This is a genomic window from Streptomyces sp. NPDC001889, assembly GCF_053594535.1.
In genome coordinates this window covers 184252-241510 of the sequence record NZ_JBSFER010000013.1, presented here as the reverse complement: position 1 = coordinate 241510, position 57259 = coordinate 184252, and the positions used below count along the sequence as shown (strand labels likewise).

The 57259-nt window shown below is 73.8% G+C and carries 49 protein-coding genes and 1 riboswitch (2 of these 50 running past the window's edge); of the genes, 29 read left to right on the top strand and 20 right to left on the bottom strand.

Annotated elements, in window-relative coordinates; translation table 11 throughout:
- The 6 genes from kynU to ACWCRA_RS17295 form a co-directional block, all read left to right on the top strand.
- Nucleotides 1-33, top strand: the 3' end of a protein-coding gene (gene kynU / locus ACWCRA_RS17320; RefSeq protein WP_451067965.1) for a kynureninase. It extends 1209 nt beyond the left edge of the window; 33 of the gene's 1242 nt are visible here — the last part of the coding sequence; its start codon lies beyond the left edge, outside the window; its stop codon occupies nt 31-33.
- A 117-nt stretch (nt 34-150) separates the two neighbouring features.
- Nucleotides 151-1029, top strand: coding sequence for an alpha/beta hydrolase family protein (locus ACWCRA_RS17315; protein WP_351549757.1), 879 nt, complete (start codon nt 151-153; stop codon nt 1027-1029).
- Between the two features lie 443 nt (nt 1030-1472).
- Nucleotides 1473-2309, top strand: coding sequence for an NAD(P)H-binding protein (locus tag ACWCRA_RS17310; protein ID WP_351547922.1), 837 nt, complete (start codon nt 1473-1475; stop codon nt 2307-2309).
- Between the two features lie 92 nt (nt 2310-2401).
- Nucleotides 2402-3745 (top strand): sensor histidine kinase, encoded by a 1344-nt coding sequence (locus ACWCRA_RS17305; RefSeq protein ID WP_351547925.1) that lies wholly within the window; start codon nt 2402-2404, stop codon nt 3743-3745.
- Complete coding sequence (locus ACWCRA_RS17300) at nt 3742-4401, top strand: response regulator transcription factor (protein WP_351547928.1); 660 nt, start codon at nt 3742-3744, stop codon at nt 4399-4401. The genes ACWCRA_RS17305 and ACWCRA_RS17300 overlap by 4 nt, the downstream gene beginning before the upstream one ends.
- Before the next feature lie 90 nt (nt 4402-4491).
- Nucleotides 4492-5697 (top strand): cytochrome P450, encoded by a 1206-nt coding sequence (locus tag ACWCRA_RS17295; RefSeq protein ID WP_351547931.1) that lies wholly within the window; start codon nt 4492-4494, stop codon nt 5695-5697.
- Between the two features lie 165 nt (nt 5698-5862).
- On the opposite strand, the gene ACWCRA_RS17290 is transcribed toward ACWCRA_RS17295, so the two are convergent.
- Nucleotides 5863-6660 carry a diacylglycerol kinase gene (locus ACWCRA_RS17290; protein WP_351547934.1) on the bottom strand — a complete coding sequence of 266 codons (798 nt, stop codon included), beginning with the start codon at nt 6658-6660 and terminating at the stop codon, nt 5863-5865.
- 153 nt (nt 6661-6813) lie between these two features.
- Here ACWCRA_RS17290 and ACWCRA_RS17285 point away from each other — a divergent pair, with 153 nt between their 5' ends.
- The 4 genes from ACWCRA_RS17285 (at nt 6814) to ACWCRA_RS17270 (ending at nt 14216) form a co-directional block, all read left to right on the top strand.
- Nucleotides 6814-8097, top strand: a complete 1284-nt coding sequence (locus tag ACWCRA_RS17285; protein ID WP_351547937.1) for an adenylosuccinate synthase — start codon at nt 6814-6816, stop codon at nt 8095-8097.
- Nucleotides 8098-8293: 196 nt separating this feature from the next.
- Nucleotides 8294-9697 carry a DUF11 domain-containing protein gene (locus tag ACWCRA_RS17280; protein WP_451067964.1) on the top strand — a complete coding sequence of 468 codons (1404 nt, stop codon included), beginning with the start codon at nt 8294-8296 and terminating at the stop codon, nt 9695-9697.
- Between the two features lie 14 nt (nt 9698-9711).
- Complete coding sequence (locus tag ACWCRA_RS17275) at nt 9712-11844, top strand: hypothetical protein (protein WP_351547942.1); 2133 nt, start codon at nt 9712-9714, stop codon at nt 11842-11844.
- An 80-nt stretch (nt 11845-11924) separates the two neighbouring features.
- Nucleotides 11925-14216 (top strand): DUF11 domain-containing protein, encoded by a 2292-nt coding sequence (locus tag ACWCRA_RS17270; protein ID WP_451067963.1) that lies wholly within the window; start codon nt 11925-11927, stop codon nt 14214-14216.
- 76 nt (nt 14217-14292) lie between these two features.
- Here ACWCRA_RS17270 and dapF read toward each other — a convergent pair whose 3' ends face one another.
- The 4 genes from dapF to ACWCRA_RS17250 all read right to left on the bottom strand — a co-directional run bounded on the left by dapF (nt 14293) and on the right by ACWCRA_RS17250 (nt 18392).
- Complete coding sequence (gene dapF, locus ACWCRA_RS17265; protein WP_351547946.1) at nt 14293-15327, bottom strand: diaminopimelate epimerase; 1035 nt, start codon at nt 15325-15327, stop codon at nt 14293-14295.
- A gap of 157 nt (nt 15328-15484) precedes the next feature.
- A complete protein-coding gene (locus ACWCRA_RS17260) occupies nt 15485-17146 on the bottom strand; it encodes a serine/threonine protein kinase (RefSeq protein ID WP_451067962.1) in 1662 nt (553 codons plus the stop codon).
- A 59-nt stretch (nt 17147-17205) separates the two neighbouring features.
- On the bottom strand, nt 17206-17781 hold the full coding sequence (locus ACWCRA_RS17255; protein WP_451067971.1) for a MarR family winged helix-turn-helix transcriptional regulator: 576 nt from the start codon (nt 17779-17781) through the stop codon (nt 17206-17208).
- A gap of 11 nt (nt 17782-17792) precedes the next feature.
- Nucleotides 17793-18392 carry a DJ-1/PfpI family protein gene (locus ACWCRA_RS17250; protein WP_351547952.1) on the bottom strand — a complete coding sequence of 200 codons (600 nt, stop codon included), beginning with the start codon at nt 18390-18392 and terminating at the stop codon, nt 17793-17795.
- A 165-nt stretch (nt 18393-18557) separates the two neighbouring features.
- Here ACWCRA_RS17250 and ACWCRA_RS17245 point away from each other — a divergent pair, with 165 nt between their 5' ends.
- Nucleotides 18558-19955, top strand: coding sequence for an aminotransferase class III-fold pyridoxal phosphate-dependent enzyme (locus tag ACWCRA_RS17245; protein WP_451067961.1), 1398 nt, complete (start codon nt 18558-18560; stop codon nt 19953-19955).
- Between the two features lie 95 nt (nt 19956-20050).
- Complete coding sequence (locus tag ACWCRA_RS17240) at nt 20051-21493, top strand: glycosyltransferase family 39 protein (protein ID WP_351547958.1); 1443 nt, start codon at nt 20051-20053, stop codon at nt 21491-21493.
- A 99-nt stretch (nt 21494-21592) separates the two neighbouring features.
- Here ACWCRA_RS17240 and ACWCRA_RS17235 read toward each other — a convergent pair whose 3' ends face one another.
- Entirely contained in the window at nt 21593-22015 is a 423-nt protein-coding gene (locus ACWCRA_RS17235) for a hypothetical protein (RefSeq protein ID WP_451067960.1), read from the bottom strand.
- A 78-nt stretch (nt 22016-22093) separates the two neighbouring features.
- On the opposite strand from ACWCRA_RS17235, the gene ACWCRA_RS17230 reads away from it, so the two are divergent.
- From ACWCRA_RS17230 to ACWCRA_RS17220, 3 genes are all read left to right on the top strand, one after another.
- The gene (locus ACWCRA_RS17230; protein WP_351547964.1) at nt 22094-22789 is read left to right on the top strand and encodes a GntR family transcriptional regulator; all 696 of its coding nucleotides are present in this window, start codon (nt 22094-22096) and stop codon (nt 22787-22789) included.
- Nucleotides 22790-22791: 2 nt separating this feature from the next.
- A complete protein-coding gene (locus ACWCRA_RS17225; protein ID WP_351547967.1) occupies nt 22792-25263 on the top strand; it encodes a dolichyl-phosphate beta-glucosyltransferase in 2472 nt (823 codons plus the stop codon).
- A gap of 214 nt (nt 25264-25477) precedes the next feature.
- Nucleotides 25478-26128: a hypothetical protein gene (locus ACWCRA_RS17220; RefSeq protein WP_351547970.1), complete on the top strand. Its 651-nt coding sequence runs from the start codon at nt 25478-25480 to the stop codon at nt 26126-26128.
- 115 nt (nt 26129-26243) lie between these two features.
- Here ACWCRA_RS17220 and ACWCRA_RS17215 read toward each other — a convergent pair whose 3' ends face one another.
- The 5 genes from ACWCRA_RS17215 to ACWCRA_RS17195 all read right to left on the bottom strand — a co-directional run bounded on the left by ACWCRA_RS17215 (nt 26244) and on the right by ACWCRA_RS17195 (nt 29402).
- Nucleotides 26244-26537 carry a hypothetical protein gene (locus ACWCRA_RS17215; RefSeq protein ID WP_451067959.1) on the bottom strand — a complete coding sequence of 98 codons (294 nt, stop codon included), beginning with the start codon at nt 26535-26537 and terminating at the stop codon, nt 26244-26246.
- Complete coding sequence (locus ACWCRA_RS17210) at nt 26530-26754, bottom strand: hypothetical protein (RefSeq protein WP_451067958.1); 225 nt, start codon at nt 26752-26754, stop codon at nt 26530-26532. Before ACWCRA_RS17210 ends, ACWCRA_RS17215 begins: the two co-directional genes overlap by 8 nt.
- A gap of 122 nt (nt 26755-26876) precedes the next feature.
- A complete protein-coding gene (locus ACWCRA_RS17205) occupies nt 26877-27881 on the bottom strand; it encodes a HEAT repeat domain-containing protein (protein WP_451067957.1) in 1005 nt (334 codons plus the stop codon).
- 6 nt (nt 27882-27887) lie between these two features.
- Complete coding sequence (locus ACWCRA_RS17200; RefSeq protein ID WP_451067956.1) at nt 27888-28538, bottom strand: HEAT repeat domain-containing protein; 651 nt, start codon at nt 28536-28538, stop codon at nt 27888-27890.
- 120 nt (nt 28539-28658) lie between these two features.
- Entirely contained in the window at nt 28659-29402 is a 744-nt protein-coding gene (locus tag ACWCRA_RS17195; protein ID WP_351547985.1) for an SLATT domain-containing protein, read from the bottom strand.
- A 300-nt stretch (nt 29403-29702) separates the two neighbouring features.
- Between ACWCRA_RS17195 and ACWCRA_RS17190 the strand changes: the two genes are divergently transcribed.
- The 7 genes from ACWCRA_RS17190 (at nt 29703) to ACWCRA_RS17160 (ending at nt 36636) form a co-directional block, all read left to right on the top strand.
- Nucleotides 29703-30038, top strand: a complete 336-nt coding sequence (locus ACWCRA_RS17190; protein ID WP_351548168.1) for a YbaB/EbfC family nucleoid-associated protein — start codon at nt 29703-29705, stop codon at nt 30036-30038.
- A gap of 82 nt (nt 30039-30120) precedes the next feature.
- Nucleotides 30121-30720, top strand: a complete 600-nt coding sequence (recR, locus tag ACWCRA_RS17185) for a recombination mediator RecR (RefSeq protein WP_351547987.1) — start codon at nt 30121-30123, stop codon at nt 30718-30720.
- A complete protein-coding gene (locus tag ACWCRA_RS17180) occupies nt 30713-31369 on the top strand; it encodes a DUF5063 domain-containing protein (protein ID WP_351547989.1) in 657 nt (218 codons plus the stop codon). Before recR ends, ACWCRA_RS17180 begins: the two co-directional genes overlap by 8 nt.
- Before the next feature lie 320 nt (nt 31370-31689).
- A complete protein-coding gene (locus ACWCRA_RS17175; protein WP_351547991.1) occupies nt 31690-32961 on the top strand; it encodes an aspartate kinase in 1272 nt (423 codons plus the stop codon).
- Nucleotides 32958-34016: an aspartate-semialdehyde dehydrogenase gene (locus ACWCRA_RS17170; protein ID WP_351547992.1), complete on the top strand. Its 1059-nt coding sequence runs from the start codon at nt 32958-32960 to the stop codon at nt 34014-34016. The genes ACWCRA_RS17175 and ACWCRA_RS17170 overlap by 4 nt, the downstream gene beginning before the upstream one ends.
- Before the next feature lie 638 nt (nt 34017-34654).
- Nucleotides 34655-35230, top strand: coding sequence for a SigE family RNA polymerase sigma factor (locus ACWCRA_RS17165; RefSeq protein ID WP_351547994.1), 576 nt, complete (start codon nt 34655-34657; stop codon nt 35228-35230).
- Between the two features lie 71 nt (nt 35231-35301).
- Nucleotides 35302-36636 (top strand): hypothetical protein, encoded by a 1335-nt coding sequence (locus ACWCRA_RS17160; protein WP_451067955.1) that lies wholly within the window; start codon nt 35302-35304, stop codon nt 36634-36636.
- A 205-nt stretch (nt 36637-36841) separates the two neighbouring features.
- Here the strand turns inward: ACWCRA_RS17160 and ACWCRA_RS17155 are convergent, their stop codons facing one another.
- Entirely contained in the window at nt 36842-37597 is a 756-nt protein-coding gene (locus ACWCRA_RS17155; RefSeq protein ID WP_351548000.1) for an SURF1 family protein, read from the bottom strand.
- Between the two features lie 27 nt (nt 37598-37624).
- Entirely contained in the window at nt 37625-39460 is a 1836-nt protein-coding gene (locus ACWCRA_RS17150; RefSeq protein ID WP_451067954.1) for a prolyl oligopeptidase family serine peptidase, read from the bottom strand.
- 70 nt (nt 39461-39530) lie between these two features.
- Between ACWCRA_RS17150 and ACWCRA_RS17145 the strand changes: the two genes are divergently transcribed.
- Nucleotides 39531-40355, top strand: a complete 825-nt coding sequence (locus ACWCRA_RS17145; RefSeq protein ID WP_351548006.1) for a class I SAM-dependent methyltransferase — start codon at nt 39531-39533, stop codon at nt 40353-40355.
- Between the two features lie 16 nt (nt 40356-40371).
- On the opposite strand, the gene ACWCRA_RS17140 is transcribed toward ACWCRA_RS17145, so the two are convergent.
- The 3 genes from ACWCRA_RS17140 to ACWCRA_RS17130 all read right to left on the bottom strand — a co-directional run bounded on the left by ACWCRA_RS17140 (nt 40372) and on the right by ACWCRA_RS17130 (nt 42293).
- Nucleotides 40372-40674: a DUF6191 domain-containing protein gene (locus ACWCRA_RS17140; RefSeq protein ID WP_351548008.1), complete on the bottom strand. Its 303-nt coding sequence runs from the start codon at nt 40672-40674 to the stop codon at nt 40372-40374.
- A gap of 70 nt (nt 40675-40744) precedes the next feature.
- Nucleotides 40745-41518 (bottom strand): 4'-phosphopantetheinyl transferase family protein, encoded by a 774-nt coding sequence (locus ACWCRA_RS17135; protein WP_451067953.1) that lies wholly within the window; start codon nt 41516-41518, stop codon nt 40745-40747.
- 199 nt (nt 41519-41717) lie between these two features.
- A complete protein-coding gene (locus ACWCRA_RS17130; protein WP_351548014.1) occupies nt 41718-42293 on the bottom strand; it encodes a TerD family protein in 576 nt (191 codons plus the stop codon).
- Between the two features lie 327 nt (nt 42294-42620).
- Between ACWCRA_RS17130 and cbiE the strand changes: the two genes are divergently transcribed.
- Nucleotides 42621-43886, top strand: coding sequence for a precorrin-6y C5,15-methyltransferase (decarboxylating) subunit CbiE (gene cbiE / locus ACWCRA_RS17125; RefSeq protein WP_351548017.1), 1266 nt, complete (start codon nt 42621-42623; stop codon nt 43884-43886).
- Nucleotides 43883-44632 (top strand): precorrin-4 C(11)-methyltransferase, encoded by a 750-nt coding sequence (gene cobM / locus ACWCRA_RS17120; RefSeq protein WP_351548020.1) that lies wholly within the window; start codon nt 43883-43885, stop codon nt 44630-44632. Before cbiE ends, cobM begins: the two co-directional genes overlap by 4 nt.
- Before the next feature lie 155 nt (nt 44633-44787).
- On the opposite strand, the gene ACWCRA_RS17115 is transcribed toward cobM, so the two are convergent.
- A complete protein-coding gene (locus ACWCRA_RS17115) occupies nt 44788-45942 on the bottom strand; it encodes a cobalt-precorrin-5B (C(1))-methyltransferase (RefSeq protein ID WP_351548023.1) in 1155 nt (384 codons plus the stop codon).
- A gap of 17 nt (nt 45943-45959) precedes the next feature.
- Between ACWCRA_RS17115 and ACWCRA_RS17110 the strand changes: the two genes are divergently transcribed.
- The gene (locus ACWCRA_RS17110; protein ID WP_451067952.1) at nt 45960-46748 is read left to right on the top strand and encodes a cobalt-precorrin-6A reductase; all 789 of its coding nucleotides are present in this window, start codon (nt 45960-45962) and stop codon (nt 46746-46748) included.
- A 14-nt stretch (nt 46749-46762) separates the two neighbouring features.
- Here ACWCRA_RS17110 and ACWCRA_RS17105 read toward each other — a convergent pair whose 3' ends face one another.
- The 3 genes from ACWCRA_RS17105 to cobG all read right to left on the bottom strand — a co-directional run bounded on the left by ACWCRA_RS17105 (nt 46763) and on the right by cobG (nt 50731).
- Nucleotides 46763-48268 carry a precorrin-2 C(20)-methyltransferase gene (locus ACWCRA_RS17105; protein WP_351548027.1) on the bottom strand — a complete coding sequence of 502 codons (1506 nt, stop codon included), beginning with the start codon at nt 48266-48268 and terminating at the stop codon, nt 46763-46765.
- Nucleotides 48265-48891 carry a precorrin-8X methylmutase gene (locus ACWCRA_RS17100; RefSeq protein WP_351548171.1) on the bottom strand — a complete coding sequence of 209 codons (627 nt, stop codon included), beginning with the start codon at nt 48889-48891 and terminating at the stop codon, nt 48265-48267. Before ACWCRA_RS17100 ends, ACWCRA_RS17105 begins: the two co-directional genes overlap by 4 nt.
- A 523-nt stretch (nt 48892-49414) precedes the next feature.
- The gene (gene cobG / locus ACWCRA_RS17095) at nt 49415-50731 is read right to left on the bottom strand and encodes a precorrin-3B synthase (RefSeq protein ID WP_451067951.1); all 1317 of its coding nucleotides are present in this window, start codon (nt 50729-50731) and stop codon (nt 49415-49417) included.
- A 93-nt stretch (nt 50732-50824) separates the two neighbouring features.
- Nucleotides 50825-50921: riboswitch (cobalamin riboswitch) on the top strand.
- A 54-nt stretch (nt 50922-50975) separates the two neighbouring features.
- Between cobG and cobN the strand changes: the two genes are divergently transcribed.
- The 3 genes from cobN to ACWCRA_RS17080 all read left to right on the top strand — a co-directional run.
- The gene (gene cobN, locus ACWCRA_RS17090) at nt 50976-54632 is read left to right on the top strand and encodes a cobaltochelatase subunit CobN (RefSeq protein ID WP_351548033.1); all 3657 of its coding nucleotides are present in this window, start codon (nt 50976-50978) and stop codon (nt 54630-54632) included.
- Nucleotides 54633-54777: 145 nt separating this feature from the next.
- Nucleotides 54778-56292 (top strand): type I restriction-modification system subunit M, encoded by a 1515-nt coding sequence (locus ACWCRA_RS17085; RefSeq protein ID WP_351548036.1) that lies wholly within the window; start codon nt 54778-54780, stop codon nt 56290-56292.
- Nucleotides 56289-57259, top strand: partial view of a restriction endonuclease subunit S gene (locus ACWCRA_RS17080; RefSeq protein WP_451067950.1) — the 5' portion only. It continues 232 nt past the right edge of the window; 971 of the gene's 1203 nt are visible here — the first part of the coding sequence; its start codon is at nt 56289-56291; its stop codon lies beyond the right edge, outside the window. The genes ACWCRA_RS17085 and ACWCRA_RS17080 overlap by 4 nt, the downstream gene beginning before the upstream one ends.

Genomic DNA, 57259 nt, shown 5'->3' with positions numbered 1-57259 from the left:
GCCGAGGTGCTCGCGGAAGTGCCGCGGGCTTGACGGACACCCGACCTGGCCGGCGGGGGTACTGATACCGTCCCCGCTGGTCAGATCATTTCCGCGGCACCTCCTCACGACGAGGCCAATTCCGCGTCTCCCCGGGAAGGTTGGAATCGCATGCCGGACCCCGTCGCCCGTGACTCCGCCGAGGCCGAATCGGCTTTCTCGCATCCGGCCGTGGCTCCCGATGCGTCCGCTCCGTACGGTGACCACCCCGATCAGGTCGTCGACTTCTACACGCCCCACGGCAGCCCGGGGAGCGCCCCGCTCGTCGTCGTCCTGCACGGCGGGGCGTGGCGGAGCCGGTACGACCGCGCGCACATCACCCCGTTCGCCGGGTTTCTGGCGCGGCGGGGGTTCGCGGTCGCCAATGTGGAGTACCGGCGCGGCCGGGACCTCCCCCAGCAGGGCGGGGCGGCGCCGGTCGCGGGGCGGTGGCCGGAGACCTTCGACGATGTGGCCGCCGCGCTGGACGCGCTGCCCGATCTGGTCCCCAAGGCGCTGCCGGAGGCGGATCTCCGGCGGACGGTGCTGACGGGGCACTCGGCGGGCGGGCATCTCGCGCTGTGGGCCGCGGCCCGCCATGTGCTGCCCCCGGGGTCCCCGTGGCGGCTGCCGGCGCCGCCCCCGTTGCGCGGGGTGGTCGCGCTCGCGCCGATCGCGGATCTGGCGCGGGCGGTGGAGCTGGAGGTGTGCGGGGGCGCGGTGCGGCAGTTCCTCGGGGTCGCCGCCACCGGGACGGGGTTCGAGGAGCGCCGGGTGCACAGCGACCCGGCGGCGCTGCTGCCGACCGGGATCGCGACGACCCTGGTCCAGGGGAAGGCGGACATCACGGTGCCGTACGCGCTGGCGGAGTCGTTCGTGGAGGCGGCGGGGAGGGCGGGGGAGACGGTGGGGCTGACGTTGCTGGAGGGGGTGGGGCATTTTCCGCTGATCGATCCGGCGGTGGATGCGTGTGCGGTGGTGGCGGAGGAGATCGCCCAACTGGCGTGGTGACCGCTCCCCTTGTGCGCTCCCGCGCCACGGGCAGCCCGAGCAGTTTCAGCCTGTCCGGCGTTTGAGGACGGACCCTGTGCCACAGGACCCCGCATCCTGCGGGCCACGGTCGGGGGCCGGCCCCCGAACCCCCGCTCCTCAATCGCCGGAGGGGCTTGGGGCGCTCAGGTCGCCGGAGGGGCTGGGGTTACCCAGGTCCCCAGCGGGGGCTGGGGTGGTGCGGCTCAACCGACGGAGGCCGGGTTGCTGAGGTCGCCGGAGGGGCTGGGGTGGTGCGGCTCAACCGACGGAGGGCTGGAATGCGTGCCCCGGCTCTCCGGACGGGGTGAGCACCCCCAGCCCGTCCTGGGCCACCCCCAGGGAGCAGCTCCGCAGAAGAGCGCGGGCGCACCGGGGCGGTATCGCGGACCGAAACTGTCCGCAATGGTCCCTACGGTTGCCCCATGACTCATCTCGTCACCGGAGCCACCGGCACCGTCGGCCGCCAGATCGTCCGGGAGCTGCTCGACCGCGGCCTCCCCGTCCGCGCCCTCACCACCCGTGACCCCGCCACCGTGGACTTCCCTGCCGATGTGGAGGTGGTCCGCGGGGATCTCACCGGCCCCGGGAGCCTGGCCGGGGCGCTGGAGGGTGTCACCGGGCTCCATCTGATCACCTTCGGGGACGGCTTCTTCACCCCGCTGGAGACCGGCCCCCGCATCCTGGAGGCGGCCCGGGCCGCCGGGGTGCGGCGGGTCACCGTGCTGCACGGCGGCGGGCCCACCCCGCTGGAGGACGCGGTCCGGTCCGGGCCGCTGCCGTGGACCGTGCTCATGCCGGTGGAGTTCATGGCGAACGCCCTGGAGTGGGCCGACTCCGTCCGCACCGCCGACGAGGTCCGCGAGCCGTTCACGGACCGGCTCAGCGCCATGGTCCACGAGGGCGACATCGGCGCGGTCGCCGCCGTCGCCCTCTCCGAGGACGGCCACGGCGGCCGGGAGTACGTCATCACCGGCCCGCGGGCGCTGACGATCGGTGACAAGACGGAGACCCTGGCGTCCGCGCGCGGCCGGGAGATCCGGCTGGTGGAGCTGACCGAGGAGGAGGCCGTCGCCCGCTGGCGGGAGGCCGGGCACACCGACGACGTCATCGGGTTCCTGCTCTCGGTCTACCGGGACACCCCGCCCGTCGGCCGTACCCCCGTCGACACCGTCGCCGAGGTCACCGGCCGCCCGGCGCGGACCTTCGCCGACTGGGCCCGGGAGCACGCGGACGCGTTCCGGGCCGCCGGCGCCGGCTGATCCCTCGTACGCCCGGGCTGTGCGGGGTCCTCCCGTGGACCCCGTACCGCCCCCCGGTAGTCCTCAGGACGGACGCGGCGGGATCGGCAGAGATGCTGACGACCGCGTCCGTCCGGCCGCCTACCGTTCTGTACGTGACCGAGAAGACCCGCAGCCCCGAGTACCGCCTGGCGATCGGCGCCCTCGCCGGCCTCCGCCAGGAACTCTTCCATGACGCCTTCGCCTACCGCCCGCTCCCCCGGATGAGCACCGACGGACCGGTGACCCGCCGGCTCCCGGCCCGGATACGGTCGTACGCCGGCTGGCTCCCCCATGCCGTGGTGGCCGGCATCTCCTTCGCCGTGCTGATGGCGTCGCTCGCGTTCAACTTCGGCGGCAGTGTCGCGCTCGTGGCCGGCGTGATCTCCGCCGCCACCGTGGCGATGACGCTCGTCCGGCCGGTCGGGGCGTTCTGGGCGTCGCTGGCCTCCACCCCCGTCATCAGTGTGCTCCTCCCGGACGCGGGCCTGTGGCCCTGGACCGGGGCCGGCCTGTTCGCGCATCTGGTGGTGCTGACGGTGGTGGCCCTGCGGACCCGGCCGCGCACCTCCGTCTGGATGTGGACGGCGACCGCCGTCTACGCGATGCTGGCCGAGTTCGCCGGGGACGAGAGCGGCGGCAACAGCCCGCACATGCTCTTCGTCTCCCTGCTGGCCCTGCTGGTGACGACCGTGGTGTACGTGCGCAGGGAGGCCCGGCAGGAGGTCGCGGCGCAGCAGTCGGTGACCGCCGTCGAACGCGACCGCCGGACCCTGCTGGAGGAGCGCACCACCATCGCCCGCGAACTGCACGACGTGGTCGCCCACCACATGTCGGTGGTCGCCATCCAGGCGGAGGCCGCCCCCTACCGGGTGGAGAACCCGCCGCCCGAGCTGGAGAAGGCGTTCGTCACCATCCGGGAGAACGCCGTCGCCGCGCTCACCGAACTCCGCCGCATCCTCGGGGTCGTCCGGGCGGAGGACTACGAGGCCCCCGACGCCCCGCAGCCGGTGCTCGGCGACCTGGACCGGCTCCTGGGCAATGTGCGGGAGGCCGGCCTGGAGGTGGAGAAGGCGGTCACCGGGGCGGTGCGCCCGCTTCCGCAGGGGGTGGAGCTCTCCGCGTACAGGATCATCCAGGAGGCGCTGAGCAACGCGCTGCGGCACGCCCCGGGCTCGTCGGCCAGGGTCGAGATCGGTTACGTTCTCGGTGGGCTCGGCCTGCGGATCGTGAACACCGCGCCGAAGGGCCTGGTCAAGCCATCGCCGGGGGCGGGGCACGGAATCACCGGGATGCGGGAGCGGGTGTCGATGCTGGGCGGGGAGATGACCGCGGGGGCCATGGAGGACGGTGGCTGGGAAGTGGCCGCGTTCCTGCCCGTCGCCCTGGACGCCCCCGTCGCCGAGGAACCGGTATGACCATCAGGGTGCTGATCGTGGACGATCAGATGATGGTCCGCGAGGGCTTCTCCGTGCTGCTGAACGCGATGCCGGACATCGAGGTCGTCGGCGAGGCGGTGAACGGGCGGGAGGCGGTGGCCAGGGTCGCCGAGCTGGCGCCGGACGTGGTCCTGATGGACATCCGGATGCCGGAGCTGAACGGCATCGAGGCCACCCGGGAGATCGTCGCCGCCCACGCCGCGTCCAGGGTGCTGGTGCTGACCACCTTCGATCTGGACGAGTACGTCTACCAGGCGCTGCGGGCCGGGGCCTCGGGGTTTCTGCTCAAGGACGCGTCGGCGCGGCAGCTGGCCGAGGGGGTACGGGTGGTGGCGGCGGGCGAGGCGCTGCTCGCGCCGACCGTGACCCGCCGGCTGATCACGGAGTTCTCCAAGCTGTCCCAGAATCCGCGGGTGTCGTCGCTCTCCCGGATAGGGGAGCTGACCGAGCGCGAGACCGAGGTGCTGGCGCTGATCGCGCAGGGCCTGTCGAACGCGGAGATCGCCGCGCATCTGGTGGTCGCGGAGTCCACCATCAAGACCCATGTGAGCCGGGTCCTGGTGAAGCTGGGGCTGCGGGACCGCACCCAGGCCGCGGTCTTCGCGTACGAGGCGGGGCTGGTCACCCCCGGATAGCGTCCGGCTGCCTTCCGTGCTGGTCACGGGCCGGTTGAGCTTTGTCCACAGCTCTGGTCACCGGCTGTGGGATGGGGTTAACGTCCGCTTATGGACGCACTTTTCGAGCCGTGGTCGCCCGCTTTCGTCGCCGATCCGTACCCCGCGTACGAGCGGCTGCGGGCGACCGGCCGGGCGCACTGGTTCGAGCCCACCCGGCAGTGGCTCATTCCGCACTACGAGGACGTCTCCGCGCTGCTGCGGGACCGCAGGCTCGGGCGGACCTATCTGCACCGGTTCACCCACGAGGAGTTCGGGCGCACGCCCCCGCCCGCCGAGCACGAGCCGTTCCACACGCTCAACGACCACGGCATCCTCGATCTGGAGGCCCCGGACCACACCCGGATTCGCCGGCTGGTGACCAGGGCCTTCACCCCGAGGACGGTGGCAGCGCTGGAGCCGACCGTGCGCCGGCTGGCGGCGGAGCTGGTGGCCGGGGTGCGGAAGGCGGGCGGCGGCGATCTGCTCGCGGATGTCGCCGAGCCGCTGCCGGTGGCGGTGATCGCGGAGATGCTGGGGATTCCGCCGGGGGACCGGGGGCTGCTCCGGCCCTGGTCGGCCGATATCTGCGGGATGTTCGAGCTGAACCCGTCGGAGGAGACGGCGCGCCGGGCGGTGCGGGCGTCGCGGGAGTTCTCCGGGTATCTGCGGGGGCTGATCGCCGAGCGCCGGAGCGAGCCGGGCGGGGATCTGATCTCGGCGCTGATCGCCGCGCACGACGAGGGCGACCGGCTCAGCGAGCAGGAGATGGTCTCCACCTGTGTGCTGCTGCTGAACGCGGGTCACGAGGCGACCGTCAACACCACCGCCAACGGGTGGTGGACGCTCTTCCGCCACCCGGAGCGGCTGGCGGAGCTGCGGGCGGACCACTCGCTGCTGCCCACGGCGGTGGAGGAGCTGATGCGGTACGACACCCCGCTCCAGATGTTCGAGCGCTGGGTGCTGGACGACATCGAGATCGGCGGGACGGTGATCCCGCGCGGGTCGGAGCTGGCGCTCCTCTTCGGCTCGGCCAACCGCGACCCCGCCCGGTTCGACGACCCGGACGTGCTGGACCTGGCCCGCCGCGACAACCCGCACATCACCTTCGGCGCGGGCATCCACTTCTGCCTGGGGGCGCCGCTGGCGCGGATCGAGCTGGCGGCGTCCTTCGGGGAGCTGTTGCGGGAGGCGCCGGGGATGAGGTTGGTGGGGGAGCCGGGGTGGAGCCCCGGGTATGTGATCCGCGGTGTGGACCAGCTCCTGGTGGAGCTGTAGCCCCGAGGGCCCCGCTCACCCGTACCGCCCGGCCCGTCCGGGGGTACCTCCCAGAGGCAGCTCGGGGAGTGTGAGGACGGCCCCCGCGCCACGGGTGCCCCCAGCGGGGCTGGATTTCGTGCCTCGGCCCGCCGGAGGGGCGGGGGGCGCCTTCAGGTGGGTGGGTCAGGGGGGTGGGAGGGTCAGGCCCCAGGCTCCGGCTCGGAGGGTCCAGGTGCGGGTGCGGACCGGGCCCGTGATCAGGGTGTCCGCGCGGTAGCGGAAATCCGGGCCCGACACGGTCACCGACAGCGCCTTCGCCGTCAGGCGCTCCGCACCCCCCGGCCGCACCACCACCTCCGCCCGGCCCCCCACCGCCCGCACCGTCACCCCTTCCACCTCCCGGTCCAGATCCGCCAGCAGCACCCCGTCCGCCTCCACCCGCAGCCGGTGCCGGTGCGAGCGGGCCGCGGGCAGCACCGCGGGCGCCGGGCGCGCCAGGGACCGCACCAGCAGCCGGCAGGCCCCCCAGACCCCCGCCGCGCCCCCGGACACGGGCGCGTGGGGGATCGTGAGATCCCCCACCACCACCCCGTCGCTCTCGTCCACCAGCAGATCCAGCCGCCGCACCGCCCCGTCCAGCACCGCCCTGGCCGCCGCGACCGCCCCCCGGGGCACCCCCAGGGAGTGCGCCAGCTCCACCACGGGGCCCACCGGGACCAGGGCGAGCGCGCCGTCCCCGAGCCAGCGGTCCCGGTGCAGCAGCGCCACCGCCCGCAGCAGCGCCCGGTCGTCGCCCACCACCACCGGCCGTCTGGAACCCCTGCGGGCCAGGGCCCGCGCGAACTCCTCGGGACCCTCCGGAAGGCAGATTTTCGCCTCCGAGCCGCCGCACAGCACATCCTTCGCGATCCGAACGGACTCGCCGTCACTTCGGCGGGCGACCGGGTCGATGACCACCAGCAGCTGGTCGTGAGCCGACACCTCGGTCCTTCCTCGGGTAGCATCTTTGTGCAAGAGCCCCTTGCGCTATTGCGCCAGGGGCTTCGTCTATTCCGGGGCAACCGGTCCGCGGACTCAGGCACGGCTCACGCCCCCTGACCTTGGACATGCCCCGCCCGGAAGGGGTGTACGCCTGTGCCCGCACTTGTGCTGCTCGGTGCTCAGTGGGGTGACGAGGGCAAGGGAAAGGCCACCGACCTGCTCGGTGGTTCAGTGGACTATGTGGTGCGTTACCAGGGCGGCAACAATGCCGGCCACACGGTCGTCGTGGGCGACCAGAAGTACGCGCTGCATCTGCTCCCTTCCGGAATTCTCTCACCGGGGTGCACCCCGGTGATCGGCAATGGAGTCGTGGTCGACCCGGCCGTCCTGCTCTCCGAGCTGAGCGGGCTCAATGACCGCGGCGTGGACACGTCCAAGCTGCTGATCAGCGGAAACGCCCATCTCATCACCCCGTACAACGTCACGCTCGACAAGGTGACGGAACGGTTCCTCGGAACGCGCAAGATCGGTACGACGGGCCGCGGCATCGGCCCGACGTACGCGGACAAGATCAACCGCGTGGGCATCCGCGTCCAGGACCTCTACGACGAGTCGATCCTCGTGCAGAAGGTCGACGCGGCGCTGGAGTCCAAGAACCAGCTCCTCGCCAAGGTCTTCAACCGCCGCGCCATCGAGTCCGGCCGGATCGTGGAGGAGATGCTCCAGTACGCGGAGCAGCTGCGGCCCTATGTCGCCGACACCACACTGATCCTCAACGACGCCATCGACGCCGGCAAGGTCGTCCTCTTCGAGGGCGGCCAGGGCACGCTGCTGGACGTGGACCACGGCACGTACCCCTTCGTCACCTCCTCCAACCCGACCGCGGGCGGGGCGTGCACGGGTGCGGGCGTGGGGCCGACGAAGATCAGCCGGGTCATCGGCATCCTCAAGGCCTACACCACCCGCGTCGGTGCCGGTCCGTTCCCGACGGAGCTGTTCGACGAGGACGGCGAGGCGCTGCGCCGCATCGGCGGCGAGCGCGGTGTGACCACCGGCCGCGACCGGCGCTGCGGCTGGTTCGACGCGGTGATCGCCCGCTACGCGACCCGGGTCAACGGTCTGACGGACTTCTTCCTCACCAAGCTCGACGTGCTCACCGGCTGGGAGCAGATCCCGGTCTGTGTGGCGTACGAGATCGACGGCCGGCGGGTGGAGGAGCTGCCCTACTCGCAGACCGACTTCCACCACGCCAAGCCGGTCTACGAGATGCTGCCGGGCTGGTCCGAGGACATCACCAAGGCCAAGACCTTCGACGATCTGCCGAAGAACGCGCAGGCGTACGTGAAGGCGCTGGAGGAGATGTCGGGAGCGCCGATCTCGGCGATCGGGGTCGGCCCCGGCCGTACCGAGACGATCGAGATCAACTCGTTCCTGTAGGTCCCGCCGGCTGACGGCCGCGAGCGGAGAGGCCCGGCCCGGGCGACCCCCGGGCCGGGCCTTTTCGCGCACCGGGACGATTACTCACGGTTACTGCATTACGGCGAATTCTGAGTGGTTATCAGATAATTCACAGGGCTTCGGGGAGGGGTGGTGTCGGCGAATCATCGACCGGCGAGCACGGAGGGCATCCCGCATGAGAAGCATCCACGGCCTGCCCGCGCGGGCACTCCGCCGCGTCAGCGGGTCCATCGCGGTCTGCTGTGTGCTGGGAGCCGGCGTCCTGGCGGCGGGGCCGGCCGGCGGAGCGCACGCGGTGGAGGGGCCGGGCGGTGCGCCGCTCACCCCGGCGCCGCTCACCCCGGCGGCCTCGCCCGGCGCCGGGTCCGGCGGCCCGGCGGCCCCCGCCCCCGTCTCCTCCGGGTCCCCGTCGGCCGGCGGCGCGGCGGGCCCGGGAGCCGATCTGGCCCTCCGTACGGAGTTCACCGCCCGGGCCCCGTCCACCGCTCCCCCGTCCACCCCTCCGGCCGTCCCCACCGCTGAGCGGCTCACCGCCGGCGCCCCGGCCCCGGCCCCCGCCGACGGGACCTACGTCTACCGGGTCACCGCCGTCAACCACGGCCCCTCCCGGGCCGTGGACGTCGTCGTGACCGACGAACTGCCCCGGGCGCTGGTCTTCGTCTCCTCGCCGGACGGCTGTACGGCACAGGGGCGGACGATCACCTGCGGACCGCTGGCCACCCTCGCGGTGGGCCGCTCCCACAGCTGGCTGATCCATGTCGCCCTGGCGCCCGACTACACCGGTGACGGCACCGACATCACCAATGTGGTCGCCGTCACCTCCCAGACCGCCGACCCCGACCCCGGCAACAACACGGACACCCTCACCGGGCTCCCCGTGCCGCCCGGGGCGGGCAGCGCCGATCTCTCCCTCCGCAAGACCGCCGAGCTGCCGCCGGGCAGCCGCCGGGTCACCCCCGGCCAGACCTTCACGTACCGGATCACCGTCCACAACCTCGGGCCCTCCGCCGCCCGGGGCGTCCAGGTCACCGACCCGCTGCCGGAGCTGCTGCGCTTCGTCTCATCGCCCGACTGCCGGCTCGCCGCCGGCTCGGCGCAGCGGGTGGTCTGCCCGGTCCCCGGCCCGTTGCCGGCCGGGCAGTCCGTGACCCACCGGATCGTCGTCCAGGTGCGCGAGAGCGCACCCCGGTACGGCGGCGGGGACAGCGGTGGCCATGGCGGCGGTGGCCATGGCGGCGGCGGGCACGGCGGGGGGCGCGTTCGGGAGATCGACAACATCGCGTCCGTCACCTCCGTGACCCGGGACCCGGTGCCGGGCAACAACAGCAACCCCTCCGGCACCACCGGCCCCGACGGCGGCCCGCTGTTCGTCGTCCACCCGCACCGGCCGACGCATCCGCCGACCCACCCGCCCCGCCCCACCGACCCCGGAAAGCCGCATCCCGGAAAGCCGCACCCGGGCGGCCCGCAGCTCCCCGACACCGGCCGTGAGGTGCCCGGCTGGCTGCCGTGGTCCGCCGGGCTGACCCTGGCCGCCGGCTGCGCCCTCGTGGTGCTCGGCCGCCGCATCGAGCGCTGAGAGGCCCCGCCGACATGAGAATCCTCCGGCGCACGGCCCTCCGCCGCACCGCCCTGGCCGTCCTGGCCGCCCTGTGCGCGACACTGCTCGGTCCGGTGCCCCAGCACGCCACCGCGCGGGACGGGGCACGCGGCGACGACCGCGCCCGCACCACCCCCGTACAGCGGCAGCAGGCCCCCCGCGCGCTCAGCTTCCCCGTGCACGAGCCCTTCGACGGGCCGGCCGGGAATCTGGGCACGCTCACCGGCACCGCGAGCTACCAGAGCGGCGGCTGGCTGCGGCTGACCAGCGCGGCGGGCGGCCAGGCCGGCGGCTGGGAGATGAACGACTCCTTCTCCACCGGGCTCGGCATCGTCGCCGAGTTCACCTACGCCACCTACGGCGGCACCCCCTTCGACGGCAAGCGCGGTGACGGCCTCGCCTTCTTCCTGGCCAACGGCGCCGCGCCGAACGGCACCGGCGCTCCCGGCGGCAGCCTCGGCTACGCCTGCGGCGGCGGCCCGCCCTGCAACCGGTCCGGGGTGCCCGGCGCCTTCCTGGGCATCGGGATCGACGAGTTCGGCAACTTCTCCTCCACCGCCGTCGGCAACGGCGGGCCCGGCACCCAGGCCAACAAGATCGTGCTGCGCGGCGGCGGCAGCGGCACCACCGGCTACCGCTTCGGCACCTCCGTCGACGGCCCCGGCGGCACCGTGGAGACCCGGGGGCGCGGCGACTACCGCACCGTACGGGTCACCGTGGTGCCCCGCGGCGGCCGGCTGCTGGTGTCGATCTGGTCGGACACCGGGCCCGGCACCGCGCTGAACGAGATCGTCACCGACTACGACGTGACCACCATCGCCGGTCAGCCGGCCCTGCCCGCCACCCTCAAGGTCGGTTTCTCCGGCGGCACCGGAGGCGCCACCAATATCCACGAGATCGGCGATCTGAAGATCAATGTCCCGGCCGATCTCTCGGTCACCAAGACCGGCAGCCCCGCCACCGTCCCGGCGGCCGGCGGCCGGGTGACGTACACCGTCAGGGTCTCCAACAGCGACGACAACGACGTCATGGGCGCGTATGTGCAGGACACCGTCCCCGGGCTCACGGGGGTGACCTGGACCTGCACGGCCACCGCGGGCAGCGCCTGCGGACAGCCGTCGGGCAGCGGCAACACCCTCATCACCACGGTCGATCTGCTGCGGAGCGGCTCCGCGACCTACACCATCACCGGCACCGCGCCCGCCCAGCCCGCCACCCTCACCAACACCGCGACCGTCACCGCGCCCGCCGACCGCTCCGACACCGACACCACCAACAACACCGCGAGCGCCACCACCACGGTGACCGCGCGGGCGGATGTGGCCGCGCTCAAGAGCGGTGTCGGCAGCGGCCCGGTCAGCCCGGGGCAGACCTTCGACTACCGGATCACGGCGCGGAACAACGGGCCGTCGGACACCGCCAATGTGCGGATGACCGACACCCTCCCGGCCGGTCTCACCTTTGTCTCATCGGCCGACGGCTGCACGGCGAGCGGCGCGGCCGTGAGCTGTCCGGCGGCCCGCACCCTCGCCGCGAACCAGTCCCTCTCCTGGACCTTCCGGGTCCGGCTCGACCCGGGCTACACCGGCGACGGCGGCGATCTGCGCAATGTCGCCACCGTCACCCACGACGTCACCGACCCCGTGCCCGCCAACAACACCAGCGCCGCCGCCCCGCCACCCGGCGGGGTGACCCGGCCGGTGGCGGATGTGCGCACCGCCAAACAGACCGTGACCGCCACCCCCGTGGCACCCGGCCAGACCTTCGACTACCGGGTCACCGTGACCAACGACGGCCCGTCCACGGCCCGCGGGGTCAGGATCACCGATGTGCTGCCGACCGCGCTGGCCCTGGTCTCGTCGCCGGACGGCTGCACGGCCTCCGGCCGGACCGTGAGCTGCGGCCCCGTCGCGGCCCTGGCCGTCCGCTCCTCGGCCACCTGGACCTTCCGGGTGCGGCTCGACCCGGCGTACTCCGGGGACGGCACCACGCTCCGCAACACCGCCGTGGCCGCCTCGGACACCGACGACCCCAACGAGGCGAACAACAGCGGTACGTCGGGGCCGCCCGGCGGGCGGGTGACCGCGCCCACCGCCGATCTGGTCCTCACCAAGCGGACCGGCTGACCCACGGCCGTCCATCCGAAGGGCTCGTGAGCCGCACAGCGGATGGACGGCTCCGGATTCACGAACGGAATCGATGCGAGATGAGATCGAGAAGACGCCGGCTCCCGGGGGCCGGGGCGGTGGTCGCCGCCCTGGTCTGCGCGGTGTCGCTGTGCTCCGGCACGGTACGGGCCGCCGGACACGCCGGACCGTCCGCCGGGCTCGCGGGGCCGGCTGCCGTACAGGCCCGGCAGGCCGCCGGGCACACGGGACAGGCCGCCGGGCTCGCGGGACAGGCCGCCGGGCACGCCCGGCAGGCCGCCGGACACGCCGGACCGGCCGCCGCGGTGCCGCTCTCCGCCTCCGCGGGCTCCTGGGCATCCGCCGCCTCCGCCTCCGCCGCCGGGGTGGTGACCCGGCTCGCCCGCGCCCCGGGCTCCGGGGCCGCCGTCCCGCCCGGCGGTCTGGTCACCTACACCCTGACCGCCCGGAACAACGGCCCCTCGGTGGCGCGCGATGTCACCGCGACGGACACCCTGCCGGAGGGCATGGAGTTCGTGTCGTCGGTGGACGGCTGCACCGCCGCCGGGCGGACCGTGACCTGCGGCCCCGAGCCGCAGCTCAGCGTGGGCGAGGTCAAGACCTGGACCTTCGTGGTCCAGCTCTCCCCCTCCTACCGGGGTGACGGCACCGACCTCGGGAACACCGCCACCGGCACGTCGGAGGCCGTCGACCCGGACCCGGACAACAACAAGACCGACCCGGTGCCGCCGGACGGGCCCTTCGACCCGGTCTCCGATCTGAACACCGTGAAGGCCGCGCTCGGCAGCGGACCCATCGTGCCCGGCGAGGAGTTCGAGTACCGGATCACCACCCGGAACACCGGACCGTCCGACGCCCGGAACGTCTCGGTGACGGACAATCTGCCGCCCGGGATCACCTTCGTCTCCTCCGCCGACCCCTGTGTGGCCTCGGGCCAGCGGGTCACCTGCGGCCCGCTCGGGGTGCTCCCGCCGGACGCCCGGGTCTCCTGGACGTTCAAGGTGAGGCTCAGCGAGACCTACAGCGGCGACGGCACCGATCTCCGCAACACCGCGACCTCCACATCGGACTCCGAGGACCCCGACCCCACCGACAACACCTCGCCGCCCGTGCTGCCGCCCGGCGGTGTGACCCGGCCGCAGGCCGACATCTGGACCATCAAGCGGCCGACGACCACCACACCGATCTCCCCCGGCCAGACCTTCGAGTACACCGTCACCGTCACCAACGACGGCCCCTCGCAGGCCCTCGCGGTCCGGCTCACCGACACGCTGCCCACCCCGCTGGCCTTTGTCGCCTCGCCCGACGGGTGCACGGCGACCGGCCAGAACGTCTCCTGCGGGCCGCAGGCGGTGCTCGCCCCCGGAGCCACCAGGACCTGGCGGTTCACGGTCCGGCTCGACCCGAACTACCGGGGTGACGGCTCCGACATCGCCAACACGGCCACCGCGGCATCGGACACCACCGACCCCGTGCCCGGCAACAACACCAGCCCGCCCGCCGGGCTGCCCGGCAGCGCGGTCAACCAGCCGTACGCGGACCTCGCGGTCACCAAGGAGGCCGTGGGCACCACCCCGCCGGTCCCCGGCCAGAGCTTCGACTACCGCATCCGCGTCACCAACAACGGCCCGTCGGCGGACGCGCTCAATGTGCGGCTCTCCGACGAACTGCCGCCCGGACTGACGTATGTCTCCTCGTCACCCGCCGGATGCACGGTCTCGGGCCTCGCGATCACCTGCCGGCGGGCCGCCCCGCTCGGGGTCGGCGAGACCATCGAGTACACCCTCACGGTCCGGATCGACCCGGCGTACAAGGGCGACGGCAGCGATCTGCTGAACACCGCCCGCGTCACCGCCGACAACATCGACCCGGCCGGCGGGAACGACACCGACACGGCGACGGTCCCCGGCGGCCAGGTCGCCGCGCCCTCCGCCGACCTGGCGGTCGTCAAGCGGCCGGTGACCAGCGTTCCGGTCGCCCCCGGTGAGACCTTCGACTACCGGGTGACCGTCACCAACCGGGGCCCCTCGCAGGCCGAGGAGGTCAGGGTGACCGACACCCTGCCGTCCGCGCTGACCTTTGTCGCGTCCGACGACGAGTGTGTCTCGGGCGACCAGGTCGAATGCGGCCCGCAGGCCACTCTGGCGCCGGGTGCCTCGGTGACCTGGGTGTTCCGGGTGAAGCTCGACCCGGACTACACCGGGGACGGCTCCGACATCCGCAACACCGCCGTCGTCGACTCCGCCACCCGCGACCCGGTCGACGCCAACAACGAGTCCACCACCGGCACTCCCGGCGGCACGGTCGAGGAGCCGACCGCCGACCTGGAGGTGACCAAGAAGACCCCCTGACCGGGGCGGGGGAACCAGGGGCGGGCCGTCGCAGGAGGACGGCCCGCCCCTCGGGTTCCCGCGAGCGGTCGCCGGGTCAGAGCGCCGTCTCGACGCCGGCCTCCCGGAGCACCTTGAGGTTGTCGCCGCTCAGCGCGTCGAAGGCCGCCGCCTCACCGGGCGCGAGCCGTGTCTCGTACACCACGGGCCCCTCGCCGAGCAGCGCCGCCGGGTCCAGTTCGGTGGTGTGGACGATGGTGCCGTTGCCCTCCAGCACCGGCTGCCAGCGCGGGCCGTCGGTCCGCAGCCAGCTGCGGGCGATCCCGCCCGGGTTGCGCACCACGACCGGCTCACCGGGGTCCACCAGGCCCAGCCGGGAGAGCACCGCGCGCGAGGCCGCGACACCCGAACCGCAGGACGGGGTCAGCCCGGCGCCCCGCTCGAAGGTGCGGACGAAGACCTCACCGCCGCCCAGCGGCCGGACGAAGGAGACATTCGCCCCGATCGGGAAGGCGGCCGGGGTCTCCGCGACCCGGCTGCCGGTGGCGATCAGCTCCGACTCGTCGTACCGGTCGCCGTCACCGCCCCCGCCCCTGCCGTCGTCGCCGCCGTCGCCGAGCACCGTGATCAGATGCGAGTTGGGCACGGCGACCGCCGAGAACCGCCGGGACGGGTGGTACGCGGGCAGCGACCGGTCCACGAACGGCGCTCCGGCGGACCCCGCCACGATCGGCTCCTCGGGGGCGAAGTCCACCGGGGGCAGCTCGACGGAGACCTGCCGCACGCCGTGCGGGGTCGTCTCGGCCGCGCGCACGGTGAAGGTGTGCGGCCCGGTGCGCAGCTCCACCGTCTCGGCCTGGTACCGGTCGAGCAGCAGCCGCCCGGCGCCGCGCATGCCATTGCCGCAGAGCAGGGAGGCGGAGCCGTCGGGGTTGAAGAAGTACGCCTCGGCGCTGCCGTCGCCGTTGTCGGCGATGAAGTACACACCGTCGCCGCCCAGGCCCAGCCGGCGGTCGCAGAGCAGTCGCACGGCGCGGGCGACGTCCGCCTCCGCGAAGTGGTCGGACGGGGCTCCGTCGATGACGAAGATGTCGTTCAGACTGCCGTGTGTCTTGGTGATCCTCAGCGCCATGGTGCTCCGTCCGCTCTCCGGCCGGCTCTCCCGTCCGGCGCCGGCCCGTCCGGCCAGTCTAGGACGGTTCCGGGCGTCGGTGCCGCCCGTGCCGAGCGCCCCGGGCACCCCTCGCCGGCGGGCCGGACACCGCGCCGGTCCGCGGCCGCCCCACCGCTCAGTAGTCGGTTCTGGTGTAGGTGAGCGGGTCGCCGGCCGAGCCCACCAGCTCGCGGACGACCGTGCTGTCGTCCGGCGTCGTCAGCCGGCTCCACTGCCCGGGGGAGCAGGTGGCGGCGTCGCCCGATGTCACCCGGGTCGGCCCCAGCTCCAGCGGTGGCCCCGGCGCCCGGAGCGTGGCGGTCCAGCCGCACTCGTACGAGGGTCCGGTGCCGGTCAGCGTCATGACCCGGCTGCCCCGGGCGCCCTGGACGAGGGTCATGGTGCGGGTGTGGGTGCCCTCGGCGTTGTCGAAGGTCGCCCGCCAGGTGCCGAGATACGCCTCCGGTACGGCGCTGGGCGGCTTCGGCGACTCGCGGGGCGGGGCGGAGGACGCGGACGCGGTGGGGTCCGGCCCGGGGGAGGCCGGGGGCGGGTCCCCGGGCGCGGTGTACCAGACGGCCGCGCTCACGGCCAGGGCGGTCAGCAGCGCGGACGCGCCGAGCACGGCGGCCCGGCGCCGGGTGGGCCGCGGGCCGGCCGGGACGGAGCCGGGGAAGGGCGGGGTGCCGCCGTACCCGGGCCCGTTCTCCCAGAAGCCGGGCTCGCCGGCCGGTACCGGCGGGGGCGGCATCGGGGGGCCCGGGGCATAGGGCCGGGTCGGGGCGGGGTCTGGCGGCTCGGCCGGGAGCGCGTACCAGCCCTCCGGCGGGGCCGTGTCCGCGTTCCGGCCCTCCGGCGGGCCCGTGCGGGCGTCCCGGCCCCCCGGCGGGGGCTGCTCGGTGTCCAGCAGGCGCACCGCGTGCCGGCCCAGCTGGGCGAGGAGGGGACCGGGCAGCCACGGCTCGTCGAACCTCCCGGAGGCCGCGGCCCCGGCGCCGGTGCGCTCCAGCACCTCCGCCGGGGCCGGCCGCCGGCCCGGGTCCTTGCGCAGACACTCCCGTACCAGCGCCGTCAGCCCCTCGGGCACCCCCGACAGATCCGGTTCCCGCTCCACGATCCGGTACATCACCGCGTGCCGGCCGCTGTCCCCCGGGCCGAACGGGTGCCGTCCGGTCGCCGCGTACACCAGGACCGCGCCCAGACAGAAGATGTCGCAGGCCGCCGTGACCGGATCGCCGAGCACCTGTTCCGGGGCCATGAAGCCGGGGGAGCCGATCACCGACCCCGCGCGGGTGGGTCCCCCGGTGGTGTCGGTGTCCAGGGCGCGGGCGATGCCGAAGTCGATGACGCGCGGCCCGTCGATGGTGATCAGCACATTGGAGGGCTTCAGATCGCGGTGGACGAGTCCGGCGGCGTGGATCTCGCCCAGCGCGTGGGCCAGACCCGAGCCGAGGACGCGCACCGAGTGCTCGGGGAGCGGGCCCCGGGCGACCACGGTGTTCAGCGCGGGGCCGGCGACATAGCCGGTGGCGACCCAGGGCACGGGCGCCTCGGTGTCGGCGTCCAGGACCGGCGCGGTCCACCGGCCGCCCACCCGCCGGGCCGCCCGCACCTCCCGGCGGAAGCGCTCCCGGAACTCCTCCTGCCCGGCCAGCTCCCGCCGGATCAGCTTCACCGCGACCGTGCGCCCCCGGTCGCTGCGGGCCAGATAGACCTGGCCCATCCCGCCGGCGCCGAGCCGGGCCAGCAGGTGGTAGCCGCCGATGCGCTGTGGATCGCCGGATGTGAGCTGATCCATCGCCGCGTACCTCCCCCGATCGCGAGCACTGCGGACGGGAGTCGAGGATAGTGCGCTTCTCACTCCTCCTGGACGGTGGCCAGGGCCCGGGAGAGCTGTTCCAGCACGCGGACGGTCTCGGCGAACCGCTCGGGGCCGAGCACTCCGGCGAGCCGGGCGGCCAGCTCCGCGTGGCCGGGGTCGAGGCGCTGGATGGCGGCGCTTCCCTCCTCGGTGGCGCGGAGGAGTTTGGCGCGCCGGTGCGCCGGGTTGGGCTCGTAGGCCGCGAGACCCCGCTCGACCAGCAGATCGGCGATCCGCTGGACGCTCTGCCGGGTGATGCCCATGGTCCGGGCGATCGCGGCGACCGGCTGGGGAGCGCGGTTGACCGCGCCGAGCACCTGCCACCAGGCCGCCGTCAGCCCGGCCTCCTTCGCCAGCCGGTCGGAGACCGCGATGAAGTGGCCGTTCAGCCGGAAGACGCCGAGGGCGGCGCGGGTGAGGAGATCCTGCTGCCGCCGCCGGTCCAGGGGCGGTCCGTCGCCGTGCGCGGAGGGTCCGGCGCCGTCCACGGGAGGCCCGGCGCGGTCCACGGGAGGTTCGTCGCCGTGCGCGGAGGGTCCGGCGCGGTCCACGGGAGGTCCGTCGCTGTCCATGAGGGGCCCGCTCACGCTTCTTCGAGGACCGCGAACGCGGAGGCGTCGGAGTCGTGGAACAGGCGGTACCAGGCGTCCAGCTTCTCGCCCTCGTACACCCCCAGCGCGGCGAGGATCTCGCGGGCGAAGGCGACGGGCTCGGTGGGGCCCGCGGTGATCAGCCCGCCGTCGGTGACCGCGTCGGCCTCGCGGTAGCGGTCGCCGCCCGCGTAGCCGGTGGCGGCGAGGTAGGAGGAGACGGCGCCGGTGTGGTCGCGCCGGTCGAGCAGCCCCGCGCGCGCCAGTCCGGCGGTGGCCCCGCAGATCGCGGCGACGGGCGTGCCCGCGCCGAGGAAGGCGCCGGCCGCGGCGGCGAAGGGGGCGAGGGTGTCGCCCGTGTCCCAGGCGCTCGCGCCGGGGAGGATCAGCAGCGCGCTCTCCTCGGGCCGCAGCCCGTCGAGCGCGGCATCGGGCTGGACGCGCAGCCCGCCCATGGTGGTGACGGGGTCGGTGGTGAGGCCCACGGCGCGCACGGTCCAGCCGTGCCGGGCGAGGTGCGCGGTGGCGTAACCGGTCTCCCAGTCGGCGAGGGTGTCGTAGACGGCGAGATGAACGGTCCTCGGGGTGCTCATGGGGTACTCCTCCGCCGGCGCCGATATGACATCAGCCTGTCATGACGACAGTAGGCTGTCAATGTTCGATTCCCGGACGGCGCGACAGAACGCCGCAGCGGGACCGGGTACGGCAGACAGGGTGGTGATGCCGGGCCCCCGCCGCGCCTCCCTACGCTGGGCCGCATGACCTCATCAGCGCAGCCGCCCGCCGCCACCCCGCTCGCCGCCGCCGCCACCGCCGATCCGGCCGCCGGTGCCGCCGTGAAGGCCATGGACCGCGCCCATGTCTTCCACTCCTGGTCCGCCCAGGGGCTGATCGACCCGCTCGCCGTCGCGGGCGCCGACGGCTCGTACTTCTGGGACTACGAGGGCAACCGCTATCTCGACTTCACCAGCGGGCTCGTCTTCACCAACATCGGCTACCAGCACCCGAAGGTCGTCGCCGCCGTCCAGGAACAGGCCGCGCGGCTCACCACCTTCGCGCCCGCCTTCGCCGTGGAGGCCCGCTCCGAGGCGGCCCGGCTGATCGCCGAACGCACCCCCGGCGACCTGGACAAGATCTTCTTCACCAACGGCGGGGCCGAGGCCGTCGAGAACGCCGTGCGGATGGCCCGGCTGCACACCGGCCGCCCCAAAGTGCTCTCCGCCTACCGCTCGTACCACGGCGGAACCGCCACCGCGATCAATGTCACCGGCGACCCCCGGCGCTGGCCCTCCGACAACGGCACCTCCGGGGTCGTCCACTTCTGGGCGCCCTTCCTCTACCGCTCGCCCTTCCACGCCACAACCGGGGCGGAGGAGGCGCAGCGCGCCCTGAAGCACCTGGAGGACACCATCGTCTTCGAGGGGCCGGGGACCATCGCCGCGATCGTGCTGGAGACGATCCCGGGGACGGCGGGGATCATGGTCCCGCCGCCCGGATACCTCGCCGGGGTGCGGGAGCTGTGCGACCGGTACGGGATCGTCTTCGTGCTGGACGAGGTCATGGCCGGCTTCGGCCGCACCGGGAAGTGGTTCGCGGCCGAGCACTTCGGCGTCGTACCCGATCTGCTCACCTTCGCCAAGGGCGTCAACTCCGGCTATGTGCCGCTCGGCGGGGTCGCCATCTCGGCGGAGATCGCGGCGACCTTCGAGACCCGGCCCTACCCCGGCGGGCTCACCTACTCCGGCCACCCGCTGGCGTGCGCCGCGGCCGTGGCCACGATCCGGGTGATGGCCGAGGAGCGGGTGGTGGAGCAGGCCGCCCGCATCGGCGAGACCGTGCTCGGGCCGGGCCTGCGCGAACTGGCCGAGCGGCACCCGAGCGTGGGCGAGGTGCGCGGCCTGGGCGTCTTCTGGGCGCTCGACCTGGTCCGCGACCGGGAGACCAGGGAGCCCCTGGTCCCGTACAACGCCACGGGCGAGGCGAACGCGCCGATGGCCGCCTTCGCCGCCGAGTGCAGGGCGCGGGGGCTCTGGCCCTTCGTCAACATGAACCGTACGCACGCCGTGCCGCCGTGCAACGTCAGCGAGGCGGAGGCGGAGGAGGGACTGGCGGTCCTGGACGCGGCCCTCACGGTGGCGGACGGCTTCACCGTCTGAGAGGCGTTCGGATCACCGGGTGATCGGCCGCAAAGGAATCGACGGGCACGGCGTGGGGGCCTGCCCGTCGGCCCGGCGGCCGATGGACTCGCCTGGTGATCGATACCGCGCCCCGGCCCTCCCCCGCCCCCGGTGTCCGTGCCCCGCTCCGGGCGCCGCGCCTCTCCGCCCGTACGGTCGCCCTCGCCCCGGCCGCGCTGATGCTGGTGCTCGGGGTCTGGGGGATCGGGCGCGAGGGGACCCTGTGGGGGGACGAGGCGGTCACCTACGAGATGGCCCGGCGGACCGTGCCGGGCATCTGGCGGACGCTCGGGTCGGCGGACGCCGTGCACGGTCTGTACTACCTCCTGATGCGCGCCGTCTTCGCCGTCCGGGACCCCGGGCTCGTGCCGCTGCGGCTGCCGTCCGTGCTGGCGATGTGCGCGACGGCCGCCGGGGTCGCCCTGCTCGGCCGGCGCCTCGCGGGCCCGCGCGCGGGGCTGCTCGCCGGCCTCGTCCTGCCGCTGCTGCCGGTCGTCCAGCGGTACGCGCAGGAGGGGCGCTCGTACGCGATGGTGTGCGCGCTGGTGACGTTCGCGACGCTGCGGCTGCTGGAGCGGCGCTGGGGGGCGTACGCGGCGCTGATGCTCGCGGCCTGTCTGCTGCACGAGTTCGCGGTGCTGGCGCTGCCGGCGCACGCGGTGACGGTGCGGCACAGGCCGCCGCGCGGCTGGGTGACGGCCGCGCTGGCCGTGGTGGTGGTGCTGGCGCCGCTGGCGCTGTTCAGCACGACCCAGGCCGCCCAGGTCGACTGGATCGGCCCGCCGGGCCCGGCCGAGGTGGCGGCGTACGCGGCGCTGGTGCTGGTGGGGTGGGGCTGCGCCCGCACCCCGGGCGGCGCGGCGGTGCGGGCGGTGGCCCTGCCGCTGCTGGCGCTGCCGATGGGGCTGCTGCTCGCGGTCTCCTGCGTCCATCCGCTCTTCGTGGACCGCTATGTGCTGTTCCATGTCATCGGTCTCGCCCTGCTGCTGGGCGCGGTACTGGACCGCCACTGGTCCCCGGCCGCCGCGCTGGCGACCGCAGGGGCGGCGGTGGTGACGCTGGTGGTGTTCGGGCCGTATCTGCGGTCGCCGCAGAGCCGCAAGAACGATGTGGGGGCGGTGGCGGGGGCGGTGGCGGAGATGGCCCGGCCGGGGGACGGGCTGCTCTTCACCCCGATGCGCCGCCGCGCCTGGACCCTGGTCCACCCGGGGGCCTTCCGCGGCCTGACGGACCTGTCGCTGGGGAGCCCTCCGCGCGCCTCCCACACGCTGTACGGCACCGACGCGCCCCCCGGGGTGATCCGCGAGCGGCTGGCGCGGCACGAGGGGAGGGTGGTGGTGGTCCAGGACCTGGAGGGGGAGCCGCTGGACGCGGTGCGCGGGGAGGAGGTCAAGCGGGAGGTGCTGCGGTCCCGCTTCACCCTCTGCGAGGAACGCGTGGTGAGCCGCGCCCGCGTGGGCCTCTACACCCCGGGCTCCTGCGCCCGGGGACCGGTCCTCAACCGCCGGACGGGCTGATCAGCCCCAGCCCCGCCGGCGATTGAGGCGCGGGGGTTCGGGGGCTGGCCCCCGACCGTGGCCCGCGGGATGCGGGGTCCTGTCGCACAGGGGCCGTCCTCAGGCGCCGGGCGGGGGCGGGGTGGGTGGTTCGACCTCGAGGAAGCGCTTGCGGCGCGGGCCGCGGTAGAGGAGGGCCTCCCAGCCCGCCTCCCGCAGCACCCGCACACACTCCCGCAACCCCACCTCCTCCTCCACCCCCACCCACTCCACCACCACAAGCCCCCCCTCCCCCTCCCCCCGCACCCGATACCCCACCCCGCCCGCCGCAGGCGCCACCCCACCGGCCTCCAGCGCCAGCCCCACCGCCCACACCATCCGCCCCCGCTCCCACGCCGCGGGCATCCCCCCGGTCCCCGTGAGCGCGCGGATCTGGAGCAGCCCCGCCCACGCCGCCCGCACCTCCGCCGCCCGCTCCTCGCCCCCGGCCGCCCCCGCCGGGCCGTCCCCCGTCGCCGCCTCGAACGTCCCGTCCGCATCCATGTCCCGCACCTGCACCTCACCCGTTCCGTACCGTCTGGCCTATCGTGTCCGGGACCCCCGGCGAAGGAGAAGCCATCGATGCCCGGCCCCGGCCCAGGCCCGCGCGCAGCGAGTACCGCTGTCACCCGCAGTACCCTGCGGCAGCAGATCGCGGACGCGCTGCGTGACGAGGTACTGGCCGGGCGACTGCTGCCCGGACAGGAATTCACGGTCAAGCAGATCGCCGAGCAGTACGGGGTCTCCGCGACCCCGGTCCGCGAGGCCCTGGTGGACCTGTCCGCCCAAGGACTGCTCGACTCCGACCAGCACCGGGGCTTCAGGGTCCACCAGTTCTCCGTCGACGACTACCGCGCCATGATCGAGTCCCGCTCCCTGGTCATCGACGGTGTGCTCCGGCACGCCGAGCGCATCGGCCGCACCCGGGTGCAGATCAAGGCCGTGGTGCCGGTGCGCCGCCGGGCGGAGGAGGCCGCCCGCGCGGCCCGCGGCGGGGACCTGGACATTCACATCGCGTACGACCTCCGGTTCTGGCACGAGCTGGGCTCCATCGTCGCCAACACCTACATCTCCAGCTTCCTGCACCAGTTGAGGGTGCAGAGCTGGGTCTTCTCCGTCCCCCACCTGCGCGCCGACGCCGACCGGCGCCGGTGGCTGTGGAGCGGCCACGAGGAGCTGGTCGACGCGGTGTCACTCGGCGACCTCGACGCGGCGCGGTCCGTCGTCTCTCTCTGCAATGACCGGGCGCTCGCCTGGGCGGATCGGCTGGAGCGTTGAAGATGGAACGGGTCTCCGGACCACTGACGGCCGGCAGCCGGAGCGGCGGCACCGATCTGAGCGTGGTCATCCCCGCGTACAACGAGGAGAGCCGGCTGCGCCCCACCCTGGACGCGATCCGCGCGTATCTGCGCGCGGACCCGGAGCGCTGGGGCGAGTGGGAACTGATCGTGGTGGACGACGGCTCCACCGACGCCACCGCGAAGGTCGCCCGGGAGGCGGCGGCCGAGGAGCCGCGTATCCACGTGATCGCGGCCGAGGGCGGGGCGAACCGGGGCAAGGGGGACGCGCTCCGGCGCGGAGTCCTCGCCTCGTACGGCCACCGGGTCCTGGTCACGGACGCCGATCTCGCGACCCCGATAGAGGATCTGGACCGGCTGGACCGGCGGCTCGCGGACGGGGAGACGGCGGCGGCGATCGGCTCGCGCGCCCACCCCGACTCCGAGATCGCGGTCCACCAGTGGCGGGTGCGCGAGTGGCTCGGGCGGATGGGCAACGGGCTGATACGCGCGGTCGCGGTCCCCGGCATCCACGACACCCAGTGCGGGTTCAAGCTCTTCGACGGGGAGCGGGCCCGCACGGCGTTCGCCGACTCCCGGCTGGACGGATGGGGCATCGATGTCGAGATACTGCGGCACTTCCGGCGCGCGGACTGGCCGGTGACCGAGGTCCCGGTGCGCTGGTCGCACCAGGAGGGCTCCAAGGTCAGACCGCTGGACTACGGCCGGGTGCTGCTGGAGCTGCTGCGGCTGCGGGCCCGGACGGCCCGCCGCACCGATCTGCTGATCGCGTTCCTCTTCGTCCTCGCCTCCTTCCTCCTCTACAAGGATCTGTGGGCGGATCTCGACCGGGGCTATCTCGGCGACGCGGGCCAGGACCAGAACCAGTGGGAGTGGTTCTTCCGGGTCACCGCCGAGAATGTGACCCATCTCCGCAACCCGCTGTTCACGACGTTCCAGGGCTATCCCGAGGGCGTCAATCTGATGGCGAACACGGTGATGCTCGGGCTCTCCGTGCCGCTGACCCCGGTGACCCTGCTCTTCGGCCCCACCGTCACCTGGGCGCTGGTGCTGACCCTCGGACTCGCCGCGACCGCGATCTGCTGGTTCCGGCTGATCGGGCGCCATCTGGTGACCAGCCGCTGGGCGGCGGCCACCGGCGCGGCCTTCGCCGCCTTCGCGCCCCCGATGATCTCGCACGGCAACGCCCACCCCAACTTCCTGGTGCTGTTCATGATCCCGGTGATCGTGGACCGGGCGCTGCGGCTCTGCGAGGGCCGCCATGTCGTACGGGACGGAGTGCTGCTCGGCCTCTTCGCGACGTACCAGATCTTCCTCGGCGAGGAGCCGCTGCTGCTCGCCGCCATGGGGATGGTGTTCTTCGCCCTCGGGTACGCGGTGGTGCGCAGGGATGTGGCGCGGGCGGTCCGGCGCCCGCTGGCCCGGGGCGTGCTGATCGGTCTCGCGGTCTGTCTGCCGCTGGTGGCGTTCCCGCTGGGCTGGCAGTTCTTCGGCCCGCAGAGCTATACGCATGTGATGCACGGCGCGAACACCCACAACAGTCCGCTGGCGTTCGTGGAGTTCGCGGGCCGCTCGCTGATGGGCTCGGACGCGCAGGCCGATCCGCTGGCGATGAACCGCACCGAGCAGAACGCCTTCTTCGGCTGGCCGGTGCTGGCGCTGGTCGCGGCGATCACCGTCTGGCTGTGGCGGCTCGCGCTGGTGAAGGCGCTCGCGTTCACGGCGCTGGTGGCGGCCTTCCTGTCGCTGGGGGTGAACTTCCGCCTTCCGGGGACGGACGTCGTGCTGCCCGGCCCGTGGTCGCTGCTGGCGGAGCTGCCGCTGCTGGAGTCGGTGATCGAGTCCCGGGTCGCGATGATCTGCGCCCCGGTCTTCGGGATGCTGCTGGCGCTCGCGGTGGACCGGATCGCCGTCGCCGGGGACCGGTCGCTGCGGGCGGCCGGCGTGGTGACGGTGGCCGCCGCGCTGCTGCCCGTACTGCCGACGCCGTATCCGGTGCGGGAGCGGACGCCGGTGCCGGAGTTCATCACCGAGGGCATGTACCGCCCGTATCTCGCCGAGGGGGAATCGGTGGTCACGGTGCCGCTGCCGGACCCGTCCAACGCGGACGCCCTGTACTGGCAGTCCTCCACCGGGATGGGCTTCCCCGTGGCCGGCGGCTACTTCAACGGACCGTGGGGCCCGGACCGGGTGGGCATCTACGGCTCCACACCGCGCCACACCTCCAACCTCCTCGGCGAGGTCCGGGGTTCGGGCAAGGTCCCCGAGATCGGCCCCGACTGGCAGCGGCAGGCCCGCGAGGATCTGGCCGCCTGGCGGGCCGGTGTCGTGGTGCTGCCGGCACAGCACCACGAGGAGGCGCTGTACACGACGGTGGAGAAGCTGCTCGGCCGGGCCGGGGAGAAGGTCGGCGGTGTGTGGGTGTGGGACGTGGGCCGGACCGCCGGGAGCTGAACGGGGTCCGGACCGGCGGGCGGTGGGCTGCTTCCGCCGGCCGGGGCGAGCGGGTCCGGACCGGCGGGCGGCGGGCGGGTCCGGGTGTGCGACGGTGGTTCCGGTGTGCGGGGCGGGGGCGCCGCGACGGCATCGCCGACCGGGCCTCCTTCCCCGTACTCTGTCCCGACCGTTCTACGACAGTGCCCGATCCCGCCTGAGAGCGAGCCCTCCCTTGGCCTGTGACCTGTGGCTGGTCCCCCTTGTCGACGTGCTGTGTCACAGCCCCGACAACCCCTTCGCCGAAGAACTGGCCGCCTATGACAAGGCGCTGACCGAGACGGGACTGCCGACGGTCCCGGTCTTCGCGTACATGCCGGGACTCTCCGGGGACGTGGCCCCGGTCGCCGGGTTCGACTACGACGCGCTGCACTTTCTGCGGCGGGCGTATCTGCTCCAGCTGTGCGGGCTGGCGGTGACCCCGGTCGACGAGCTGGGCGGGGACTACGAACAGCTCCTGGAGATGTTCGAGCCGACGGCCCAGCAGTCCCACCTGGTCTGGCACTACGACCACGCCGGCGCGTACGTCCCCGTCGACTTCCCGGCGCCGCTCTCCAACGACGAACTCCTCGCGGGCGGCGGCCCGCTGGGCTCCACCCAGGGCCTGCTGCGGGAGCTGGAGTTCGTGGCCCCCGCGATCGGCATCGACCCGGCCAACCCGCCTTCACCCCCTCGTCCCCCGGACCGGCCCACCACCCTGGAGGAACCGGCGACCCCGATCGCCCCCGACGAGAGCCCCTTCGCCCGGGAGCGCCACGTCTGGCTGGGCCTGCACGCGGCGGCGACCCGGAGCCTGGGCCAGGGCTCGATGATCGTCTTCAGCTGACCGCCCCGCGCGCCCGGCGCCCGCAGCCCCCGAGCCCGCCCCGGCCGGCCGGAGCCCCGGCCCGCCCCGCCCTCCGGCGCGGCGGACCGGTGCTCCGGGGCGCTCCGGGGTCCGGTCACTCCGGCAGACGCACGACGGCCGCGGTGGCCATCTCGTTGTACTCAAGTGCCAGGGGGTCGAGTTCGACACCGCGGATGAGGACACCGGGGAAGTCGTCGAAGAAGGAGAGCGCCTCCGCGATGGCCTCCGTCAGGGTCCCGGCCTCGAAGCAGCAGATGAACCGGGAGTAGCCGGGTGCCTCGGCCAGTCCGATGCGTCCGTCGTTGAAGCGGTCGAGCCCGTCCAGCGTGTCCGACTGCTCCGGGGTGAGGGCGTCCCGCAGGCACAGGTTGAAGTGCCAGCTACGCACAGTTCTGGTGGTTTCTGATGAAGCCATTGATCTTCTTCGCCTCTTCTCCCGCGTTTCTGGGGGTGCAGTACACCCGCACGCTGTCGTCGCACGGGCAGCAGATGACGTATCCCCAGCGGTGCCGGTTCTTGTCATGCGTCACCTTGAGTCCGCACCGCTCGGCCCTTCTCAGCGCCGCCTCGACATCCTTCTTCTGGTGCCGGTCCCCGATTCCCATGGCAGATGACTACCGCCCCCGCACTGCCCCAGGGCCGGTATCGACGGGTGCCTCACCCGGACGAGTCCCACCGGGGAGGAGCCGGGCCGCGACCCCCGCCGCCCCGCCGCCTGCGACACCCCCTACCGCTCCTCCCTCAACCCCAGAACGTACGCCGCCGTGAGCGCCACCACCCGGTCCCCGTCCCGGGACAGCTCCGTGAGCGCGCGTGAGGCCCCGTCCCCCGGGATCTCGGCGAGGGCCTGGGTCAGCCGGCGGCGGGCGGGGGGACCGGTGGCGCCGTGGGCGAGGCGGCCGACGAGGGCGGCGGCGATCCGGTCCGCCCGCCCGGGGTCGCTCGCCAGGGCGCTCAGCGCGTCCGCCGAGGCGACGTCGTTCGTTCCCTCGGCGACCATGCCGACAAGCTGCGGGACCGCCTCGGCCACCCCGCGCGCCCCCAGCTCCAGAGCCGCGTGTCCGCGGAGCGCGGAATCGGGGCCGGCGAGGGCGGACCGCAGCAGCGCGGTGGACTCGTCGCCGGGGATCTCGGCGAGGGACCGGACGGCGCGTTCGCGCACCTCGGCCGAGGGGGAGCCGAGGCCCTCCGCCAGCAGCGCCGCTCCACCCGGGCCCGATTGCGCCAGCGCCCAGCGCAGGGCCCCGGCGACATACGGGTCCGGCTCGCTCAGGGCCGCCTCCACCAGGGCCTGAACCGGCACCGGGACCTCCTCGGCCGAGGACAGCGCCGCGCGCTGGCGCCTCCCCGGGTTCGCCGACCCCAGCGCCCGCAGGAGCGAGACGGTTCCGAGGACCTCCTCCCAGTCGGCGGGTTCGTTGGCGCCGATCCGACGGAGCCGGGTGAGCAGCTCCGTATCGCTCGCGATGCGCTCCCGCGTCCGGCGGATGAGGTCGTCGACCAGCTCCGAGGGTGCGAAGTCCGGATCGTCCAGCGCCCGCCCGATGTCGCTCAGCGACAGCCCCAGCGACCGCAGGCTCTCGATGTGGAAGATCCGCCGGATGTCCTCGGCGGAGTACTCCCGGTAGCCCCCGCCGGTACGGCCCGAGGCCCGCACCAGGCCGAGCGATTCGTAGTGCCTGAGCATGCGGGCGCTGACCCCGGACCGCCGTGCCACCTCACCGATCAGCACGGCGCCTCACCCCTCCTGGCCCGCTCCACCGAGCGCCACCACACGCTTCGCCTCCTCGATCGCGAACTCGAACCCCGCGTCCGGGTCGCGCAGCAGCCGCTCCGTGGCCGCCGCGTGGGCGCGCGCCTCGGGGTCGGGGGCCTGCGCAGCGGCGCGCAGCACCGGCAGGATCACCTCGCCGAGCGCGATCAGCGCCCGGCTGAGGCTCAGCCGCGTCTCGCGTCCACCGCGCCCGAGCTGGGTCGACAGCCGCGCGGCCAGCCCGGGCTCCGCGCCCTCGGGCACGAGTGCCACCGCCGCCCGCCAAGCGCTCCGCGCCACCTCGTCGTCGGCGTCGGAGAGCAGCTCCGGGGTGATCGCCGGCCAGGCCCGCCGGTCCCCGATCTTGGAGAGGGTGTGCAGTGCCTGGCTCCGCGCCTGGGTCCGCTCCGAGCGGACCTCGTCCAGCAGCTCCGGGACGGTCGACGCCGCCGGATGGCGGGTGAGCGCCCAGGTCAGCATCTCCCGTACGGAGAAGTCGGGCTCCACCGCGCACCGTTCGACGAGCCCGCCGACGAACCGGGTGTCGGGGTTGGTGCCGGCCGCCAGCGCGGCCCGCAGCCGCACGGACGGACGGTTGTCCTCCAGCGCGTGGAGAACCTGCTGCGCATCGGTCATCGGGACCACCTCCTCGGCACAGTGAAGAGCTTGTCACCGTGGCAAGGTCAACCCGTGCGGCACGCGGGTCCGGTACGCGGCCGGTAGGCGGGTCCGGTACGCGGGTCCGGTACGCGGTTCTCAGCGCGGCGACTCCGGCGGGCGCTGCCGGGGCATGTTCGGACGGGTCCCCGGAGGGAGCGGGGCGCGGGCCGGAGCCGGCGGGTCCGGGGGGCGGAGGGCCGAGGACAGAGGGAGCGGGGTGGACTGGAGGAGCAGGGGCGCCGGCGCGCCGGCGAACTCGCGCATCCAGTCGGCGGTCTCCGCGCGGACCAGCTCGGTCACATCCTCCGAGAACCGCCGCAGCACCCCGAGGCACCGCTCCGCCGCCTCGCCCGCCGTCCCCTCCGCCGGGCCCAGCACCTCCCGTACGCTCTCCGACGCCCAGTCGAACTGGAGCACCTGGAGCCTGCGCTGCACCGCCTGCGCGGTCGCGACATTCCGCATCCAGCCGGAGGTCACCCCGAAGTACCGGTCGCAGGCGAGGCACGCGGCCCCCAGCAGCAGGGCGAGATAGCCCCAGCCCGCGGCGGTCGGCAGGGCGCCGGTGAGGTCCAGGAGGGGGAGCGCGGCGCCGGCCACGAAGCCGAGGGCGGCGGCGGAGCGCAGCACCCGCCCGGTGCGGCGCTTCCAGACGCGGTCCCTCAGATACCACTCGGTGGTCCGCAGCGCTCCCGCCTCCACCCACCGGAACAGCTCGTCCAGCCGCTCCGCGGGCTCCCCCCAGTCGCCGAGCGGAAAGGGCCTGCCGGTCAGATCCCCGCGCGGCACCTCACCGCGCTCCTCCCGGGCCGGCCCCCCGGGCTGCATCTCCGGCTGGCTCACCGGGGCACTCCTCTGCGTAACGTGTGTCCTGCGTAACGGGTAACGGCGGTGTGACGCTGCGTTCCGAACGGTGTGCTTGGCTCGCGCACGCATGCTGACGCGTGAGCCCTTCCTACCGCCGAATGGTGGTCCTCGTGCGGGAAATCCGGGTTTGTCCGACCACACTCGGGCGGTGATCAGGTAGAGGACCCGCACGATACTCACTCGAAAGAGTCCCCGTCGCGGGGTTCGGCGAGCTGCCCGGGTACCACGTAGGCTCGGCATACCGAACATCTGTCGTCGAAAGTGCCAGGAGTGACCGTGATCCCCGGTGGTGGCCAGCCCAATATGCAGCAGCTCCTCCAGCAGGCCCAGAAGATGCAGCAGGACCTCGCCGCGGCCCAGGAGGAGCTGGCGCGGACCGAGGTCGAGGGGCAGGCGGGCGGTGGTCTGGTGACCGCGACCGTGAACGGCTCCGGTGAACTGCGCGGCCTGGTCATCGACCCCAGGGCGGTCGACCCGGAGGACACCGAGACCCTCGCGGATCTCGTCGTCGCCGCCGTCCAGGCCGCCAACGAGAACGCGCAGCAGCTCCAGCAGCAGAAGCTCGGCCCGCTGGCCCAGGGACTGGGCGGGATGCCGGGTCTGCCCTTCTAAGGCGGCGGCGGACCAACTACCGTACGAGCCGTAGGGGCTGTGCGGACGCAGGGCGCGAAGGAAGCGAAGGAGAGGCAATCCGTTGTACGAAGGCGTGGTTCAGGACCTCATCGACGAACTGGGCAGGCTGCCCGGCGTCGGTCCCAAGAGCGCGCAGCGGATCGCCTTCCACATCCTTCAGGCCGAGCCGACCGATGTCCGGCGCCTCGCCCACGCCCTGCTGGAGGTGAAGGACAAGGTCCGCTTCTGTGCGGTCTGCGGCAATGTCGCCCAGCAGGAGCTGTGCAACATCTGCCGCGACCCGCGCCGGGACCTCTCCGTCATCTGCGTGGTGGAGGAGTCCAAGGACGTGGTCGCCATCGAGCGGACCCGGGAGTTCCGGGGCCGCTACCACGTACTCGGCGGGGCGATCAGCCCCATCGAGGGCGTCGGGCCCGACGATCTGCGGATTCGTGAGCTGCTGGCCCGCCTCGCCGACGGCACGGTCACCGAGTTGATCCTCGCCACGGACCCCAATCTGGAGGGCGAGGCCACCGCCACGTATCTGGCGCGCATGATCAAGCCGATGGGCCTGCGGGTCACTCGGCTGGCCAGCGGTCTGCCCGTGGGGGGAGACTTGGAATACGCCGACGAGGTCACGCTGGGGCGTGCCTTCGAGGGGAGACGACTTCTCGATGTCTGACGTCATGCTGCATGCGACGCATCAGGACCCCGCCGATTTCGCGGTCCAGATCGCGGATTCGATCGAGTCCTTCATTGTCGCGACCACCGAGGTCGCGAAGGGCGACGAGCCCGACAGCGCGGTGCCCTTCCTGCTGCTGGAGGTCTCCCAGCTGCTGCTCACCGGCGGCCGGCTCGGCGCGCACGAGGACATCCTCCCGGACGAGCGGTACGAGCCGGACACCGGCCCGGAGCCGGATCTCGACGATCTGCGCGAGCGGTTCGCCGTGCTGCTCGACCCGGTGGATGTGTTCTCCGAGGTCTTCGACCCGTACGAGCCGCGCAAGGCGCCGGTCGCGTACCGGATCTCGGACAACCTCGCCGATATCGTGACCGATCTCCGTCATGGTCTCGCCCACTACCGGGCGGGCCGGACGACGGAGGCGCTGTGGTGGTGGCAGTTCTCGTACTTCTCCAACTGGGGGCCCACGGCCTCCGCCACCCTGCGGGCCCTTCAGTCGCTGGTCTCCCATGTCCGCCTCGACCAGCCGCTCCAGGAGCTGGACGGTCTGGACACGGACGAGGACCTCGCCGACGACGCGCTGGCCGAGGAGGCCGGCAAGGTGATGGCCGAGGAGATCGCGGCCCCGCTGGGACTGCGTACCGGCTGAGACGGGCGGAGAGACCGGCGGAGACCGGCGGAGACCGGCGGAACGGCCCGGAGGTGACGGCCGGCCCGGCCGGGTGGCGGGGCCGGCCGCGCGCTCCCCGGCGGCCCTGGTCCGGCCGGGTGGCGGGACCCCGTGTGAACCGCCCCACACTCCGCGTACACCGCCGCTCCCCGGGCAGAAGTCGCTCGGAGCGCCCACCGGATCACTCCCTGAGCAGCGCATCTCACGATGTGACTGCCCCTGGAGCCCGGCGGGGCGCTCGTTAGACTGAGCCGACCGCAGTACATGGCTGTGGTGGAGAGACCGAGCGAGGAGCGCACGTGGGCCTTGTCGTGCAGAAGTACGGGGGTTCCTCCGTTGCCGATGCCGAGGGCATCAAGCGCGTCGCCAAGAGGATCGTCGATGCCAAGAAGAACGGCCACCAGGTGGTCGTCGTGGTATCCGCGATGGGCGACACGACGGACGAGCTGATCGATCTCGCCGGGCAGGTGTCACCCATCCCTGCCGGGCGCGAGTTCGACATGCTGCTGACCGCGGGGGAGCGCATCTCCATGGCGCTGCTGGCCATGGCGATCAAAAACCTGGGCCACGAGGCCCAGTCCTTCACGGGCAGCCAGGCGGGCGTCATCACCGACTCGGTCCACAACAAGGCGCGCATCATCGATGTGACGCCGGGGCGGATTCGCACCGCGCTGGACGAGGGCAATATCGCCATCGTCGCCGGCTTCCAGGGTGTGTCCCAGGACAAGAAGGACATCACCACCCTCGGCCGGGGCGGCTCCGACACCACCGCCGTCGCCCTCGCCGCCGCGCTGGACGCCGAGGTCTGTGAGATCTACACCGATGTGGACGGCGTCTTCACCGCCGACCCCCGGGTGGTCCCCAAGGCCCGGAAGATGGACTGGATCTCCTTCGAGGACATGCTGGAGCTGGCCTCGTCCGGGTCCAAGGTGCTGCTGCACCGCTGCGTCGAGTACGCCCGCCGATACAACATTCCGATCCATGTCCGCTCGTCCTTCTCCGGACTGCGCGGCACCTGGGTCAGCAACGAGCCGCAGGGAGACCAGCAGGTGGAGCACGCCATCATCTCCGGAGTCGCCCACGACGTCTCCGAGGCCAAGGTCACGGTCGTCGGCGTCCCCGACAAGCCGGGCGAGGCCGCGGCGATCTTCCGTACCATCGCCAATGCCGAGATCAACATCGACATGGTCGTCCAGAACGTGTCGGCGGCCACCACCGCCCTCACCGATATCTCCTTCACCCTCCCGAAGACGGACGGTGCCAAGGCGATCGACGCGCTGGAGAAGGCGCGGGCGTCCATCGGCTTCGACTCGCTCCGCTACGACGACCAGATCGGCAAGATCTCCCTGGTCGGCGCGGGGATGAAGACCAACCCCGGCGTCACCGCCTCCTTCTTCGAGGCGCTCTCGGACGCGGGGGTGAACATCGAGCTGATCTCGACATCCGAGATCCGTATCTCGGTGGTCACCCGCGCCGACGATGTGAACGAGGCCGTGCGCGCCGTGCACTCCGCCTTCGGCCTGGACAGCGACTCCGACGAGGCGGTCGTCTACGGGGGCACCGGACGATGAACCGCAAGCCGGCGCTCGCGGTCGTCGGAGCGACCGGAGCCGTCGGTGCGGTGATGCTCCAGATCCTCTCCCAGCACGAGGACATCTGGGGCGAGATACGCCTGATCGCCTCCCCGCGCTCGGCCGGCCGCAAGCTGGCCGTGCGCGGGCAGGAGTGCGAAGTGCTCCCGCTGACCGAAGAGGCGCTCGACGGGGTCGAGGTGGCGCTCTTCCTGGTCCCCGCCGAGGTCTCGGCGCGGTGGGCGCCGGTCGCCGCCGCCGGGGGCGCGGTGGTCGTGGACACCTCCGCCGCCTTCCGGCTCGATCCGGATGTGCCGCTGGTCGTGCCGGAGGTCAACCCCCATGCCGTGCGGATGCGTCCGCGCGGCATCGTCGCGAGCCCCCACGACACCACTCTCGCCATGATTCCGGCGGTGGGCGCGCTGCACGCCGAGTTCGGGCTGCGCGAGCTGGTCGTCGCCTCCTACCAGGCCGTCAGCGGCGAGGGCCGCGACGCGGTGGCCGCGCTGCGCTCCCAGCTCGCCCTGGTCGCGGGTACGGAGCTGGGCGAGACACCCGGCGATGTGCGGCGGGCCGTCGGGGACACCGGGCTCGGGCCCTTCGCCGCCCCGCTCGCGCTCAATGTGATGCCCTGGGCGGGCACGCTGGAGGACGGCGGCTGGTCGTCCGAGGAGCGCGGGCTGCGCGAGGAGACCCGCAAGGTCCTGGATCTGCCGGCGCTGAAGGTCGCGGCGACCTGTGTACGGGTGCCGGTGCTCACCGCCCACTCCCTCGCGGTCCACGCCCGCTTCGAGCGCGAGGTCACGGTGGCGCGGGCGCACGAGATCCTCGCGACCTCCCCCGGGGTGGTGCTCTACGACGATCCGGCCTCGGGCGGTTTCCCCACGCCCGCCGATGTCGTCGGCACCGATCCCACCTGGGTGGGACGGGTCCGGCGGGCGCCGGACGACGAGTGCGCGCTGGAGCTGTTCGTCTGCGGCGACAATCTCCGCAAGGGGTCCGCGCTGAATTGCGCGCAGATCGCCGAGGCGGTCGGCGCCGAATTCGCGCGGTGATCTCCCGGTGCCCTCGGGTCCGCTTTCGCTGCCCTTGATGTCCGCTGTCTGATGTCTTGTCCCTCATTTACGGGTGCTGACCTCTGGTCAGATCGCCTCTGACCAGGGTGATTCCCCGTTAAGTCTGGACAAGGGACCGGTTCCGGTTTGTAGGATCTGTGAACGTCCCATGGGCAGAGTGTGACGGGGATGAAGGTCTGTACCATTTGGCCCGAGGTGGAGGGACGGCCGAGAATTCGCTCCCTCGGTACCGCAACCGGCGGCCGGGCCGGAGGCGTCTTCGCGTTCACCTCTATACGGTGCCGCGAAAAATGGGGCATTGGGGAAGAGCGAGTACGCATGAGGGCAAATAAAACACCGTCAAAGACGGTGGCGTACGCGTACAACCCTGACGGGGGGAAACGTGTCCAACAGGCGTGGCAGAGGTTCTCGATATCGCAGGAGTGGCCCCGGTCCGCAGCGCGCCGTTGCGCCTGCTCCGGAGCGGTTCAGTCGTTCCCGTACGCGGAGGTCCGGCGCGCGGCGGTGCGGCGGCCCCGGCCCGCGGGGACACCGCGACGGCGGACGGCGGCGGACCGGCGGCGGGAGCGCCCGGCGCTCTGGTGCGCCCCGGGCGCAGACCCCGCTCGACGGGCGGCATGCCGGTGATCGCCCCCATGCCCACGCCCGGCGCCACCCGGCTGCCCGCCCAGCGCGAGGGCGCTGACACGACGATGACCGCGGGCACCACCGTCGACCACCTCACCGAGACCTACCGCGCCCACTACCGCTCGCTGCTCGGCCTCGCGGCACTCCTCCTCGACGACACCGCCTCCTGCGAGGACGTGGTGCAGGAGGCGTTCATCCGCGTCCACTCCGCGCGCAAGCGGGTCCGCGACCCGGAGAAGACCCTCGCCTATCTGCGGCAGACCGTCGTCAACCTCTCCCGGTCAGCGCTGCGCCGCCGCATCCTCGGCCTCAAGCTGCTCTCCAAGCCCATGCCCGACATGGCGAGCGCCGAGGAGGGCGCCTACGACCAGTTGGAGCGGGACGCCCTGATCAAGGCGATGCGCGGACTCCAGCGGCGGCAGCGCGAGGTGCTCGTGCTGCGGTACTTCGCCGATATGACCGAGGCCCAGGTCGCCGAGACGCTCGGCATATCGCTCGGCTCGGTGAAGGCGTACGGCTCCCGGGGCATAGCGGCGCTGCGGGTCGTCATGGAGGCGGCCACATGAGCGGGGACCGCCAGAACCCTGATCAGCAAGGACCGGACGGACCGTTCGACGACCGGACTGGGAACGGAATTGTGAACAACGGGCCGGACAGCGGTCGCGACGATCGACGCGATCACAGCACGGGGACTCCCGGTGCCTCCGACGCCTCCGGCCCCTCGGGGGCCGCCTCCGGCACCTCCGGCACCTCCGGCACCTCCGGGACCTCCGGGACCGCACCCGCCGCGGCGGCGGGGACCGGGGAGACCGGTGATACCGGAGAGACCGCTGACACGTCGGACACGGCGGAGGCCCGGGATACCGGCGGGACCCGGGACACCGGGATCACCCCCGGAGCGGCGGAGATCCCGGGGGCCGCGGGCCTCGGCAGGACGGCCGGACCGGGGGGCGAGGCGGAGCTGCGCCGGCTCCTCCAGGGCGCGGTCGGCGACCTCGAACCCTCGGACGGCGCCCTCGACCACCTGCGCAGGGCCGTGCCCGCGCGGCGGGCCCGCAAGCGGCAGGGCATGGTCGGCATGGCCGCCGCCGCGCTGCTGATCGGCACCGCGATCCCCGCCTTCGTCCATGTCGCGGGCTCCGGCAACGGCGACCGGACCGGCTCCGTCAGCATCGGGCACAACCCCGACCCCCTCGGCGACCCCGGCAGCGAGACCGCGAAGGACCGGCAGAAGACCGGTTCGACCGGCGGCCCCACCAGCGGGGCTTCGGGCAGGCCGAAGGACCGGGAGAAGGGCGAGGCCAGCAAGGGCCCGGACGACCGGCCCGACGAGTACAGCTCCGGCGCCGCCACCACCGGTGGCGGCGGCGACGAGCCGGACCAGCCGCCGGGCCGGGTCGCCTCCGCCTCGTCCGTCTGCGACGCCGAGCGGCTCAGCGTCTCCGTGCAGGAGGCGGGCGCCCCCGACACCGAGGGCAAGGTGTACGGAGTGTTCCGGATCGCCAATGTCTCCGACGGCTCGTGCGTCGTCGGCGGCGGTCAGCTCGGTCTGGAGACGCTGGGCGCGGCCGACCCCGCGAAGGTGGTCCTGGCCCGGCACACGGCGGGAGGCCCCGCGAGCGGTCTGCCCGATCCGTCGCTGGAGGTCGAGTCGCTCACCCTCGCCTCCGGTGCCGCCTACGAGGTGCGGTTCGCCTGGGTGCCGAGCGAGACCTGTCCCACCGAGGGCGGCGAGGGCGAGTCCCCCGCTCCCAGCCCCTCGGAGGACGGCACCGACGGGGAGACCGGTGGCGGGGGAGGCACCGTGCCCGAGGAGACCGTGCCGCAGCTGATCACCGAGGACGGCGGGCTCCAGGACGGCAGTGTCGCCGTGAGCCATGTCGCGGAGCCGGGAGCACCCACGGCCCAGGCCGTGATCCCCAACGCCTGCGCGGGCACGCTCTACCAGACGGGCCTGCTGAACGCGGGCTAGGTCGTCTCTCTCGGATCGGGCCGGATCGGCGAGGCGCGTGCCAGGGCTCACGAGCCCGGCAGGCTCCGAAGGAGACGACCCGGACACCGGCCTCCGCCGCCCCGCTGTCCCTGTCGTCCTCGCGCTCTCCCCGCGCCGTCCCGACCCGGTCCGCCGGGTCGGGACGGCGGGGACGGCCACGGCCGGGGCGGGGTGCCGGACCGGCTCAGACCTGCTCGGGCTCCAGGCCCAGTGAGCGGTCCCGGGCCGCCTCCGCCTCACGGCGGGCCAGGCGGAACCACATGAACAGCACGAACGCCGCGAAGACGAACCACTCGCCGGTGTACCCCAGGTTCTGGAACGCCTTCATGTCCAGCCCGCTGCCCTCCGCGACGGCCGCCGGCACGGCGACCATCCCGCTGTCCGCCTCCGTCAGCGTGATCCAGGCGTCGTACACATCGTCCGGGACCAGATTCACCAGCGAGGCGGCACTGATCATCCCCAGCTGGCCGGCGGGCAGCCCGCCCGCCGTGTGCGCCCCGTCCGTGCCCGCGTTCTCCGATGCCTGGAGGGCGCCGGTCACGGTGACCCGGCCGGTGGGCGCGGCGGGGACCGGGCCGCCCTTGGCGACCCAGCCCCGGACCACGGGAAGGGTCCTGCCGCCGTCGGTCCTCAGCAGCGTCAGCACATAGTCGCCGCGCTCCCCGTCCACATCGCGGTCGGGCACCAGGAACTGGGTGCCGTAGACGCCGCTGGCCGTGGCCGGCCGGCCCGAGGTCTCCGTGTCGACCGGCAGCAGCTTCTCCAGCGGCGCCGGCCGCCGCTCACCGGGCTCGGGCTCCCGCTGGGCGTCCTGATGGGTGTCGACCCGGTCCTCGAACTTCCCGAGCTGCCAGGTCCCCATGAAGATGCAGAAGGGGATCGCCAGCACGACGAAGACATTGATGCCCCACCACCGGGGCGTCAGCAGGAAGCGGTACACCCCTCCACGGTACGGAACGCGCTCGGGCTACCGTGTCCCGCCCCCCTCTCCCCGGGCCCGCCCCGGTCCCGTTGACCCGCCCAGCCGGGCCGAGGCGAAGGCGATCTCCATACCGAGCTGCTTGATCCGCTCCTCCACCACCAGCGAGCCGTGTCCCGCGTCGTACCGGTAGACCTCGTGGGGCGCGCCGCGCGCCGCCAGCCGGTCCACATAGTTCTCCACCTGCCGGATCGGGCAGCGCGGGTCGTTGACGCCCGCCGAGATGTACACCGGCGCCCGCACCGCGTCCACATACGTCAGCGGCGACGAGGCCGCGAACCGCTCGGGGACCTGCTCCGGGGTGCCGCCCAGCAGCGTGCGGTCCATGGCCTTGAGGGCCTCCATCTCGTCGTGGTAGGCGGTGACGTAGTCGGCGACCGGCACGGCGGCGATGCCCAGCGCCCAGGCCTCCGGCTGGGTGCCGAGCCCGAGCAGGGTGAGATAGCCGCCCCAGGAGCCGCCGGTCAGGATCAGCCGCTCCGGGTCCGCGAGACCGGAGGTCACCGCCCACTCCCGGACCGCCGCGATGTCCTCCAGCTCGATCAGGCCGACCCGGTGCTTCAGGGCGTCCGTCCACTCCCGGCCGTACCCCGTCGAGCCCCGGTAGTTGACCCGCACCACCGCATAGCCGTGATCGATCCAGGCCGCCGGGCCCGCCGCGAAGGAGTCGCTGTCGTGCCAGGTCGGGCCGCCGTGGATGTCGAAGACCGTGGGCAGTGGTCCCGGGGCGCCCGCCGGGCGCTGCACCAGGGCGTGGACCCGGCCGCCGGGGCCCTCCACCCACACATCCTCCACCGGCACCGACGCCGGGGCCCTCATCCCGGGCGGATCGAGCACCGGCTCGCCCGAGGTCGAGCGCACCTGCGGCGGCAGCGCGGCCGACGACCACAGATACTCCACCGCGCCACCGGGCCGGGCGGTCGCGCCGGAGACCGAGCCGGCCGGGGTGTCGATCCGCTCCAGCCCGCCCGTCGCGAGGTCGTGGCGCCACAGCTCGCCGCGCGCCTCGAAGCTGTGCGCGATCAGCAGCCCCGACCCGTCCGGATACCACTCGGCGTTCACATCGCCCGGCAGATCGATGGCGAGGGCGGTCTCCTCGCCCGTCGCCACATCCCAGATCATCGGCTCCCAGCGGCCCCGCCGCTGGTGGCCGACCAGGAGCCGGGTGTCCCCCTCCACCGGGGCGAAGCCGAGGACCTCCAGCCCCAGCTCCCGCGTGCCGCCCCTGGTGTCGTCCAGCTCCGCCACCGGGCTGCCGTCGAGCCGCACCACCCGGAGCGCGGCGTGCATCGCGTCCCCGTGCTCGGTGTGCTCCAGGGCGATCAGTGTCCCGTCGTGCGAGAGATCGCCGACCCCGGCGGACTCCCGGTGCCGGTAGATCTCGACCGGCTCGGCTCCCTCCCGCACCACATGGACCGTGGTGCCGTCCTCATCCGTGGACCGCCCGATCACCGAGGCCCCGTGGCGCCCGATGGCCAGCCCAGCCGAGTACGACGGGGCCAGACCGGGCGCGGCCGGCACATCCTCACCGCCGCCGAAGGGCTGCCGGAGCCATATGCCGAACTCGTCGCCGTCGCTGTCGGAGAACCACCACACCGAGGCGCCGTCCGGCGACAGCAGCCCGTCCGTCGTCCCGTTCGCCCGGTCCGTGACCTGGCGCTGCGCGCCGGTCGTCCGGTCCCACGCGTACAGCTCGTGGGTGCCGGTGGCATTGGACACGAAGAGCGAGCGGTCGGGGGCATCCACCGCCCAGTCGGGCAGGGAGACACGGGGCGCCCGGAAGCGCTTCTCCCAGTCGGGCATCGAGTCGGTGATCTCAGTCATGACCCCATTCTGCGCCGCGCCCCGGACAATTCGCTCGCACCGTCCCCGGCCTGTGGATAACGTCGGCCGTATGAAGATCCCCACCGACTGGCGAGAGGCCAACCGTGCCAACTGGAACGAGCGCGTCCCCATCCACCTGGCCAGCGACTTCTACGAACTGGACGCCTTCCGCGCGGGCAAGGAGGCGCTCCGCGACTTCGAGATAGCGGAGGTCGGCGACGTCACCGGGCGGACGCTGCTCCACCTCCAGTGCCACTTCGGCCAGGACACCCTCTCCTGGGCCCGGCGCGGGGCGGCTCGGGTCGTCGGTCTCGACTTCTCGGAGCCCGCTGTCGAGGCGGCGCGCGGGCTGGCCGCCGACCTCGGGATGGGGCCGGACCGCGCGGCGTTCGTCGCCGCCGATGTGTACGACGCGGTGGCGGCCGTACCCGACGACGCGTACGACATCGTCTACACCGGCAGCGGTGCCCTCTGCTGGCTTCCCGACATCCGCCGCTGGGCCGAGACCGCCGCCGCGCTCGTCGCGCCCGGCGGGTTCCTGTATCTCGCCGAGTTCCATCCGATCACCGACACCCTCGACGACGAGACCGGCTCGCGGATCGTCCACGACTACTTCTCCCGCGACGCGTGGGTGGAGGAGACCCCCGGGACCTACACCGGGACCGGTGACGAACTGGTCAGCGCCCGGACCGTCGAGTGGCAGCATCCGCTCGGCGAGGTGGTCTCCGCGCTCTGCGCCGCCGGACTGCGCCTGGAGTTCCTGCACGAGCGCGAGGTCTCGCTCTTCCCGCGCTTCGAGAACTTCGTCAGGGACGCCGACGGCTACTACCGCCGCCCCCAGGGGCTGCCCCGGGTGCCGCAGATGTACTCGCTGAAGGCGACCCGCCCCGCCTGACCGGAGCGGCTCCGGGTCAGGGAGTTCCCGGGGCCCTCGGCAGCCGGACCACCGCGCGCCCGCCGTCGAGGTCGACGGTGGAGCGGTGCGGCGGGGCGCCGTCCTCCTCGTCGTCCTTCAGCAGCAGGGCGCTCTGCCGCTCGCGCAGCTCGTTCTGTTTCCCCGCCGAGAAGGTGGCGTGCAGCTGCTCGAACCCGGTCGCGGAGACCTGGCCCCGCCGTCTGCCCCGGCCGGTGGCCCGCATCACCTGGTCGGTGAAGGCGATGACCAGCAGCAGGATCACCAGTCCCGGAAGGGTCGCGAAGACAACGAACTCCATGGTGTCGCTCTCCAGTTCGGCGGCCCCGGGGATACCCGGGACACGGGAGCAGTGGCGGCGGTACGGGGTGTCAGCCGGGCGCGCGCACGGCGACGGCCGCCGCCCAGCCGGGGTCGGTCGGTACGTCGGTGAGCAGCCAGCCGGTGTCGGTGGCCGGACGGGGTCCCGCGCCGACATAGGTCCGCGACAGCCGTTCGTTCAGCCCGACCCCCGAGGCCTTCAGCACGGCCTCCTTCCGGGTCCAGCAGCGGGCGAAGGCCAGCGGCCGCTCGGCGGCGGGGAGCGCGGCCAGCTCCGAGTGCTCCCTCGGGTGGAGCTGGTCCATGATCTCGGCGACCGTGCCGGGGGCGGGCAGGGTCTCCGTGTCCACACCGACCGGGGCCGGGGCCAGCGCGATCACCACCATGCCCTCGGTGTGGGAGAGCGAGAAGTGCACCGGGTCACCGGGGACCACGGGCCTGCCGTGCGGACCGCCGCACTGGCTGCACGGCCGCCGGGCCAGCTCGACCGACTCGGGGGAGCGCCCGAGCCGCTCGCCGAGCAGCCGCCGGAGGGTCACATGGGCGACCGCGTAGGCGTCCCGGTCGACGGGGCGGCGGAAGGCGTCGAGCCGCGCCGACTCCTCCGCGTCGAGCAGCCGGCGGTCGGCGAGGGCGGCGGCCGCGAGGCCGGGGACCCGGCCGGACCAGAGCCGCTCCACACCGGGCGGCAGCGCGTGCGCCGGGGTGTCGACGGCCGGGGGGCCGGAGGTGCCGGCCGCCGGGGTGCCGGGGGCGGGGGCGCCCGGCGCGTCGGCCGCGCTGGCCGCGTCGGCCGCGTCCGCGAAGGGTTCGGTCGTCGCCATGGTCAGCCTTCTCCCCGGGCTCCCCGGACCGCTCCGGTCCCACGGGTGCCCCTGCTCCGGTCCCGCTCGGCTCCGTGTACGCCTGTGGGTACGGCGGGGCCTTCAGGCCCCGCCGTACCCACGGAACAGCCGCCGGTGCCCGGAGCGCAAGGGCCTGCGCGCCGGGCACCGGGCGGCGTCATCGCTCGATCGTGCCGGCTCAGATGTTGACGCCGAAGTCCTGCGCGATGCCGCGCAGGCCCGAGGCGTACCCCTGGCCGACGGCGCGGAACTTCCACTCCGCGCCGTTGCGGTACAGCTCGCCGAAGACCATGGCGGTCTCGGTCGAGGCGTCCTCGCTCAGGTCGTAGCGGGCCAGCTCGTTGTTGTCGGCCTGGTTGACCACGCGGATGAACGCGTTGCGGACCTGGCCGAAGGACTGGCCGCGGCTCTCGCCCTCGTGGATCGAGACGGGGAAGACGATCTTCTGCGCCTCGGCGGGCACGCCCGCGAGGTTGACCTTGATCTGCTCGTCGTCGCCCTCGCCCTCACCGGTGAGGTTGTCACCGGTGTGCTCGACGGAGCCGTCGGGGCTCTTCAGGTTGTTGAAGAAGATGAAGTGCTGGTCGGAGAGCACCTTGCCGCTGCCGTCCACCAGCAGGGCGCTGGCGTCCAGGTCGAAGTCGGTGCCGGTGGTGCTGCGTACATCCCAGCCCAGGCCCACGACAACCGCAGACAGGCCCGGGGCCTCCTTGCTGAGCGAGACATTGCCGCCCTTGGACAGGCTGACACCCATGGAAATCCCCTGCGCAATCCGGCGCGGGCCGCGCCTTTCTTGACGTTTGCTGTGCCCAACCGAGCCAACGAGCGGACCCCCGTCCCAGTTCCCGTCTCCGGCGACGGAACTCTCCATCGGACGAGTTTCCCTCCGCCGCGCGGGGTCGCGGGGGTCGCGGACGGCCGGTTCCGGCGGGCCGGGACGGACGGACCCGGCGGGGCGCGGGGGAGCGGGCCTGCCGGGCGCCGGGGGCGGACCTGCCGGGCGCCGGGGGGCGCGCGGCCAAGTAAAGTGCGCCTCCGTCCCCTCTCCGCGCCCCGAGCACAACCACCGAGGTACCAGGCCGTGACCCCCGCACCTCCCGCCGCACCGGCCGTCACTGTGGTCGGCATCGGAGCCGACGGATGGGCCGGCCTCCCCGACGCCTCCCGCGCGGCGCTCACCGGGGCGCAGGTGCTGATCGGGGGCGCGCGCCAGCTCGCCCTGCTCCCCGCCGGCTGCGCGGGCGAACGGGTCCCCTGGCCCTCGCCCCTGCGCCCCGCCGTGCCCGCGCTGCTCGCCGCGCACGCCGGCCGCGGGATCGCCGTCCTGGCCAGTGGCGACCCCATGCACCACGGCATCGGCCGCGCGCTGAGCGAGATCCTCGGCCCCGGGGCCCTGCGCGTGCTGCCGCATCCCTCGTCCGTCTCGCTGGCCGCCGCCCGGCTGGGCTGGCCGCTGGAGGAGACCACCACCGTCTCGCTCGTCGGCCGCCCCGCCGCCCGGCTGGCGGCGGCCCTGCACGACGGCCGCCGGCTGCTGGTGCTCAGCGCGGGCGCCGACACCCCGGCGCTGGTCGCGGCCCGGCTGGTGTCGGACGGCTTCGGGCCCAGCCGGATGCGGGTGCTGGAGCAGCTCGGCGGCCCGGCGGAACGTATCAGCGAGGGCACCGCCGAGGAGTGGCCGCACCCGCCGGGGGACCCGCTCAACCTCGTCGCCGTGGAGTGCCGCCGGGCCCCGGACGCCCTGCGGCTGGGTGCCGTGCCGGGGCTGCCCGACGCGGCCTTCGCCCACGACGGCCAGCTCACCAAGCGCCATGTCCGCGCCGCGACCCTCGGCGCGCTCGCGCCCGCCCCCGGCGAACTGCTGTGGGACATCGGCGGCGGCTCGGGGTCCATCGCGGTCGAGTGGATGCGTACGCACCCCTCCTGCCGGGCCGTCTCGGTCGAGCGCGACCCGGCGCGCGCCGCCCGCATCACCGCCAACGCCGACCGGCTCGGCGTCCCCGGCCTGCGCGTCGTCACCGGCGCGGCCCCCGCCGCGACGGCCGGGCTGCCCGTCCCCGACGCGGTCTTCATCGGCGGCGGCCTCACCGCCCCCGGGCTCCTCGACACCTGCTGGGAGGCGCTGCCGCCCGGGGGACGCCTGGTCGCCAACACCGTGACGCTGGAGTCCGAGGCGCTGCTCGCGGACCGCTACCGCCGGTACGGGGGCGAACTGGTGCGGCTCGCGGTGGCGCACGCGGTGCCCGTCGGCGGTTTCACCGGCTGGCGGCAGGCGATGCCGGTCACCCAGTGGGCGGTCGTGAAGGCCCCCGGGCACGCACCAACGGACGCAGGAGACGACAGATGACCGTGTACTTCATCGGGGCGGGCCCCGGCGCCGCCGACCTGATCACCGTCCGGGGCGCCCGGACGCTCGCCGCCTGCCGGGTCTGTCTGTACGCCGGCAGCCTGGTCCCGCGCGAACTGCTCGACGAGTGCCCGCCGGACGCCCGTCTCGTGGACACCGCCCACCTCACCCTCGACGAGATCACCGCCGAACTGGTCCGCGCCCACGAGGCCGGCCTCGACGTGGCCCGGCTGCACTCCGGCGACCCGTCCGTCTTCAGCGCCGTCGCCGAACAGATGCGCCGGCTCGACGCGGCCGGGGTGCCGTACGAGGTGGTGCCCGGCGTGCCCGCCTTCGCCGCCGCCGCCGCTGCCCTCAAGCGGGAGCTGACCGTGCCCACCGTCGGCCAGACGGTCATCCTCACCCGGATCGCCCACCGCGCCACGGCGATGCCCGACGGCGAGGATCTCGCCACCCTGGGCCGCAGCGGCGCCCTGATCGTGCTCCACCTGGCCGCGCGTTACGCCGACCGGGTCGTGGACGAGCTGCTGCCCCACTACGGCGCGGACTGCCCGGCCGCCGTGGTCGCCTTCGCCAGCCGCCCCGACGAACTGATTCTGCGCGGGACGCTCGACGACATCGCCGGGCAGGTGAGGGAGGCGGGGGTCATCAGGACCGCGGTCATCATCGTCGGCCGCACGCTGGGGGCCGAGGGGTTCCGCGACAGCCACCTGTACTCCCCGGAACGCCCCCGCCACACCTGCTGACGCCACCCCCGGCTCCTCGGGCGCCGGTGCCGCACCACTCCAGCCTGTCTGGGAGGTGCCCCCGGACGGGCTGGGTTTGCGCGGGTTGCCCGTGGCGCGGGGGCGGGGGTCGTCCTCAAGTGCCCGGGGCGACGGGCCCCGGGCAAGGGGGAGGCTCACCCCTTGGGGGCGCTGCGCCCCACCACCACCCCCGCCCGGTCCACACAGATCACATCCACCACCACCGGCGCCCCGCGCAACACCCCCAGCGCCTCGTCCCGCGCCGCCAGCGCCACCAGATCACCGAGCGGAACCCCCGCGTCCGCGCAGAGCCGGAGCGCCGCGAGCCCGGTGTTCGCGGCGGCGATCTCCGCCGCCAGCCCGGGGCCCGCCCCGCCGCGCCGGGCCAGGGCCGCCAGAAACCCCTTGTCGACCTGGGAGCGGGCGGAGTGCAGATCCAGGTGTCCGGCGGCCAGCTTCGACAGCTTGGCGAAGCCCCCGCAGACCGTGAGCCGGGGCACCGGATGACGGCGTACGTACTTGAGCACCGCGCCCGCGAAGTCCCCCATGTCCAGCAGGGCGTCCTCCGGCAGCCCGTACTCGCCCACCACCGTCCTCTCCGAGGTCGACCCGGTGCACGCCGCCACATGGGTGTGTCCGGCCGCCAGCGCCACATCGACGCCGCGCCGGATCGAGTCGATCCACGCCGAGCAGGAGTACGGCACGACCACCCCGGTCGTCCCCAGGATCGACAGCCCGCCCAGGATGCCCAGCCGGGGGTTCCAGGTCGAGCGGGCGATCTCCTCGCCGTGGTCGACGGAGACCGTGATCTCCACATCGCCGCCCGCGCGGTGCCGCTCCGCGACCCGGGCGATGTGCTCCCGCATCAGCTGCCGGGGCACCGGGTTGATCGCGGGTTCCCCGACCTCCAGCGGCAGCCCCGGCTTGGTGACCGTCCCCACCCCCGCGCCGGCCCGGAACACCACCCCGGAGCCCGGCGGCAGCGCCCGTACCGTCGCGCGCACCAGCGCGCCGTGGGTGACGTCCGGATCGTCCCCCGCGTCCTTGACGACCCCCGCCATGGCCCGTCCGCCGGGCGTCAGCTCCTCCACCGCCAGCGCGAAGGCCGGGGTCTGCCCCTTGGGCAGGGTGATCGTCACCGGGTCGGGGAAGCTCCCGGTCAGCAGCGCGGTGTACGCGGCCGTGGCCGCCGCCGTCGCGCAGGCGCCGGTCGTCCACCCGGGCCGCAGCCCGGTGTGCTTGAGTTGAGCACTCCGTCCGCCCTCCGCCGCCCCGGCGCCGTCCGTCCCGCCGTCCCGCGCCTCACTCATGAAGGGGTCCGTACTCCGTGCACGTACTGATACTCGGCGGGACCACCGAGGCCCGCCGGCTGGCCGGGCTGCTCCACGGCACCCCGGGGCTCCGCGTCACCAGCTCGCTGGCGGGCCGCGTGGCCACCCCCCGGCTGCCGGTGGGCGAGGTCCGGATCGGCGGTTTCGGGGGAGTGGGAGGGCTCGCGGAATGGCTGCGGGAGCACGGCGTACAGCTCCTCATCGACGCCACCCATCCCTTCGCCCGCACCATCGGTTTCCACGCGGCCGAGGCCGCCGCCATCGCCCATGTTCCCCTGCTCGCGCTGCGGCGGCCCGGCTGGGTCCCCGACGAAACCGCCGGTGGGAGCGCGGACGGCGGGACGGCGGGGGCCTCATCCGGCGGGCTCTGGCATCTCGCGGACTCCCTGGAGGAGGCCGCCGGCCTGCTTCCCGCCCTCGGGCGGCGGGTCTTTCTGACCACCGGGCGCATGGGGCTCGGGGCCTTCGCGGGCTGCGACGGCCTCTGGTTCCTCGTACGCTCCGTCGACCCTCCGGAAGGGCCGCGTCCGGCGCGGATGGAGGTGCTGCTCGACCGGGGTCCGTTCACCCTGGAGGGGGAGCGCGAGCTGCTCGCCCGGCACCGCCCGGACGTGCTGGTGACCAAGGACAGCGGGGGAGCGGCCACCGCGCCCAAGCTCACCGCCGCCCGGGAGGCGGGGATGCCGGTGGTCGTCGTCCGCCGCCCGCCCGTCCCGGCCGGGGTCCCCGTGGTGCCGGACCCCGAGGGGGCGGCCCGCTGGGTCCTGGCGCACCTGGCCGGGTGAACGGCGGACCCCGGTCACTTCTCCGGGTACCGCCTGGGCGTCCAGACGATCCGCTCGCCGTCGCCGTCGCCGCGCCGCGCGGTCCGGGTCTGCGACGACCCGATCAGCAGGATGGTCCGCATATCCACCTCGGCCGGGTCCAGCTCGCCCAGCGGCACCGTCCGCACGCTCTCCTCCGGGCCGCCGACATCGCGCCCGACCACCACCGGGGTGTCCGGTGACCGGAACTCCAGCAGCAGCTCGCGGGCCTTGCCCACCTGCCAGTTCCGGCTGCGCGAGCCCGGGTTGTACAGGGCCAGGACCAGGTCCGCCGCCGCGGCGGCGCGCAGCCGTCCGGCGATGACCTCCCACGGCTTGAGCCGGTCGGAGAGCGAGATCGTGGCGTAGTCGTGGCCGAGAGGGGCGCCCGCTGCGGCGGCGGCGGCGTTCGCCGCGGTCACCCCGGGCAGCACCCGCACCGGCACCTCGGCGTACTCCGGCCGGGCCGCGGCCTCCAGCACCGCCGTCGCCATCGCGAAGACCCCCGGGTCCCCGCCGGACACCACCGCCACCCGCCGGCCGCGCCGCGCCAGATCGAGCGCGAACTCGGCGCGCTCCGCCTCGACCTTGTTGTCCGAGCCGTGCCGCCGCTGGCCGCTCCGCTCCGGCACCCGGTCCAGATAGGTCGTGTAGCCCACCAGGTCGTCGGCCCCGGCGAGCGCGCCCCGCGACTGCGGGGTCAGCCACAGCGGCCCGGCGGGACCGGTGCCGACGACGACGACCTCGCCCCGCTCCCGTACCGGAGGCGCGGCGTCCACCCGGCTCGGCAGCACGGCCACCGAGAAGTACGGGACCGAGTCCGGGTCCACCCCGGCCAGCTCGGCGGTGCGCTCCCCGGCCATGGTCGCGCGCTCCACGTAACGGGCGTCGTCGAGCCGGCCCGCGCGCTCCAGCGCCCGGCGCACCTTCGGGAACGTGCGCCCCAGCTTCATCACGACCGCCGAGTCGGTGGCGGCCAGCCGGGCCGTCAGCTCCTCCTCGGGCAGCGTGCCCGGGAGGATCGTCAGCACCTCCCCGGCCTCCGCGAGCGGGGCCCCGAGCCGGGCCGCCGCCGCGCTCACCGAGGTGACACCCGGGACGACCTCGGTGTCGTAGCGGCCGGCGAGCCGCTTGTGCATATGCATGTACGAGCCGTAGAAGAGCGGGTCGCCCTCCGCGAGCACCGCGACCGTGCGGCCCGCGTCGAGATGGACGGCGAGCCGGGCCGCGGCCTCGGTGTAGAACTCCTCCATCGCGCCCCGGTAGCCGCCCGGGTGGTCGGTGGTCTCGGTGGTGACCGGGTAGACCAGCGCCTCCTCGATGTGGTCGGCGCGGATGTGGCGCTCGGCGATGGAGCGGGCGATGGAGCGCCCGTGCCGGGCGCTGTGGTACGCGATCACATCGGCCGCGGCGATGATCTCCACGGCGCGCAGGGTCATCAGCGACGGGTCGCCGGGGCCGAGTCCGACTCCGTACAGCCGGCCGGGGGTGGTGCCGCTCATTCTTCCTCGCTCGCGATCGCGTTCAGGGCGGCGGCCGCCATGGCGCTGCCACCGCGCCGCCCCCGGACGACCAGGTGGTCGAGGCCGAGCGGGTGCCCGGCGAGGGCGTCCTTGGACTCGGCGGCGCCGATGAAGCCTACGGGGACGCCGATGACGGCGGCCGGGCGAGGGGCGCCTTCGGCGATCATCTCCAGGAGGCGGAAGAGGGCGGTGGGGGCGTTGCCGACGGCGACGACCGCGCCGTCGAGGCGGTCGCGCCACAGCTCCAGGGCGGCGGCGCTGCGGGTCGTGCCCAACTCGGCGGCGAGGGCGGGGACGGAGGGGTCGGAGAGGGTGCAGACCACGTCGTTGCCGGCGGGCAGGCGCTTGCGGGTCACCCCGCTGGCGACCATCGCCACATCGCAGAGGATGGGCGCCCCGGCCCGCAGCGCGGCCCGGGCCCGGGCCACCACCAGCGGGCTGTAGGAGAGATCGCGCACGAGGTCGACCATCCCGCAGGCGTGGATCATCCGGACGGCGACCTGGCTGATGTCGGCGGGGAGGGCGGAGAGGTCGGCTTCCGCGCGGATGGTGGCAAAGGACTGGCGGTAGATGGACGCGCCGTCCTTCTCGTAGTCGAACACTTCGCTCTCGCCGCTCTCGCTCATGGGTCGGGTGTTTCTGCCACCGCCATGGTGGCGGTCCCTTCCGCGCGCCACGCGAGGGGGGTGCCCCTCACGCCCGGGGACCACCCCGGGCCCCCGCGCCTCAATCGCCGGCGGGGCTGGGTGTGGTGCCTGGCCCGGGCCGGTGTTTTCCAGCCCGTCCGGGGGCAGCTCCGGGGGAGCTTGAGGACGGACCCCGTGCCACGGGCTGCCCGAGCAATGTCAGCCCGTCCGGCGTTTGAGGACGGACCCTGTGCGACGGGAGACCCGCGCAATCCCAGCCTGTCCGGGGGCAGCTCCCGGGGGCAGCTCCGGGGGAGCTTGAGGGCGGACCCCGTGCCACGGGCTGCCCGAGCAATGTCAGCCCGTCCGGCGTTTGAGGACGGACCCCGCGCCACGGGAGACCCGGATCCTGCGGGCCGCAGCCGCGGGCCAGCCCCCGTGCCACCAGGACCCCGCACGGTGCGAGCCCCCGAGGGGCCGGCCGGTACGGGCGTGGGGATCAGGGGGCCGTGGCGCGGGCCCTTTCCACGGCCGTGGGGAGATCGCGCCGCCCCACCGCGGCCGCCACCCCCCTGACCCCCACCCGATAACCCCCCACCCCCGCCACCACATCCACGTGATCCGCGGCCGGCCGCCCACAGCGCCGCTCGCAGCCCGACCAGTACACGGGCAGCCCGCCCCCGGCCGGCCCCCGCACCGCCTCCACCGCCGCCACCGCCTCCCCCGCGTCCCCCCGCACATCCGCCAGCGACTTCGCGCACCCGGGCCGCCCGATGCAGGCCCCCACCCCCACCCAGGGCGAGGCGGGGTCGGTGACCAGGCCGGACGCCGCCAGGTCCGCGAGGCGCCCGGGCGCCCGGCCCCCGGCGACCCCGGGGACGACCACCCCGCGCCACGGCGTCAGCCGCAGCTCCCCGGAGCCGTCCGCGCGGGCGCACCCGGCCAGCAGCTCCCACTGCGCGGCACTGATCCGGCCCAACGGGGCGAGCACCGACAGCGCTGCCCGCCCGTCCACCGCGCCCGGGACCACCCCGGGCGCGGGCCCCCCGCCGCCCCCGGGAGCCGCGCCCCGTTCCCGTACCGCCTCCACGCCCTCCGCCGCCAGCCGCCTCCCCACCTCGGCCGCCAGCTCCCCCACCGGCCCCGGGAGGTCGCTCATCCGCCACGCCGCGCCCCGCGCCGCGTCGAGGAAGGACTCCGCCGCCAGCAGCGCGCCCCGGGCCGCCGCGCCGCCCGGCAGCCGCAGCACCCCGTCCGCGAGGCCCCCCGCCCCCAGGCGCAGCAGCGCCCCGCCCCCGGCCACCGCCGTGAGCGTCACATCGGCGCCGAGCGCCGCCACATCCCCGCGCCCGTCGTCCAGCGCGAACAGGAACCGCCCCGACAGCCCGCGCGCCGCGCCGCTCGCGCACAGCAGCGCGTCCAGCTCCGTCAGCCAGGGCCGCACATCGGCCGCGCCCCGCCCGTCCAGCCCCGACAACGGGGAGGCGACGACATTGCGCACCCGCTCGTGCGCGAACGAGGGCAGCAGCCCGGCGGCGTCGAGCAGCGCGGCGAGTTCGCGCCCGCACCCCTCTCCGACTCCGCGCAGCTGCACATTCCCCCGGGACGTGAGATGCAGCACTCCGTCGCCGAGCCGGGAGGCCGCCTCGCCCAGCGCGTCCGCCTGCCGGTCCGTCAGGACGCCCCCGGGCACCCGGACACGGGCGAGCGCCCCGTCGTCCGCCGGGTGCAGCCGCAGGGCGCCCGGGCAGGCGTCGCCGCCCTCCCGGGCGGTGCGTTCCAGGGGGCCCCGTTGGGGGGCGGGGGCCGTCGACATGGCCGCGAGCATACCGATAATCACGCAAATCGTATGTCCCACACGGAATGCGTGACCCTTACGATACGGAGGAGCGGATCACCCGGTCCGTCATCGCCGGCGACGGCGACAGGGGAGGAAGCCCGGTGCGATTCCGGCGCGGTCCCGCCACTGTGAGCCCGGCCCACCAGGTCGGGCGAGTCAGGAACTCCCGCCGTCCGACACCGCCCGGGGCGCGGAAACCCCGAGGAAGGCCAGACGCCGCATGCATCAGTCCGCCGGGGGGACCGGGGAGCCCACCCCCGCCCCGTACGCCCCCGAGATCCTCCTCCTGTCGACGTCCGACACCGATCTGCTCAGCGCCCGGGCCGCCGCCGGCCCGGTGCCGTACCGTTTCGCCAACCCCTCCCGGCTCCCCCTGGAGGACCTCCCCGCGCTGCTCGACGGCGCGGGCCTGGTCGTCGTGCGCCTGCTCGGCGGGATACGCGCCTGGCAGGACGGGCTCGACCAGCTCCTCGCCAGCGGCCTCCCGGTGGTCGTCCTCACCGGTGAGCAGGCCCCCGACGCCCAGTTGATGGAGGCGTCCACGGTCCCCGTCGGCCTCGCCGCCGAGGCACACGCCTATCTCGCCCACGGCGGCCCGGCCAACCTGGAACAGCTCGCCCGCTTCCTCTCCGACACCGTGCTCCTCACCGGCCACGGCTTCGAGCCCCCTGCCCCCGCCCCCACCTGGGGCCCCCTGGAGCGCACCGCCCGGCAGGGCGGGGACGGCGCCCCCACGGTCGCCGTCCTCTACTACCGCGCCCACCACATGAGCGGGAACACCGCCTTCATCGACGCCCTCTGCTCGGCCGTCGAGGACGCGGGCGCGCGCGCCCTGCCGCTGTACGTCGCCTCCCTGCGGGCCCCCGAGCCCGAGCTGATCGAGGCCCTGCGCCCGGTCGACGCGATCGTCACCACCGTGCTCGCGGCCGGCGGCACCCGCCCGGCCGAGGCGTCGGCGGGCGGCGACGACGAGTCCTGGGACGCGGGCGCCCTCACCGGCCTCGACGTCCCCATCCTCCAGGCGCTCTGCCTGACCGGCTCGCGCACCGCCTGGGAGGAGAACGACGAGGGCGTCTCCCCGCTGGACGCCGCCAGCCAGATCGCCGTCCCCGAGTTCGACGGCCGGCTGATCACCGTCCCGTTCTCCTTCAAGGAGATCGACGAGGACGGGCTGCCCGCCTATGTCGCCGACCCCGAGCGCGCCGCCCGCGTCGCGGGCATCGCCGTGCGCCACGCCCGGCTGCGCCACATCCCCGCCGGGGAGAAGCGGATCGCGCTGGTGCTCTCCGCGTACCCGACCAAGCACTCCCGCATCGGCAACGCCGTCGGTCTCGACACCCCCGCCAGCGCCGTCGCCCTGCTGCGCCGGCTGCGCGCCGAGGGGTACGACTTCGGGCCGGAGGAGGAGATTCCGGGACTGGTCTCCGGCGACGGCGACGAGCTGATCCGGGCCCTGATCGAGGCGGGCGGCCACGACCGGGAGTGGCTCACCGACGAGCAGCTCGCCCGCAACCCCGTCCGCATCCCCGCCGCCGACTACCGGCGCTGGTACGCGGGCCTGCCGGCCGCCCTGCGCGAACAGGTCGAGGAGCACTGGGGCCCGCCGCCCGGCGAGATGTTCGTCGACCGCGGCGCCAACCCCGAGGGCGACATCGTCCTCGCGGCCCTGCGCCGGGGCAATCTGCTCATCCTCATCCAGCCGCCGCGCGGCTTCGGCGAGAACCCGATCGCGATCTACCACGACCCCGATCTGCCGCCCTCGCACCACTACCTCGCCGCCTACCGCTGGATAGCCGCCGGCCGCGCGGACGGCGGCTTCGGCGCCGACGCGATGATCCACCTCGGCAAGCACGGCAACCTGGAGTGGCTGCCCGGCAAGAACGCCGGCCTCTCCGCCGCCTGCGGCCCCGACGCCGCGCTCGGCGACCTCCCGCTGGTCTACCCCTTCCTCGTCAACGACCCCGGCGAGGGCACCCAGGCCAAGCGCCGGGTTCACGCCACCCTCATCGACCACCTGGTGCCGCCGATGGCGCGGGCGGACTCCTACGGCGACATCGCCCGGCTGGAACAGCTGCTGGACGAGTACGCCCAGATCTCCGCCATGGACCCGGCGAAGCTCCCCGCTATCCGCGCCCAGATCTGGACCCTGATCCAGGCCGCGAAGCTCGACCACGACCTGGGTCTGGAGGACCGGCCCGAGGACGACGGCTTCGACGACTTCCTGCTCCACGTCGACGGCTGGCTCTGCGAGATCAAGGACGCCCAGATCCGCGACGGCCTGCACGTCCTGGGCGCGGCGCCCGCCGGCGCCGACCGGGTCAACCTCGTTCTCGCGATCCTGCGCGCCCGCCAGATCTGGGGCGGCACGACGGCGCTGCGGGGCCTGCGCGAGGCGCTGGGCCTCGACGAGTCGGCCGCCACCCGCACCACCGCCGACGAGGCGGAGGAGCGGGCCCGCGCCCTGGTCCAGGCGATGGACGACGCGGGCTGGGACCCCGCCGCCGTCCCGGCGGACCAGAGCGGGGAGATCCGCGACATCCTCCTCTTCGCGGCCCGCGAGGTCGTGCCGCGCCTCGCCGCCACCACCGCCGAGCTGGACCACACCGTCCACGCCCTCAACGGGGGCTTCGTCCCGGCCGGCCCCTCCGGCTCCCCGTTGCGCGGTCTGGTCAACGTCCTGCCGACCGGCCGCAACTTCTACTCCGTCGACCCCAAGGCCGTCCCCTCCCGGCTCGCCTGGGAGACCGGCCAGGCGCTGGCGGACTCCCTCCTGGAGCGCTACCGCACCGACAACGGGGAGTGGCCCACCTCCGTCGGCCTCTCCCTGTGGGGCACGAGCGCGATGCGCACGGCCGGCGATGACGTCGCCGAGGCGCTCGCCCTGCTGGGCGTCCGCCCGGTCTGGGACGACGCCTCCCGCCGGGTCACCGGTCTGGAGGCCGTCCCGCTCGCCGAGCTGGGCCGCCCCCGGGTCGATGTCACCCTGCGGATCTCCGGCTTCTTCCGGGACGCCTTCCCGCACACCATCGGGCTGCTGGACGACGCCGTACGGCTGGCCGCCCGTCTGGAGGAGCCCGCCGAGTCCAACTACGTCCGCGCCCACACCCGGGCCGACCTGGCCGAGCACGGCGACGAGCGGCGCGCCACCACCCGTATCTTCGGCTCCCGCCCCGGCACCTACGGCGCGGGGCTGCTCCAGCTCATCGACTCCCGCGACTGGCGCACCGACGCCGATCTGGCGGAGGTGTACACGGTGTGGGGCGGCTACGCGTACGGCCGTGAGCTGGACGGCAGGCCCGCGCGGAGCGAGATGGAGACCGCGTACAAGCGCATCGCGGTGGCCGCCAAGAACACGGACACCCGCGAGCACGACATCGCGGACTCGGACGACTACTTCCAGTACCACGGGGGCATGGTCGCCACGGTGCGCGCGCTGCGGGGCACCGCCCCGGAGGCGTACATCGGCGACTCCACCCGCCCGGAGACGGTCCGCACCCGCACCCTGGTGGAGGAGACCTCCCGGGTCTTCCGGGCCCGGGTGGTCAACCCCAAGTGGATCGAGGCGATGCGCCGCCACGGCTACAAGGGCGCCTTCGAGCTGGCCGCGACCGTGGACTACCTCTTCGGCTACGACGCCACGACCGGCGTGATCGCGGACTGGATGTACGACAAGCTCACCCAGACCTACGTCCTGGACCCGGAGAACCGGGCCTTCCTCCAGGAGGCGAATCCCTGGGCCCTGCACGGCATCGCCGAACGGCTCCTGGAGGCGGAGTCGCGGGGGATGTGGGCCAAGCCCGACCCGGCGGTGCTCGAAGCGCTGCGGCAGGTCTATCTGGAGACCGAGGGCGATCTGGAGGCCGGCGCCGACGACTGACCGGCCCCGCCGCGGCAGGACCCCGGATTCGGTACGGGGTCCTGTCGCGGCGCCGCGCGGTCCTCGGCCGTACCGGGCTCTGTCGGGGCGCCGGGTCCTGCCGCGGCGCCGGGTCCTGTCAGTGCCGGGCAGTACGATTCCTGCTGTGATTACCGGTGAGCTGAAGAGCAAGGTGGACCGCGTCTGGGACGCGTTCTGGTCGGGTGGTATCTCCAACCCCGTCGAGGTCATGGAGCAGATCACCTACCTGCTGTTCATCCGCCGCCTCGACGAGCTCCAGACCACGAAGGACAGCCTCGCCCGGCGCGGCATCGAGCCCGACAGCAGCCCGTTCTTCGACACCGGGCAGCAGGCGTACCGCTGGAAGAACTTCAAGGACATCGACCCGGCGGAGATGTTCGCCACGGTCGCCGATGGCGTCTTCCCCTACCTGCGCACCCTGGGCGGCGAGGGCTCCACCTACTCGCACCACATGAAGGACGCCCGCTTCACCATCCCCACGCCCAATCTGCTCGCCCGGGTGGTCCTGCTGCTGGGGGACATCCCCATGCACGACAAGGACACCAACGGCGATCTCTACGAGTACATGCTCGGCAAGATCGCCACAGCGGGGCAGAACGGCCAGTTCCGCACCCCCCGGCACATCATCCAGCTGATGGTCGAGATGACCGAGCCCAACCTCCGGGACACCATCTGCGACCCGGCCTGCGGCACGGCCGGCTATCTCGTCGGCGCCGCTGAGTACGTCAAGCACCAGCACGAGGACGCCCTGCTCGACGCGCGGCTGCTGCACCACTTCAACCACGACATGTTCCACGGCTTCGACTTCGACTCGACCATGCTGCGCATCGGCTCCATGAACATGCTGATGCACGATGTCGAGAGCCCGGACATCCGCTACCGCGACTCCCTCTCCCAGAGCGCGGGCGAGGAGACCGACCGGTACTCCCTGATCCTCGCCAACCCGCCCTTCGCGGGCAGCCTGGACTACGAGACCACCGCATCCGACCTGCGCAAGGCCGTCAAGACCAAGAAGACCGAGCTGCTCTTCCTCGCGCTCTTCCTCAAGCTGCTCAAGCCGGGCGGCCGGGCCGCGGTGATCGTCCCCGACGGAGTCCTCTTCGGCTCCACCAACGCCCACCGGGAGCTGCGCCGCACCCTGGTCGAGGAGCAGAAGCTCGACGCGGTCGTCAAACTCCCCTCCGGCGTCTTCAAGCCGTACGCGGGCGTCTCCACCGCGATCCTCCTCTTCACCAAGACCGACTCCGGCGGCACCGACGACGTCTGGTTCTACGACGTCCAGGCCGACGGCTACAGCCTCGACGACAAGCGGACCCCGCTCCTCGCCGACGACCGGCTCGGCGTCCGCGCCACGGATCTCGGCGCCGACGGGCACCGCCGGAACAACCTCCCGGACGTCCTCGCCCGCTGGCGCCGCCGCGAGGGCGACGAGCGGGCCCGCGCCCGCACCGAGCAGAGCTTCTGCGTCCCCCGCGCCGACATCGTCGCCCAGGGGTACGACCTCTCCCTCAACCGCTACCGCGAAGTGGTCCACGCGGAGGTCGTGACCAGGCCCCCGCTGGAGCTGCTGACCGGCCTGGAGCGGCTCAACAAGGAGATCGAGGCGGGCACCGCGAGGCTCAAGGAGATGCTGTCGTGAGCGCGGGCGGCTGGCCCGGTGTGCCCCTCGGCGAGCTCTGCGACATCTCCATCGGGCGTACGCCCCCCCGGGCCGAGCGGCGCTACTGGGGCGGCGATCTGCCCTGGCTCTCCATTGCCGACATGAACGACGGCCGCGACCTCTCCCGCACCAAGGAGGGGGTCACCGCCCTGGCAGCCGAGGGCCCGGCGGGCCGGCTGGTCGCCCCCGGCACCCTGCTGCTGAGCTTCAAGCTCAGCGTCGGCAAGGTGGGGTTCGCCCGCGTCCCGATGTACACCAACGAGGCCATCGCCGCACTCCCGGTCAAGGACGCCTCCCGGGTCCACGGCGACTTCCTCTACTGGGCCCTGCGCTGCGCCGACCTGCTGCGGGAGGCGGACGACGCCGCCATGGGCAAGAACCTCAACAAGAAGAAGCTCGCCGCCTTCGAGGTGCCGCTGCCGCCCCTCGCCGAGCAGCGGTACATCGCCGCCCTGCTGGACGAGGCGGAGGCGCTGCGGGCCGCGCGCCGGGAGGCCATCGCGCTCCTCGGCGAGCTGCCCGGCTCCGTCTTCCTCGACCTCTTCGGCGACCCGGTGGGAAACCCGAAGGGGTTCCCGCAGCACGCGCTGACGGAGGTCTGCCACAGCCACAGCGGGGGTACGCCCTCCAAGTCCGTCCCCTCCCACTGGGAGGGGGACCTCCCGTGGTTCAGCGCCAAGGACATGAAGAGGCCCGATCTCTTCACCTCCCGCGACACCATCAGCCCCGAGGTCCCCGAGCTGACCGCGCTGCGGCTGCTGCCGGCGGACACCGTCGCGATCGTGGTGCGCGGCATGATCCTGGCGCACTCCTTCCCCGTCTGTGTGCTCAGGGTCCCCGCCACGGTCAACCAGGACCTCAAGGCACTCATCCCCAAGGGCGCCGGAGCCGGTCTCGACCCGCAGTTCCTCGCCCACTGCCTGCGCGCGCAGAAGGCCCACGCCCT

What these genes read in the sequence shown, in the direction of transcription:
- cobM (WP_351548020.1), top strand. Translation starts at nt 43,883, where the DNA reads ATGACCGTGTACTTCATCGGGGCGGGCCCCGGCGCCGCCGACCTGATC.
- cobN (WP_351548033.1), top strand. Translation starts at nt 50,976, where the DNA reads ATGCATCAGTCCGCCGGGGGGACCGGGGAGCCCACCCCCGCCCCGTAC.
- ACWCRA_RS17200 (WP_451067956.1), bottom strand. Translation starts at nt 28,538, where the DNA reads ATGACCGATGCGCAGCAGGTTCTCCACGCGCTGGAGGACAACCGTCCG.
- ACWCRA_RS17270 (WP_451067963.1), top strand. Translation starts at nt 11,925, where the DNA reads ATGAGATCGAGAAGACGCCGGCTCCCGGGGGCCGGGGCGGTGGTCGCC.
- dapF (WP_351547946.1), bottom strand. Translation starts at nt 15,327, where the DNA reads ATGGCGCTGAGGATCACCAAGACACACGGCAGTCTGAACGACATCTTC.
- ACWCRA_RS17145 (WP_351548006.1), top strand. Translation starts at nt 39,531, where the DNA reads ATGAAGATCCCCACCGACTGGCGAGAGGCCAACCGTGCCAACTGGAAC.
- ACWCRA_RS17150 (WP_451067954.1), bottom strand. Translation starts at nt 39,460, where the DNA reads ATGACTGAGATCACCGACTCGATGCCCGACTGGGAGAAGCGCTTCCGG.
- ACWCRA_RS17170 (WP_351547992.1), top strand. Translation starts at nt 32,958, where the DNA reads ATGAACCGCAAGCCGGCGCTCGCGGTCGTCGGAGCGACCGGAGCCGTC.
- ACWCRA_RS17280 (WP_451067964.1), top strand. Translation starts at nt 8,294, where the DNA reads ATGAGAAGCATCCACGGCCTGCCCGCGCGGGCACTCCGCCGCGTCAGC.
- ACWCRA_RS17225 (WP_351547967.1), top strand. Translation starts at nt 22,792, where the DNA reads ATGGAACGGGTCTCCGGACCACTGACGGCCGGCAGCCGGAGCGGCGGC.
- ACWCRA_RS17295 (WP_351547931.1), top strand. Translation starts at nt 4,492, where the DNA reads ATGGACGCACTTTTCGAGCCGTGGTCGCCCGCTTTCGTCGCCGATCCG.
- ACWCRA_RS17250 (WP_351547952.1), bottom strand. Translation starts at nt 18,392, where the DNA reads ATGAGCACCCCGAGGACCGTTCATCTCGCCGTCTACGACACCCTCGCC.
- ACWCRA_RS17305 (WP_351547925.1), top strand. Translation starts at nt 2,402, where the DNA reads ATGCTGACGACCGCGTCCGTCCGGCCGCCTACCGTTCTGTACGTGACC.
- ACWCRA_RS17300 (WP_351547928.1), top strand. Translation starts at nt 3,742, where the DNA reads ATGACCATCAGGGTGCTGATCGTGGACGATCAGATGATGGTCCGCGAG.
- ACWCRA_RS17230 (WP_351547964.1), top strand. Translation starts at nt 22,094, where the DNA reads ATGCCCGGCCCCGGCCCAGGCCCGCGCGCAGCGAGTACCGCTGTCACC.
- ACWCRA_RS17105 (WP_351548027.1), bottom strand. Translation starts at nt 48,268, where the DNA reads ATGAGCGGCACCACCCCCGGCCGGCTGTACGGAGTCGGACTCGGCCCC.
- ACWCRA_RS17130 (WP_351548014.1), bottom strand. Translation starts at nt 42,293, where the DNA reads ATGGGTGTCAGCCTGTCCAAGGGCGGCAATGTCTCGCTCAGCAAGGAG.
- ACWCRA_RS17275 (WP_351547942.1), top strand. Translation starts at nt 9,712, where the DNA reads ATGAGAATCCTCCGGCGCACGGCCCTCCGCCGCACCGCCCTGGCCGTC.
- ACWCRA_RS17315 (WP_351549757.1), top strand. Translation starts at nt 151, where the DNA reads ATGCCGGACCCCGTCGCCCGTGACTCCGCCGAGGCCGAATCGGCTTTC.
- ACWCRA_RS17115 (WP_351548023.1), bottom strand. Translation starts at nt 45,942, where the DNA reads ATGAGTGAGGCGCGGGACGGCGGGACGGACGGCGCCGGGGCGGCGGAG.
- ACWCRA_RS17255 (WP_451067971.1), bottom strand. Translation starts at nt 17,781, where the DNA reads ATGGACAGCGACGGACCTCCCGTGGACCGCGCCGGACCCTCCGCGCAC.
- ACWCRA_RS17235 (WP_451067960.1), bottom strand. Translation starts at nt 22,015, where the DNA reads ATGGATGCGGACGGGACGTTCGAGGCGGCGACGGGGGACGGCCCGGCG.
- ACWCRA_RS17165 (WP_351547994.1), top strand. Translation starts at nt 34,655, where the DNA reads ATGCCGGTGATCGCCCCCATGCCCACGCCCGGCGCCACCCGGCTGCCC.
- ACWCRA_RS17180 (WP_351547989.1), top strand. Translation starts at nt 30,713, where the DNA reads ATGTCTGACGTCATGCTGCATGCGACGCATCAGGACCCCGCCGATTTC.
- ACWCRA_RS17140 (WP_351548008.1), bottom strand. Translation starts at nt 40,674, where the DNA reads ATGGAGTTCGTTGTCTTCGCGACCCTTCCGGGACTGGTGATCCTGCTG.
- ACWCRA_RS17210 (WP_451067958.1), bottom strand. Translation starts at nt 26,754, where the DNA reads ATGGGAATCGGGGACCGGCACCAGAAGAAGGATGTCGAGGCGGCGCTG.
- ACWCRA_RS17135 (WP_451067953.1), bottom strand. Translation starts at nt 41,518, where the DNA reads ATGGCGACGACCGAACCCTTCGCGGACGCGGCCGACGCGGCCAGCGCG.
- ACWCRA_RS17260 (WP_451067962.1), bottom strand. Translation starts at nt 17,146, where the DNA reads ATGGATCAGCTCACATCCGGCGATCCACAGCGCATCGGCGGCTACCAC.
- ACWCRA_RS17310 (WP_351547922.1), top strand. Translation starts at nt 1,473, where the DNA reads ATGACTCATCTCGTCACCGGAGCCACCGGCACCGTCGGCCGCCAGATC.
- ACWCRA_RS17245 (WP_451067961.1), top strand. Translation starts at nt 18,558, where the DNA reads ATGACCTCATCAGCGCAGCCGCCCGCCGCCACCCCGCTCGCCGCCGCC.
- cobG (WP_451067951.1), bottom strand. Translation starts at nt 50,731, where the DNA reads ATGTCGACGGCCCCCGCCCCCCAACGGGGCCCCCTGGAACGCACCGCC.